Consider the following 57,097-nt stretch of genomic DNA (forward strand, 5'->3'; position numbering starts at 1 on the left):
GGCGTACATGTTCGGCGTGTAGTCCGGCGTGATCGCCCCGGGCGCCACGGCCTGGAGGATCGTGGGCTCGTTGAAGAACTGGAGCGTGCCGATCAGGGAGAAGACGGTGATCAGCACCATCGTCGAGGCGATCATCGGGACCTTGACCCGCAGGGCGGTCTGCAGGCCGTTGGCGCCGTCCAGCTGCGCCGCCTCGTAGATCTCCTGGTCGATGCCCTGCAGCGCGGAGTAGATGATCACCATGTAGTAGCCCACCCACTGCCAGGTCACGATGTTCACCAGCGAGGAGAAGATCGAGCCGTGGTCCAGCAGGTCCGGTGCAGGCAGGCCGAGGAGCTCGCTGAGCTGGGTGAAGGGCCCGAAGTCGGGGCTGTAGAGGAAGCCCCACATCATCGCGCCGATCACGGCAGGCACCGCGTAGGGCACGAAGACCAGGAGCCGGCTCACCGCCGCGAGCCTGGTGGTGAGGCTGTCGAGGACCAGTGCCACGACGAGCGCGATGCCGAGCTGGAGGGGGACCATCACCAGCGCGAAGGCCAGCACCCGCCGCACGCCCTCGAGGAACGCGGGGTCCGTGAACGCCTTGGTGTAGTTCTCCAAGCCGCTGAAGCGGGTGCCGAAGGCGAGGCTCTTGGTGTGCAGGCTCAGCCAGAACGCGTAGCCGAGCGGCACCACCAGGAAGGTGGTGAACACCAGGGCGAAAGGCGCGATGAAGAGCCACCCGGTGCGTTGGCGGCGTCGCGTGAGGACCGAGGGCCCCGGTGCCTCGGCGACCGAGGGCGGGGAGGCGGTGCGCGAGCTCATGTGTGCTCCTGTCGAGGACGGCGTGAAGCGTGCTGGCCGGGCGTGGCGCCCGCCCCGGTGCCGTTTCCGGTGTCGTTTCCGGTGTCGCTTTCGGGGTCGGGCGCGGGCGCCACCGGCCGGCCTACTTCTCGGTGACGGTGAACCCCTGCTCCTGCGCGTAGGAGACGACCTGGTCCTGGAGGTCGTCCAGGGCCGTCGCGGGGTCGGTCTCGCCCTGGTTGACGGCGGTCAGCTGCTCGGTGAGCTTGTCGTAGGAGAAGTTCTGGAAGGGGCTGAACGTGAAGCCCTCGTAGCCGGCCGCGGCGTCGAGGAAGACGTCGGCGTTGATCTTCTGCCCACCGAAGAACGGGTACTCGAGGTCGCGGTAGTAGTCGGACTCGAGCACGGGCCGCCAGAGCGGGAAGAGAGCGCCCTCCTCGATGCCGATCTTCCAGGCGTCCATGGTGCCGAAGATCTCCGTGGCCACCTGTGCCGAGAGCTCCTGGTCGGAGGCCTGGCTGGTGACGGCGAACGCGGAGCCGCCCCAGTTGACCTGCACCGGGTCGGAGGCGTCCCACTGGGGGAGCGGCGCGGCGCGCCACTCGGCCTTGGCGTCGGCGCCCGAGAGCCCGTTCAGGTAGCCGGGGCCCCAGGCCGCGGCGAGGTAGGCGGCGTAGGTGCCGTCGACCAGCTTGGTGTTGTAGTCCGGCGTGAACGCCTCGTCCGTGGCCACGACGCCTTCCTGGGCCAGCTCGTCCCAGTACTCCAGGACCTCCTTGGAACCGTCGTCGGCGAGGCCGATGGTGACGTCCTGCGGGGTCTGGAGGTCGTACTCGTACGGGGAGGCGCCCTTCTGGGCGAACAGCGCCTGGACGAAGGCGCGGCCGTTCGTGGGGAAGTCGGCGATCGTCCCCGGGAAGCCGGCCTTCTTCAGCTGGCGGGCTGCGTCGGCGAACTCGGCCCAGGTGGTCGGGACGGCGACGTCGTACTTCTCGAAGATGTCCTTGCGGTAGAGCATGCCCATCGGGCCACCGTCGACAGGGATGGCGTACACGGCCGATCCGCTGCTGACGTCGCGCCACGCGCCCTCGGTGTAGTCGCCCTCGACCTCGTCGGCGCCGAACTCGGTGAGGTCGACGAGGGCCTCGCGGATCGCGAAGCTCGTGATGACCTCGGACTCGAGCATGATGACGTCGGGGGCGCCCTTGCCCGCCTCGATCGCGGTGGAGAACTTGGTGTACTCGTCGTTGCCCTGGCCCGCGTTGGTCCAGCAGACCTGCACGTCGGAGTGGGTCTCGTTGTACAGGTCCACGACCTGCTCGAACGCCGGGTACCAGGCCCAGACCGTGACCTGGGGCGCGTCGGCCTCGACGATCTCGTTGGTGCAGCTGGCCTTGGCGCTGGTCGCGCCTCCGCTGCTGTCGCCACACCCGCTGAGCATCGTGGCGGCGACCGCAGCCACCGCCAGTGCTGTCGACATGCGCTTCATTGCGATTTCCCTCCGGTGCAGTGTCATCAGAGCAGCACGTCGGACGGGCGTTGCATGCGTCGACCAGCTGCGTTTACAACGTTGTAGGTAAACGTTGTAAAGCAGATTTTGGATGTGACCGGCGCCACTGTCAAGGGCGAGGTCGGTGTTCGACAGCCGTCGTCGGCGGCGTGGCCGGACCGCCTGCGGTCGGTCAGCCGGTGGCGGTCGACTCGCGTGCCACCACCGAGAACGGTGCAGCGATCTCGCGCGGAGGGCTGGCGAGCCCGTTCATGCGTTCGACGAGCACCTCCACCGCCCGGCGCGCGATCTCGGCGCGGCCGGGGTCGATGGTGGAGAGGGTGGGCTGGCTGTACCGGGTCTCGTCCACGTCGTCGAAGCCGATGATCGCCACGTCCTCCGGGACCCGCAGGCCGGCGTCGAGCAGGACGCGCATCGCGCCGAGCGCGAGGGAGTCGTTGAAGGCGACGACCCCGTCGAACGTGACGCCCCTGGCCACCACCTCTCGCATCGCCTCGGCCCCGTCGACACGGTGCCAGCGGCCGACGTGGGTCACCAGGTCCGGGTCGAAGGGCACGCCGGCTGCCTCCAGGGCCTCCCGATAGCCGTGCAGCCGCAGACCCGCCGAGCCGAGGACCTCGCCCTCGTGCGCACCCAGGGCGAGCAGGCGCCGCCGACCGCGCTCGAGCAGGTGCTCGGTCGCCGCCTTGGCACCCTCGGCGTTCTGGATGGTCACGTGGTCGGCCGGGCCGTGGAAGATCCGGTCGCCGAGCAGGACGAGGGGGACTGGGACGTCGATCTGGTCGGCGTCCTCGAGGTCGAGGTTGAGGACGCTGTAGATGACCCCGTCCGCCGCGCGCTGCCGCAGTCCGTGCAGCGTCTGCAGCTCCTGCTCGCGCTCGCCGGTCAGCTGCTCGATCAGCACCGTGAGGCCGTGCTCGGCCGCAGCCCGCATGACGTCGTCGGCGAGCTCGGCGAAGTAGGGGTTGCGCAGGTCGGGCATGACCAGGCTGATCGCACCGGAGCGCCCCGAGCGCAGGTTGCGCGCAGCCTTGTTCGGCACGTAGTCGAGCTCGGCGATGGCAGCACGCACCCGCTCGCGCGTGGACTCGCGGATGTGCGGGTAGTCGTTGACCACGTTCGACACGGTCTTGATGGAGACGCCCGCGAGGCGGGCGACGTCGTGCATGGTCGGCGACACGGGCTGACCTTCCTACGGAGGAGCGTCAGACTACAACCCCGGCGCGGCCGCAGGAGGCGGTCATCCCGCCGCGACCATCCCCACCGCGACGGCGCAGAGCACCAGCCCGGCCCCCTGGGCCCGGTGCACCCGCTCGCGCAGGACCAGGGCCGCGAGCGCCACGGTGAAGGCCGGGTAGAGCGAGGCGATGACTGCGACGACCGTGAGGTAGCCGCCCTGGGAGGCGAGCAGGAAGGCGGTGGTGGCACCGGCGGCCAGGACACCGGCCGCAGCCGCGGCCAGGGTGCCGCGCGACTCGCGGCGTCCCGGCAGCCAGTGGGCGTGCACGACGACCGCGGCGACGACCGTGATCAGGGCCGCCACGAGGTGGTTGAGGGCGACGGGCAGCAGCCCCGCCTCGTCCGGGACCTGGGCGAGGCCGACGAACAGGATGCCGAAGCCGGCCCCGGCCAGGAGGCCGTCGCGCAGGGGACCGGCGGTGGCGCCGCCCCCGCCCTCCGACGGCTCGCGGGCGACCAGCCAGATCCCGGGCAGCGCCGCGACGATGCCGAGCCCGACCAGCACGCCCGGGCGCTCACCGAGGCTGAGGCCGACCACGACCGGGAGCACGGCGGCGCCGACGCCGGAGACGGGGGCGACCACTCCCATCCGGCCGGTGGACAGGCCGCGGTAGAGGAACACCGCGCCGAGCCCGCCGCCCGTACCCGCCACCACGGCCCACAGCAGGTCGACCCCGTCGGGTGCGCCGCCGCGCACCAGCGACAGCACCCCGATGAGGACGGCGGCCGTCAGTTGCCCGACGAACGCGACCGCCCACGGGGTGGTGCGGGTGGCGGCCCGCCCGCCGATGAAGTCGGAGAGCCCGTAGGCGAAGGCGCTGGCGAGAGCGAGGAGGACGGCCACCCGCCCATCCAACCTGGCGGCGGCGCGGCGGCTGGGCCCCACCCGGCATGCGGACCGCTGACAGGCGTGACGTCGAGTCGGGCTAGTCGAGCGAGCCGGACCGTTCGTGCGAGCTCGTGCGCAGTGCGAGCCGCACGCCGACGCCGGCGGCGGAGACGACGACGCAGAACCAGCCGGCGACGTGCAGGAGGCCCAGGACCACGGCCGCGACGGAGAGATCGGCGCCGGCCTCCGTCGCGGAGTCGAACGAGCCGGCCATCAACCAGCGCAGGCCCAGCAGCGCGACGCCGGCCACCAACCAGGTGCGGACGTCGGCCAGGACGGGGTCCCGAGGTCGCTTCTCCTCCGGGCCGGCACCGGCGGAGGTGAGGCGCTGGAGGGCCTCGTTGCGTTCGTCGGGGGAGCTGGGCACGGCGTCAGGCTATCCCCACCGTCCGGTCCGACCCCGGGAACGACACGAGGCCCCGGGACCGTGCGGTCCGGGGGCCTCGTGTGGTGTGTCGGTACCTGCGGGCTCAGGCCTCGTCGGAGGGAGCGGGCTCGCCGGTGAGCTTGTGGGTCTCGTCCTGGACCGTGGCCGCCATGGCCTTGATCTTGTCGCCGTGCTCGCGGGCGTGGTGGGCGCAGAAGAGCAGCTCACCGCCGCTCTGGAGCTCGACGCGGAGGTAGGCCTGCGCGCCGCACCGGTCGCAGCGGTCGGCAGCGGTCAGCGAGGGGCTGGGGGCAACTGCAGTGGTCACAATCGGCCTCGTTTCTTGGTCGCTCGGTGTGGTGCACAACGTCCGGGGAGTCGCGGGTGTTCCCGTGTTCTCCGTCGCCGTGCCCGACCTCATGATCGGCACCCGGTGGTGCGTCTTGACGGGTCTCGCCTCAACCATCGTGCCAGGTCTGACAATTCCCGTCCGGACTTCGTCGTCCCGGACGACCGGCAGCCTCCGCAGGGAGCGTTCCGTCCGTCCACCCAGTCTGAACCCCCAGGAGCCACTTGGGGAGGTGACGAGGGTCTCGTCCTCGCAACTGTGTCCCGTTCGTGATCCTCGGGTGCTCGTCGATCACGCTAGACCGAGGACGAAGGGCGAGCCTCCACCCCGAACCGGCGTGTCGTACGTAGGTTCGTAACCTGTTCCCCGAGCGGATGGGATCGAACCCACCCGTCCGTACCAGGGTTTCGCACCGCCCCGACCGGGGCGGTGGCACGACGCAGGAGGCCGACGATCGCCGACAACACCTACAACGCAGCGCACCTGCTGGTCCTCGAGGGTCTCGAGGCCGTGCGCAAGCGCCCGGGCATGTACATCGGCTCGACCGACACCCGCGGCCTCATGCACTGCGTCTGGGAGATCATCGACAACGGCGTGGACGAGGCCCTGGCCGGGCACGCCACGCGCGTCGAGGTGACGCTGCACGTCGACGGGTCCGTCGAGGTCCACGACAACGGTCGCGGCATCCCCACCGACAAGGAGCCCCGCACCGGCCTGCCCGGTGTCGAGGTAGTCGCCACCAAGCTGCACGCCGGCGGCAAGTTCGGCGGCGGCTCCTACAACGCCACCGGTGGTCTGCACGGCGTCGGTCTGTCGGTCGTCAACGCGCTCTCGAGCCGGATGGACATCGACGTCGAGCGCAGCCCCGCCGTCCAGGGCATGAGCTTCCGCCGCGGCGTCCCCGGCGTCTTCGACGGTGCCGAGCCGGAGGCCGGCTTCGAGCCGCAGTCCGGCCTGACCCGCAAGGGCTCCCGCGTCGCCAAGGGCAGGTCCGGCACGCGCATCCGCTTCTGGGCCGACCGGCAGATCTTCACCAAGGACGCCGGCTTCGTCTGGGAGGACCTGGTCGGTCGCGCCCGCCAGACCTCCTTCATCGTGCCCGGTCTCGCCATCTCCCTGACCGACCTGCGGCCCACCGCCTCCGGCGAGAACGCCGTGGTCGAGGAGTTCCAGCACGACGGCGGCATCACCGAGTTCGCCGACTTCCTCGCCCACGACGAGCAGGTCACGCCGATCCTGCGCCTCCAGGGCGAGGACTCCTTCACCGAGACCGTCCCGGTCCTGGACGCGTCCGGCCAGATGATCTCCTCCGACGTCGACCGCGACCTGGTCGTCGACATCGCCGCCCGCTGGGGCACCGGCTACGACACCGCCCTGCGCTCCTTCGTGAACGTGATCGCCACGCCCAAGGGCGGCACCCACGTCACCGGCTTCGAGGGCGCGCTGGTGCGCACCTTCAACGACGCGATGCGCAACGCCAAGGTGCTCAAGGTCAACGACGACGACGTCTCCAAGGACGACGTGCTCGAGGGCCTCACCGCCGTCGTCACCGTCCGCCTCGCGGAGCCGCAGTTCGAGGGCCAGACCAAGGAGATCCTGGGGACGCCGGCAGCACGCTCGATCGTGCGCAAGGTCGTCGCCTCCGAGCTCAAGGCGTTCCTGACCTCCTCCAAGCGCGAGGAGAAGGCCGCCGCCAAGCTGGTGATGGAGAAGGTCGCCAGCGCGGCCAAGACCCGGATGGCCGCCCGTCAGCACCGTGAGAACCAGCGCCGCAAGAACGCGCTGGAGTCCTCGGCCCTGCCCTCCAAGCTGGCCGACTGCCGGTCGGGCGACAACGAGCGCACCGAGCTGTTCATCGTCGAGGGTGACTCGGCGCTGGGCACCGCGAAGCTGGCCCGCAACTCCGAGTTCCAGGCGCTGCTGCCGATCCGCGGCAAGATCCTGAACGTCCAGAAGGCGTCGGTCGGCGACATGCTGAAGAACGCCGAGTGCGCCTCGATCATCCAGGTCGTCGGCGCCGGCTCGGGCCGTACCTTCGAGCTCGACGCCGCCCGCTACGGCCGGATCATCTTCATGGCCGACGCGGACTCCGACGGCGCGCACATCCGCTGCCTGCTGGCGACGCTGTTCTTCAAGTACATGCCGGACCTGATCGCCGAGGGCCGCGTCTACTCCGCCGTGCCGCCGCTGCACCGGATCGAGGTGTCCAACCCGAAGAAGGGCATGGACAAGTACATCTACACCTACTCCGACGCCGAGCTGCAGCGAAAGCTCGCCGAGCTGCGCAAGAAGAACGTCAACTGGAAGGACCCGGTGCAGCGGTACAAGGGTCTGGGCGAGATGGACGCCGACCAGCTGGCCGAGACCACGATGGACCCTCGCCGCCGCACCCTGCGCCGCATCACCGTCGACGACGCGGAGATCGCCTCCGACGTCTTCGAGCTGCTCATGGGCTCGGAGGTGGCTCCCCGCAAGGAGTTCATCGTCCAGGGCGCCTACGACGTGGACGTCGAGGCCATCGACGCCTGAGCCCCGCCGAGTCGGCAGCAACTTTCACGAAGGGCCCAGGAAAGTTGTTGCGGCGCGGGGGGGGGGGGGGGGGGGCGCGCCACCCGCCCCCTGCCCCCCGCCGTGTCGCAACAAACTTCCCCGAAGGCCAATGAAAGTTGCTGCCGACTCGGCGGCTGGGTCGGCGGTCGTCGCCGGGCATGATGGTCCGGCCATGGCCAGACCCACACCGCGCAGCCTCCTCGCGCTGGTCGCAGCCGCGCTGCTGGTGACGACGGCTGCCTGCACGGGTTCCGAGGACGCCGGCCCGGCCGATCGATCGGGGAGCAGCCGCACGCAGGAGGCGGAGACGCCTCGTCCGACGCCCTCGGAGCGCCTGGGGCTGGCGACCGGGTGGGGCCCGAGCCGCGCCCAGCTCGATGCCGCTGCCCGGGACGCGCGGCGGCTCAGCGTCGACGAGCTGGCCGGCCAGGTGGTGGTCGCCCGCTGGCCCAGCGGCACGCAGGCCCCCGTGCGCTACCTCAACCGCCTGCACCTGGGCGGGGTGGTCGCCTTCGACGACAACATCGAGGACAGCGCCGCCGGCGACCGGGTGCTGAGCACCCAGCTGCGCGTCCTCCAGCGGCAGGCGCAGGTCGACTGGCCGCTGTTCCTCGGGGTCGACCAGGAGGGCGGCACCGTCACCCGGGTCACGCAGGACGTCACCCCGCTGCCGTCCTTCATGACCACCGGGGCCGCCCACGACGTCGCGCTCACCCGCACCGCCTGGCAGGGGATCGGCTCCGAGCTGGCCGGGCTCGGCTTCACCGTGGACCTCGCCCCGGTCGCCGACGTCACCTCCGGCACCAGCGACGCGATCATCCGCTCCCGGGCCGCCGCCGGGGACCCGGCACCGGCCTCCCGGCAGGCGCGCGCCGCCGCCCAGGGCCTCCTGGACGCCGGCGTCCTGCCCACCCTCAAGCACTTCCCGGGACACGGTGGACTGAGCACCGACAGCCACGTCGGGCTGCCGGTCCAGCGCGCGAGGCTGCGCGCCCTGCGCGAGACCGACCTCCTGCCGTTCACCGACGCGATCGACGCGGGCCTGCCCGCGATCATGGTGGGTCACATCGCGCTGCAGGCGGTCGACCCCGGCACCCCGGCCTCGGTGTCGCGCCCGGTGATCACCGGGCTCCTGCGGCAGCGGCTGGGCTTCGAGGGGCTCGTCGTCTCGGACGCCCTCGACATGGCCGGGGTCGCCGGCGTCCAGGGCCCGCCCGCCGTGGCGTTCCTGCGCGCCGGCGGCGACGTCGTCCTCATGCCGCCCGACGCCGAGGTCGCCCACGACACCCTCGTGCGGGCCGTGCGGCAGGGGACCCTCAGCCGCGGTCGGCTCGAGCAGGCGGCCGCCCGGATGATCGCCACCCTGCGCTGGTCACGGCGTCAGGCCGGCGAGGCGGGGGCGGCAGAGGGCACGGTCGGCGCTCGCCAGGCGGTGCGCGACCTCAGCCGGGCCGCCATCACGGTGGTGGCGGGGAAGTGCCGGGGCGCCCTGGTCACCGGCCGGGTCGTGCCGCTCGGCAGCAGCAGCGACGTCCGCCGGTTCGAGGCCGCCGCGCAGGAGGCGGGGCTGGCTCTGGGGAGGATTCGTCAGGTGCGCGAGCCCCGGCCCGAGCGGACGGGCAACAGGAAGCGGGACCGCCGCCGGCTCCAGCAGTGGCGCCGCACGCCGCCGCGCACGGTCGTGGGCGGCACGCCGGTGCACCTCGTGGGCAGCGACGGCGTGGTGCCCGGGCCGCAGCCCGACCGCGGGGTGGTCGTGGCCACCGACGTCCCGTACGTGCTCGGCCGCACCGCAGCCCCGGTGCGGATCGCCACCTTCGGCGACACCCCGGCGGCCATGACGGCGCTGGCGGACGTCCTCACCGGGAGCCTGCGCGCGGAGGGCAGGCTCCCGGTGGACGTGGCAGGCGTGCCGCGCAGCGCCTGCTGACGCCCGCCGGTCAGGCAGGCGGGCCGATCAGAACTTCTGGTCGAGCAGGCCCGTGTCGACGTCGTACATGAAGCCGCCGACCTGCACGGTCTCCGGGATGAGCGGGTGGCTGCGCACGCGGTGCACGTCCATCCCGAGCGACTTCACCTGGTCGGTCACCACGTTGAACGGGTGCCAGGTGACGTCGACGCCGGCGGACTCGCTGACCTTCTCGCGGATGAGCTCCTCGGAGTTGGTGCCCACGGCGCAGCGGGTGTGGGGCACGATCATGATCCGCTTGACGTTGAGCAGGTGCACGCCGAGCACGAGCGCCTCGAGGGCGTTGTCGGACATGCGGGCGCCGGGGTTGCGGAAGATCTTGGCGTCGCCGAGCTCGAGGCCCAGCATCTTCAGCGGCTCGATGCGGCTGTCCATGCAGGTCACTATGCCGATGCCGGCCTTGGCGATGCCGTCGAAGCCCCCGGAGGTGAAGGTGGAGGCGTAGTCGCGGTTGGCCTCGAGGATGTCGTCGAAGCCCTGTGGGGTGCTCGTTTCACTCACGGGCCCGACGTTAGTGGAATCAGCGACCATCAGTGGGTGAGGCCGAGGGGTGGGAATCCCCACCCGGGGTGGAGCCGACCAGCACGGAGCCCGCCGGCGCCCGGGTGCCGCGCAGGAGCACCAGCGCCCCCACGGCGGCCAGCAGCGCCAGCACCGCGGCACCGGCGAAGACGGTGCGCTCCTGGCTCAGCGCCGCCTCGCGCAGCAGGTCGGTCCACGCGTCGCAGCGGGCCGTGCCGTCCGCGCACACGGTCGCCGGGTCCGGCAGGTCCGCCTGGAGCGCGTAGTAGCGGCGCAGCCCGAGCGTGGTCAGGCCCGAGGCGCCCAGCAGCATGCCGACGCTCCGCGCGACGACGGCCAACGACGCCGCCAGCCCGTGGACGGCGGCGGGCGTGGCGTCCAGCACGGCCGCCGTCACCGGGGCGACGGCGAGGCCGAAGCCCAGCCCGCCGACCAGCAGCGCGGCCGTGGACGCCCAGGACTCCAGGGCACCGGCGTCCCAGCGGGCCATCGCCACGAACGACAGGGCGGCGAGCACCATGCCGGTCGCGGCGACCGGCCCGGGCGCCAGGCGGTGCACCAGCCAACCACCCACCACGGCGCCGACCGGCACCGTCACCAGGAACCGCACCAGCACCAGGGCGGCGCCCAGCTGGGAGTCGGGGTAGATCGTCGTGCGGGCGAAGATCGGGACGTCGACCAGCGCCGCGATGAGCGCGCCGCCGATGAGCAGGCTGACCACCAGCGACCCCCAGGCGGCCCGGTGGCGCAGGGCACCCCGCGGCACGAGGGGCGCGGGGGAGCGGCGCAGGTGGAAGACCAGCCCGGCCAGCGCGGCGGCGCCGAGCGCGAGGAACCACCAGCCCCGCGCCGACATGGCCTCGAGCTTCGGGTCGGTGGTCGAGAACGCCAGGACGACGGCGCCCAGCGCGGCTGCCAGCAGCAGCGCGCCCGAGACGTCCGCCTGCCGCAGCGAGGCAGCCCAGCCGCGCACGTCGAGCAGCGGGTCCGCGGCGGTGCGCAGCCGCACCACCAGCCCCACCGCCAGCGCGAGCACGACCAGGCCCAGCGGTGTCACCCAGTCCCCGCCACCGGGCACCAGCGGCACCCACAGCAGCCCCACCGTGAGGTCGGAGTACAGGGGGCCGGGTGGGTACCAGAGGACCACCACGCCGGCGGTCAGCAACACCAGCAGCACCGCGGAGAGCCGGTCGGGCCGGCGTCGGTCGCGCACCGGGCCGGCCGACCAGCGCAGCAGCACCGCCAGGCCCAGGCCGACGACCAGGTTGAGCGCGAAGATGACCCGCCAGTCCGCCACGGCGAGGACGGCGGCGCCCAGGAGCGGCCCCAGCAGCGCGCCCGTCTCCTGCGCGCCGGAGACCAGGCCGAGCGGGAGACCGCGTCGCTCGGGCGGGTACCGGTCGGCCACCAGCGCCAGGGTCGCCGGCACGAGGCCGCCGGCGCCGACGCCCTGGAGGAACCGTCCGGTGACCAGAGTCGGCATGTCGGGTGCCAGCCCCGTGACCAGCGAGCCCAGCGCGAACCCGATGAGGCAGGCGGAGAGCACCGGGAGCCGGCCGCGCATGTCGGCCAGGCGCCCGATCAGGGGCAGGATCGCCACGTAGCCCAGCAGGAACCCGGAGATGATGGGCGCGGCCCGCTGCAGCTGGTCGGGGGAGAGCCCGACCCCCTGCATCATGTCGACCAGCGCGAGCACCACCACGTAGGTGTCGGCGGCGGTGAAGCCCACCGCCACGGTCGCCAGCGCCAGGGTGCCCCGCGAGACCGGCTTGCGCGGCACGCCCACGGGGCCGGGCTGGGCCGCGCTCACTGCGGCGCGGTGATCTCGGGCGCCTCACCGTAGGAGTCGAGATCGAGGACGTAGGTGGTGGCCGCCGCGCCGTAGAACTCACCGGTCACCTCGGCCGAGCGCAGCTCGCCGTCCTCGGTGATCAGGTAGGTGACGTCCACGTCGCCCTCGGGCGCGCCCCCGCTGCCGACCACGGCGCCGACGGCCTCGCCGGCCACCGTGCCCGTGTAGGGGGTGAGCACCTCGCTGTTGTCGGTACCGCCGCGCTGGCTGCTGCCGGCGGCCAGGTCGGTCGTGGCCCGCAGGAGGGCCGGCACGCCGGCGTCCGCGTCGAGCAGGAGGGAGGGGTCGGGCGCGCCGTAGTCGGCGGGGTCGATGGCCGTCCAGCCGGTGGTCAGCGGCAGCTGGGCGTAGACGGTGTCGTCGACGGCCACCACCGGCACCTGGGGCTCCAGGCCCGCGTAGGTGATCGTGATGGACCCGTCGAAGGCCGGCGCGGCCGTGAGCGTCCCCTCCGCGCCGACCAGGGCGGAGACCCCCGAGGGCGGGGCGTCGGTGCTGATCGCGACCCGGACGCCGGCGGTGGCGGTGAGCGTGTCGGCGGCCGCGTCGACGGCCTCACGGGGCGAGAGCTCCTCGCTCTCGGCGCTGCTGCACCCCACGGCCGCGAGCAGGCAGGCCCCGGTGAGCGCCAGCGCGGACGCCCGGGACGCCGCCGCGCGGGCGGGGCGGGTGTGGTGGGGGGCCATGGGCGTCATCCCACCACACCCGCGCCCGACGGGGCGGCCTCAGCCCTCGGTGTCGCCGGCGTCGGCAGCGCCGTCCTGGTCGCCGTCCTGCTCCTCGGCCGTGCCGGGCAGCCTCAGCGCGTCGGCGACCCGGGAGGCGACCGCGACCACGGTCTGCGCCAGCGGCACGCCGGAGCCGTCGCGCCGGCCCGTGGGGGCGGGCAGCTCCACCGGGGCGCCGGAGTCGGCCGCGGCGCGCGCCGGGCCGGGGCCGACCCAGGCGAGCTGGAGCCGGTCCTCGCCCTTGAGGAAGCGGTGGCACCGGACGCCGCCGGTGGCGCGCCCCTTGGCGGGGTACTCCCCGAACGAGGAGACCTTGACGGTGCCCGAGCCCGTGCCGGGCAGGGAGTCCCCGGAGCCGGCGATCGTGACCACGACGGCACCCTCGCCGGCGTCCGGGTCGAAGGCGCCGAACGAGACGACCTGCTGGCCGGCCGCCAGCTTCACGCCCGCCACGCCGCCGCCGGCCCGCCCCTGGGGGCGCACCGCGTCGGCGGAGAAGTGCAGCAGCTGGGCGTCGGAGGTGACGAAGCACAGCTCCTCGGAGCCGGTGGTGAGCTGCACGACGCCGACCACGCGGTCCTTGCCGTCCAGGGTCACGACCTCCCACTCGTCGCCGCGCTTGGGCACCTCGGGCTTGACCCGCTTCACCACGCCGTGGCGGGTGCCGAGCGCGAGGCCGGGGCCCTCCTCGGTGATCGGGACGAGCGCGAGCGCCTTCTCGTTCTTCTCCAGCACGAGCAGCTGCTCCAGCGGCATCCCGCCCTGGAGGTTCGGGTCGTTCGCGGACGGCGGCAGCGTCGGCAGGTCCAGCACCGAGAGCCGCACCAGACGACCGGCGTCGGTGACCACGCCGACGTCCGCGCGGGCGGTCGTGCGCACCGCCGAGACGACGACGTCGTGGCCGGCGCGGCCGTCGCCGCGACCGGGCAGGTCGCCCGCGGTGCTGCGTGCCACGAGCCCGGCGGAGGACAGGTAGGCCACGCACGGGTCGTCGGCGATCTCCAGCGGGGTGGCGCTGGCCTTGGCGGGGGCGCCGGCGGACTCCAGCAGCACCGTGCGGCGCGGCGTGCCGTGCTCTTCGGCCACGTCGGCGAGCTCGTCGGAGACGACCGAGCGCAGCAGGCCGGCGTCGTTGAGGATCGCGTCGAGCTCCTCGATCTCGCGGCGCAGCTCCTCGGACTCCTTCTCCAGCTCCAGGCGGGAGAAGCGGGTCAGCCGGCGCAGCTGCATCTCGAGGATGTAGTCGGCCTGGAGCTGGGAGAGGTCGAAGACCGTCATCAGGCGCTGGCGGGCGGCGCCGGTGTCGTCGCTGGAGCGGATGACCGCGATGACCTCGTCGATGTCCAGCAGGGCCACGAGCAGGCCCTCGACCAGGTGCAGCCGGTCGGCCTTCTTGCCGCGGCGGAACGCCGAGCGGCGGCGGACGACCTCGTAGCGGTGCTCGAGGAAGACCTCCAGCATCTCCTTGAGCCCCAGCGTGCGGGGCTGACCGTCGACGAGGGCCACGGCGTTGATGCCGAACGAGTCCTCCAGCGGGGTGGAGCGGAAGAGCTGCTCGAGCACGGCCTCGGGCACGAAGCCGTTCTTGATCTCGATGACCAGCCGCAGGCCGTTGGCGCGGTCGGTGAGGTCCTTGAGGTCGGCGATGCCCTGGAGCTTCTTGTTCTGCACGAGCGTCTTGATCCGCTCGAACAGCTTCTCGGTGCCCACGCCGTAGGGCAGCTCGGTGATGACGATCGCCTTGCGGCGTCCGACCTGCTCGACGCGGGTGGTGGCACGCATCTTGAAGGAGCCGCGGCCGGACTCGTAGGCGTCGCGGATGCCGTCGAGACCGACGATCTTGCCGCCCGTCGGCAGGTCCGGGCCCGGCACGAACCGCATCAGGTCGTCCAGGCTCGCGCCCGGGTTGGTGATGAGGTGGCGCAGGGCCTGCACGACCTCGACGAGGTTGTGCGGCGCGCAGTTGGTGGCCATGCCGACCGCGATGCCGGCCGAGCCGTTGACCAGGAGGTTCGGGATGGCGGCGGGCAGCACCGCCGGCTCGAGCTCGCGGGAGTCGTAGTTGGGGCGGAAGTCGACGGTGTCCTCGTCGATGGAGGCGGTCATCGCCACGGCCGGCGAGGCCATCCGGCACTCGGTGTAACGCATCGCCGCGGGAGAGTCGTCGGGCGAGCCGAAGTTGCCGTGGCCGTCGACGTAGGGCAGCCGCATCACCCAGGGCTGCGCCATGCGCACCAGGGCGTCGTAGATCGCGCCGTCGCCGTGCGGGTGCAGGCGGCCCATGACGTCGCCGACGACGCGGGCGGACTTCACGTGCCCGCGGTCCGGCAGGAGCCGGTTGTCGTGCATCGTGTAGAGGATGCGGCGCTGCACCGGCTTGAGGCCGTCGCGCGCGTCCGGGAGGGCCCGGGAGTAGATGACCGAGTAGGCGTACTCCAGGAAGGAGCTGCGCATCTCGTCGCCGACGTCGATGTCGAGGATGTGCTCCTCGAAGTCGTCCTCGGGCGGCGGGGTGGTGGTGCTGCGTGCTGCCATGGGCGTCATTCTCACGCCTGCGCCCCTCGCACCCGGCACCTGCCCCGCCCACGGGCGCGTCCCGTCCCCTCCCGGGCGTGCCCGCGCGGGTAGATTGCTGCCCGTGAGCGACGGCCAGACCCCCACGACCGGAGCGACCCCCACCACCGGTGCCACCAGCACGGCCACGGGCCCCGAGGTGCACGTCGAGGTCGCCGACGTGCCGGTCGCGCCCAAGCACTGGGCCGCCGACGTGCTGCTGCGCGACGGGCGCACCGCCCACATCCGGCCCATCGGCCCGGACGACGCCGAGCTCCTGGTCGAGTTCTACAGCCGTGTCTCCGACCGCTCGAAGTACTACCGGTTCTTCTCCCCGATGCCGCGGCTGTCGGACAAGGACGTCTTCCGGTTCACCCACGTCGACCACCGCGACCGGGTGGCGTTCGTGCTCATGCTCCAGCAGCAGATGATCGCCGTCGGCCGCTACGACCTCATCCGGCCCGGCGAGGCCGAGGTGGCGTTCCTCGTGGAGGACCAGCACCAGGGGCGCGGCATCGCCCAGGTGCTGCTCGAGCACCTGGCCCAGGCGGGTCGCGAGCGCAAGGTCGACCGGTTCATCGCCGAGGTCCTGCCCGACAACACGCGGATGATCCAGACCTTCCGCGACGCCGGCTACAAGGTCGTCTCGGAGTACGAGGACGGCGTCATCCAGCTCGAGTTCCCGATCGACGCCACCGACACCGCCATCGGTGTCATGCAGGCCCGCGAGCACCGGGCCGAGGCCGCCAGCATCGAGCGGTTCTTCCACCCGCGCTCGGTGGCGATCATCGGTGCCTCGCGACGTCAGGACACCATCGGTCAGACGCTGGTGCGCAACCTGGTCATGGGCGACTTCACCGGGCGCGTGTACGCCGTGAACCCCACCGGCTCGGCCGTCTCGGGCCTCCCCGCCTTCTCCAACGTCGTCGACATCCCGGACGACGTCGACCTCGCCGTGGTCGCGGTGCCGGCCGACGCGGTGCAGGACGTGGTGCTCGACTGCGCCGCCAAGGGCGTGCACGGCCTCGTGGTGATCTCCTCCGGGTTCGCCGAGACCGGCGAGGAGGGCCGCGCCCGCCAGCGCCGCCTCGTCGGCCTGTCCCGCTCCTACGGCCTGCGCCTGATCGGCCCCAACTGCCTCGGCATCATCAACACGCAGTCCGAGGTGTCGATCAACGCCTCGCTCTCCCAGGTCATGCCGCCGCGCGGTCGCGCCGGCTTCTTCTGCCAGTCCGGCGCCCTGGGCTCGGCCATCCTGGAGAAGGTGCAGAACCGGGGCCTGGGTCTGTCGACGTTCGTCTCGGCGGGCAACCGCGCCGACGTCTCCGGCAACGACCTCCTGCAGTACTGGGAGGAGGACGAGGCGACCGAGGTCGTGATGATGTACCTGGAGTCCATCGGCAACCCGCGCAAGTTCTCCCGGATCGCCCGTCGGGTCTCCCAGCGCAAGCCCGTCGTGGCCGTCCGCTCCGGGCGCACCACCCAGGGCGTGCCCATGGGTCACGCGGTCCGCAAGATCGCCGCGCCCCCGGCCGCCGTGGACGCGATGTTCCGCCAGGCGGGCATCATCCAGGTCGACAACCTGGAGGAGATGTTCGACGTCGCCCAGCTGGTGGCCCACCAGCCGCTGCCCCGCGGGCGCCGCGTGGCCATCGTCGGCAACTCCGACGCGCTCGGCCTGCTCGCCGCCGACGCGGCCGCCGCGGTCGGCCTGGTGGTCAACAAGTCCGTCTCGCTCGGCGCCGAGGCCGACGCCTCCGACTTCGAGGACGCGCTGGACGCCGCCATCGACGACCCCGACGTCGACTCCGTGATCGCGGTCTACATCCCGCCGCTCAACGTCTCCGGCGACGAGGTCGCGAACGTGCTGGCGGCCATCGGCGAGCAGTCCGACAAGCCGCTGGTCTCCAGCTTCCTCGGCGTCGAGGGCGTGCCCGAGCTGCTCCGGGTGCCCGACGTGGCGGGCACCGCGGCCGGCCGCGGCTCGGTGCCGTCCTACCCGGCGGTCGAGGCCGCCGTGCGCGCCCTGGCGCGGGTGGTGGAGTACTCCGTGTGGCTGCGCACGCCCGAGGGCAGCCCCGCGGAGGACGACTCCGTCGACGTGATCGGCGCCCGGACGCTCGTGGCCGACCGGCTGCGCGGGGCCAGCGGCACCGTGGAGCTCTCCCAGGAGGACGTGGCGACGCTGCTGTCCGCCTACGGGATCGAGACCTCCCCGTCCGTGCCGGTCACCTCCGTCGGCGAGGCGATCAAGGCGGGCGTCGACCTCGGCTGGGACGTCGTGCTCAAGGCGACCGCCGAGCACCTGCGCGAGCGGCCCGACCTGGCCCACGTGTGGCGCAACATCGACGGCGCCCACATGATGCGGGACGCCTGGGCGACCCTCACGCAGGTCGTCGGCGACCCCTCGCGGGCCGGGTTCGTGGTGCAGCGCACCGCGGCCCCCGGCGTCCCGATCTCCATCCGCTCCATCGAGGACCCGCTCTTCGGCCCGGTGGTCTCCTTCGGCATCTCCGGCCCGCTCACCGAGCTGCTGGAGGACCGGTCCTACCGCATCCCGCCGCTGACCGGCCGCGACGCGTCCACGATGGTGCGCGAGGTGCGCTCGGCGCCGCTGCTGTTCGGCTACCGCGGCGCGGACGTGGTCGACATCCGGGAGGTGGAGCGGCTGATCCAGCGGGTCGCGCAGCTCCAGCACGACCTGCCGCAGGTCTCCACGCTCGAGCTCGGCCTCATCCTGGCCGGCCCCGACGGGGCGACCGTGCTGGCCGCCGAGGGACGCCTGGAGCCCGGCCCGGCGGCCCGCTCGGACTGGTTCGTGCGACGCCTGGGCCAGCAGGCCGGCGACACCCTGCCGAGCTGACGCTCCTATCCTGCGCTCGTGATCATCTCCGACCGCGCCCGGCTGCTGTTCGTCCACGTCCAGCAGACCGGCGGCGCCGTGGTGGCCGGGAGGCTGCGCGAGCTGCTGCCCGACGCCCGACGCCTGCCCGGCGTCGACCGGCACGCGCCGCTGGGCCAGCTGCTGCGCGCGGAGCCCGGCCTGACGGGTCACTGGACCTTCGGGGTCGTCCGCAACCCGTGGGCACGCACCTGGTCCTGGTGGCGGCACGTGGAGCGCGTGCGCACCGGCACCGCGAGCGCCGAGGGCGGGGAGCGACGCCAGCAGTTCCTGGCCGAGGTCGGGGAGACCTGCGAGGACTTCGAGGCGTTCGTGATGCGCGGGCTGGGGGAGTACCAGCGGCTGCAGACCCCGCAGGTGCGCTACCTGACCACCCGCGGACGCCGGGCCGACCTGATCGGTCGGCAGGAGAGCCTCGAGGCCGACCTGCGGGCCGTCGTCGCGCGGCTCGAGCTCCCCTGGACCCCGCTGACCGACGGGCCGGACCTCGCCGGCGACCCGGAGGCCTACCGCGAGGCCTACTCCGAGCCCATGCGCCGCCGGGTCGAGGCGGTCTTCGCCCGCGACGTGGCGGCCTTCGGCTACGAGTTCTGAGGTGCGCCGGGGCTACCCGTGGGGCGCACAGGTGCGCGTGCGAGACTGACGGCATGCGGAGCACCCGTACCGACGACCGTGACCGACAGGCGGACCTGCGCCGGGCCATCGACCGGACCGGCTACTACCCCGACGTCGTGGCCGACGGGGTCTCGGCGGCCCTGGCCGGCGAGCAGGTCGTGTCCTTCTTCGTCCACCACGAGCCGACGTTCGAGCACGACGAGGTGCGCCGCCACCTCTCGGTGCTGGTGCTGACCCCGACCCGCCTGGTCCTGGCGCACACCGACGAGCACGCCGGCGACGACCTGCTCCCGGAGCCCTACACCTCCACCTCCACCGAGGCGATCCGGCTGACGTCGGTCTCCTCCGTGGTGGTCACGCGGATGGTCACCAACCCGTCCAAGGGCCCGAGCACGCCCGCCGAGGCGAACATGACGATCGGCTGGGGCGGCGTCGGGCGGCTCGACCTCGAGCCCGCCGGCTGCAACGACCCCAGCTGCGAGGCGGACCACGGCTACACCGGCGTCCTGGCCTCGGACGACTTCTCGCTGCGGGTCTCCGCGGCGGCCGACGGGGTCGAGGCCGTGACCGGGCTGCTCGCGTTCGCCGAGAGCCTCTCGGCCCTCACGCAGACCTCCTGACCACCGGACCCGCCTTGGCCGACGACGCCCGGTTCCGGCTGCCCGCGTACGGCACCGCCGCCCTCTCCGACGTGGTGCCCGCGATCGCGCGCGCCGTGGGCCAGCCCATCCAGGAGAGCTCGCCGCTGGAGCTGGAGGACGCGGCCGCCTACGTGGTCTTCCTCGTCGACGGGCTCGGCCTGCGGCTGCTGGAGCAGCACGCCGACATGGCGCCGTTCCTCTCCGACCTGCTGCGCCCGGGGACGCGGCTGACCGCCGGCGTCCCCACCACCACCGCCACGAGCCTCACCAGCCTCAGCACCGGCCTGCTGCCCGGCACCCACGGCGTCGTCGGCTACCTCTCGCGGGTCCCCGGCACCAACGACCTGCTCAACGCGCTCCAGTGGGACCGCGACGTCGACCCGCGCGACTGGCAGCCCCACCGCACCGCCTTCGGCCGCCTGCGCGCCACCGGCTGCGACGTCACCGTGGTGAACAAGCGCGAGTTCGAGGGCTCCGGTCTCACCACGGCCGCCCAGCGGGGCGCCGACTTCGTCGGTGCCGACCGCGTGGGCGAGCGCATCGCCGCGGCCGTGGCCGCCGCCGGCCGTGGGCCCTCGCTCACCTACCTCTACGACGGCGACCTCGACTGGACGGGGCACCGCTACGGCGTCGCCAGCCACCACTGGCAGGCGCAGCTGGCGATGATCGACGCCCAGGCCGAGCAGCTGCGCGAGGAGCTGCCCCCGCACGTGCGGCTGCTGGTGCTGGCCGACCACGGCATGGTGGACGCCGACCCCGCGACCCAGGTCGACGTGGACGTGCGCACCGACCTGCGCGACGGCGTGACCCTGTTCGGCGGCGAGGCCCGGTTCCGGCAGCTCTACTGCGCGCGCGGCGCGCATGACGACGTCGTGGCCGCCTGGCGCGAGGCGATGGGCTCCACCGCCGTCGTCGTCACCCGCGACGAGGCCGTCGACGAGGGCTGGTTCGGGCCCCTGGACGCCGGCGTGGTGCCGCGCATCGGTGACGTGCTCGTGGCCTGCCGCGACCGGGCCTCGGTGGTGGCGAGCGTCGAGATGGCCTACGAGGCCAGGCTCGTCGGCATGCACGGCTCGCTCACCGACGAGGAGATGCTCGTCCCGCTCCTCGTGGACTGACGGACGCGGGCTCGAGCTCGGTCTGGGGCTCGAACTGGGGCTACACGCGCTCCATCGGGGCGTGCGGCAGCGGGGGCAGGGCGACGCGGACCCGGTCGCCGACGCGCACGTCCCCGCCCGCCAGCACGACGCCCATGACGCCTGCGCGGCGGACGACGGCACCGTCGTCGCCCCGGCCGACCACGCGCTCGAGCAGGCCGGGGGAGAAGGACTCGATCTGGGCGCAGGGGTTGCGCAGGCCGGTGAGGCCGATCCGGGTCTCGTCCCCGAGCGCCACGACCGTGCCGACGGGGAGGCTCAGAAGGTCGAGGCCGCGGGTGGTCACGTTCTCGCCGAGGTCACCGGGAGCGACCGCGAAGCCGGCCTCCACGAGCTCGTCCAGCAGCTCGGCGGCGACGAGGTGGACCTGACGCAGGTTCGGCTGCGTCGGGTCCTGCGCGACGCGGGATCGGTGCCGCACGGTCGCACCCGCGTGCGCGTCGCCCTCGACGCCGAGGCCGGCCACGAGGCGCAGCTGCGCGTGCGGCTGCTTGCTGAAGGTGTGCTCGGCGCTGCGGTGCAGCGCCACCACCCGACCGTCGTCCACGCGCGGCAGCCTACGACGCGTCAGCGTCGCAGGGTGGGACCGGACTCATCGACCGGCTTCGTCCCCAGGCCCAGGCGCCAGGTCTCGGTGTCGGCCCCCGCGTGGACGCGGGTGAACCCGCACGCCCGCAGCACGCCCCGGGAGCGGGCGTGCGCGGGGGAGACCAGTGCGAGGAGGGCCGGCAGCCCCCGACGACCGGCCTCGACGACCCCGGCCGCGAGCACGGCGGAGCCGAGGCCTCGGCCCCACCGGGCGGAGGGCCCCACGGCGTAGCCCACCTCGGTCGCGTCCGGCCCCGCGGCGAGGTCGAGGTAGCCGACGACGCCCAGGCCCGGTGTGGTCGCCGCCAGGCGCTCCCACCCGGGGAACCGGGCGGAGCGGCTCACCAGCCGCCGCTGGTGCTCGCGGTGCTCGGCAGCCGTGCGGCACGACCAGCCGGCCAGCGCGACGAAGGCCGGGTCGAGGGCCCAGGAGGCCACCACGCCCGCGTCCTGGAGCGTGAACGCGCGCAGGGTGACCGGCGGCGTCACCCGAAGGGCAGCGGCTCGGGGGCGAGGGAGACCGCCTTGGCGCGCGCGGCGGTGAGCCTGCGGCGGTGGTGCTGGCGGCAGAGGACCTCGTAGGCGACGTCGACGTCGGCGTCCCCGCCGCGGCCGTGCACGTGCTCGCCCTGCTCGACGTCGCCGACGACCACCTGGTCGCCCTCGACGACCATCACGCCGTTCTCGGTGCGGGCGTTGTGGGTGGCGCGCTTGCCGCACCAGCACAGGGCCTCGACCTGGAGCACGTTCATCCGGTCGGCCAGCTCCACCAGCCGGGCGGCACCCGGGAACAGCTGGGTGCGGAAGTCGGTGAGGATGCCGAACGCGAACACGTCGATCTGCAGCTCGTCGACGATCTTGGCGAGGCCGTCGATCTGCTCGGGCGTGTAGAACTGCGCCTCGTCGCACACGAGGTAGTCGATGCGCGCGCCGTGGGTGAGCTCGCTGACCACGTAGGACCAGAAGTCGAACTCCGGGCCGACCTCGGCGGCGTCGTGGGTCAGCCCCAGGCGGCTGGTGATGCGTCCGGCGCCAGCCCGGTCACGGGTCACGAAGATGCGCCCCGCGCGCCCGCGGGCGGCGTGGTTGTGGTTGGTCTGGAGGGCCAACGTGGACTTGCCGGAGTCCATCGTGCCGGTGAAGAACTGGAGCTCGGCCACGGGGCGTGATCCTCTCACGTCCGGCTCGGCGGTGACCCGCGGGGCCTCGGCCCGGCGTGCCCCCGGGAGAGACGCCGAGGCGGCCCGGCAGGATGGCGTCCATGCTGACCAGCCCGCTCGTCGACATCGCCACGCTCCGCACCCACCTGGAGGCCGGACTGCCGGTCACGCTGCTCGACGTCCGCTACCGCCTGGGCGGCCCGGCGGGCCCCGACGAGCACGAGGCCGGGCACCTGCCGGGCGCCGCCTACGTCGACCTGGACTCGGCTCTGGCAGGCGCCCCCGGGGACGGCGGCCGGCACCCGCTGCCGCAGACCTCGGTGCTCCAGGACGCGATGCGGGCCGCGGGCGTGCGCTCGGGGGTGCCGGTCGTGGTGCTCGACGACTGGTCCGGCCACGCCGCCGCCCGGTGCTGGTGGCTGCTGCGCCACCACGGTGTCGACGACGTCGCGGTGCTGGACGGCGGGCTCGCCGCCTGGGTCGCCGCCGGGCTGCCGCTGGAGACCGGTCCCGTCGACCCGGAGCCGGGCGACGTGACGCTGACGCCGGGCCGGATGCCCGTCGTCGAGGCCTCGGCGGTGCCCGGGGTCGACGTGCTCCTGGACGCCCGGGCGCCGGAGCGCTTCCGGGGCGAGGTCGAGCCCGTGGACCCGGTCGCGGGGCACGTCCCCGGTGCCCGCAACGCCCCCAGCACCGCGAACCTCGGCGCGGACGGGCTGTTCCTGGCCCCCGACGTGCTGGCGGAGCGCTACGCCGGCCTCGGCGCCGTGCCGGGCGCGGACGTGGCGGTGTACTGCGGCTCGGGCGTCACCGCGGCCCTCGACGTCCTGGCGCTGGAGGTGGCGGGCGTGCGTGCCGCGCTGTACCCCGGCAGCTGGAGCCACTGGGTCACCGACCCCTCGCGGCCGGTGGCCACGGGGGAGTAGCGGGCGCGGCGGCCGCGGGTGTTGCTCAGTCCTGGCTGTTGCCGAACATGATCTCGTCCCACGACGGGACGGAGGCCCGTCCGCGCTTGCGGCTGGGGCGGCGCGCGGGCTTGGTCGGCTCCTCGGCGGGCTCGTCGGCGGCGGGCGCCTCAGCGACCGGCTCCGGAGCGGACGACTGCTGGACGGCGGGCTCGGCGGGCTCGGCCACCGGGTCCGCCAGCGGCTCCACGACCGTGTCCTCCGGTGCCTCCGGCTCGGCCGTGGGCCGAGCCGGGGCGTCGGCGGCGTCGGTCGGCACGTCGAGGTAGGCCTCCATGGAGGCCACGAACTCCAGCGGCTCGTCGTCGGAGGGCTGCGCCGCGGCCAGGCGGCGCTCGCGGGCGAGGCGCAGGTCGTCGCGGGCGGGCTCCGGCTCGGGCAGCGGCTCGCCGATCAGCCACTTGGCCTCGTCGTTGTCCATCACCACGTAGTTGCCGGGCGGGTCGAAGGTGAACCGGGCCATGCCGGTGCGGTCCGGGGTGGCGAACTCGCCGACCAGCACCCAGCGGCCGTCCTCGCGGCGCCAGGAGTCCCACGAGACCACGTCGGAGTGCAGGCCCAGGCCCGAGAGGCGCTCCGTCACCGCGCGGCCGAGGATGCGGGGGCCCTCGGCCTCGCGACCGCGCACCGACGACCGCTGTGCGCGCTGGGCCATGTGCTCACGCTCGGCCAGCACCGGGCCCGCGTAGGGCTGGATGCGCTCGACGCTGGTGCGCGCCGCCTCGGCGACCGCCTCGGGGGTCTCGCCGGCGCGGATCCGGGCCTGGATCTCGCGGGGGCGGAGGGCGCTGTCCATGGTGATCTCCAACTGGCCTTGGGATGCGGTGTCGCCCGACAGGGCGGCGCGGAGCCGGGAGTCGTTGTCGACGGTGAAGCGGACGCCGGCCTCGCTGACCAGGAGGAGCTGCTTCCCGTCCCCGCTGATCCCAGCGAGGGTCAGGTGCACCACCTCCGAGCCACCTCCTCCTGCGCTCCCGCGGCACCGCTGGTCAGCGGCCCTGTCTCCGGTGGGCGCAAGGTTACGCCCCACAACCAGGCAGAACGCGAATGTCGCCTACCCTGCGATCCGTGTCCCCCCTGACCGCCCCGCTCGCCGCGCCCGACGCCCCCGTGACCGGCACGTTCCTGGACGTCGGGACCACCCTGTTGGTGCTCGACCTGCTCGGCATCGTCGTCTTCGCGGCGTCCGGCGGCCTGGTCGGCGTCCGCAAGGAGCTGGACCTGTTCGGCGTCCTCGTCCTGGCCGGGGTGACCGGCCTGGGCGGCGGGCTCCTGCGTGACGTGCTGATCGGGGTGGTGCCGCCGGCGGCCCTGGTCGACTGGCGCTACCTGCTGGCCCCGGCGGTGGCCGGCGTGGCCGTCTTCGCCTTCCACCCGACCTTCGGGCGGATGGAGAAGGTGATCACCGTGCTCGACGCGGCCGGCCTCGCCCTGTTCTGCGTCGCGGGGGCGCTCAAGGCCATGGACTACGGCGTCGGGCCGCTGCCCGCGGCGCTCATGGGCATGACCACCGCCGTCGGTGGCGGGATGATGCGCGACGTCCTCGCCGGTCGCGTGCCGGTGGTCTTCCGCGGCGAGCTGTACGCCACGCCCGCGCTGGGCGGGGCGGCGGTCGCCGTCGTCGGGACGTCGGGGTGGCTGCCGTTCGACCCGCCCGTGGTGGTCGTCAGCATCCTGGCCGCACTGGTGGCGCTCGTCTGGCGGTTGCTGGCCGTCTGGCGCAACTGGCAGGCCCCGTTGCCGAAGGGGCCTGCCAGCGTCTGAGGCGCTCGGTCGTGCCGGTCGGTCGTGCCGGTCAGTCGTGCCGGTAGCGGATCAGCTCACCGGTGCCGTCGGCGTCCGCGCAGCGGTCGCCCGCCACGTCCGAGGGGAAGTCCAGGGCCTCGAGGTCGGAGCAGACCCAGACGTCCTGGGTGCCGAGCGCCTCGGTCCAGGTGCCGTCCTCCGCCTGGACCCACAGCGCCTGGTACCCGCCGCAGTCGTTGACGGCCACCGAGGCGAACCCGTCGGAGCGGACGCGCTGGACGGTGATCCCGACCAGGGCGGTGCCGTCGCAGGTCGACTCCTGCTGGAGGGTCTCCACCTGAGAGGCCACCGCCTCCTGGAAGGACGCGGGCGTCTCGGCCAGCCGTCGCGCCACCTGGGCGGGGTCGGTGATGGTGACGCCCGGGTCGGGGTAGGTGACCAGGACCGGGTCGGCCGACTCGCCGGCCGACCCGCCGGCCGACTCGCTGGGGCCGTCCGCGGGGTCCACGGCCCGCGGGGTGGGCCCCTGCGCCAGGCCGATCGTGAGGGCCGCCACCGCCGCGGCCGCGGCGACGCCGCCCACGGCGCCGGCGACCCTACGGCGGCGCACGCGGCGCCCGCCCTCGCGGGTGACCGCGTCGAGGTCGATGCCGAGCGGGGCGTCGCCCGCACGCTCGTGCAGCACGGTGTGCAGGTCGCTGTTGCGCGGGGTGCTCATCGGGTGGCTCCCGTCCGGTCGGTGGTCTGGTCGTCGAGGTGGGGCAGCAGGTCCGCCCGGCCCGCGGACTCGCCGAGGTCGGCGCGCAGGGTCTTGAACGCGGCGTTGACCTGGCTCTTCACGGTGCCGACGGCGCAGCCCAGGGCCTCGGCGGTCTGGGCCTCGGTGAGGTCCTCGTAGTAGCGCAGGACGACGGCGGCGCGCTGCCGCGGTGGCAGCCGGTGGAGCGCGGCCCAGAGCCAGTCACGCCGGGCGACGTCGTCCGCGTGGTCGTCCTGACCCTGGGACTGGGACTGGGCGCCGGCGGGTCGCAGGTCCTCGGGTGTCTCACTGACCCGCTCGTGCGACCACGACTTGCGACGGAACCAGCTGATCGCGGTCGTCGTGATGGCGCGGCGGGTGTAAGCCTCCGCGGCCTCCGTGCGCCTCAGCCGGGGCCAGGCCACGTACGTCTTGGTCAGCGCTTCCTGCACCAGGTCCTGCGCCAGCGTCTGCTCGCCGACCATCAGGTAGGCGGCGCGCAGCAGCGACTGCTGGCGTGCGGCGGCGAAGTCGGTGAACTCCGCGCGTCTGTCGGTCCCCACCCGTCCTCCTCTCGGCGGGCCGGTCGTTCCGGCCCCGCCCTTACGACGAGGCGAGAGGGGCGGAAGGTTCGGTGGCCCCACGACGCCGCGGGATCGCCTGCGCGGCCACGGCCGCCACGACGCCGGCCGCCACGGAGACGAGGTAGCCCTGCGAGGCGCCCACGTGGTCGACGACCAGGCCCGCCAGCGCCGCACCCGGCGCGACGCCGGCCACGAGGCCGGTCTGCATGACGGCCATGCCTTCCGTCAGCCGCTCGCGCGGCACGGACGCCTCGGTCAGCGACATCGCGGCCACCATGGTGGGGGAGATGGACGCACCGCCCAGGAGCAGCAGCACGCCCAGGACGACCAGGTTCGGTGCGAACGCGAGCGGCACCATGGCGACGGCCATCGCGGCCGCGCCCCACCGGACCCGCACGTCGGGCCCGGAGCGCCAGGTGATCGTGCCGACCACGAGGCCGGCCAGCAGGCTCCCCAGGGCGTACAGCGCCAGCAGGAAGCCGGCGGCGGACTCGCGGCCCTGCTCGTCGCTGAAGGCCACCGTCACGACCTCCGCGGCGCCGAAGAGGACGCCCAGCGCGGCGCACACGACGGCCAGCGGCAGCACGGTGGCCCAGGGCAGGCGGGGGCGGGGGCCGGGGCCACCGTGGGTGTCGGGCAGGCCCGACTCACGCGGGTGCGCCGGAGGCTCGGTGCGGCGCTGGGCGGCGAACGCGAGGCCGCCCACGGCACCCGCCACGACGGCGGCGGTCAGGCCGGCGGTGGGGTGCACGGACGTGGCGAGCAGCGTGACCAGCACGGGCCCGGTCATGAACACGACCTCGTCGAGCACCGCCTCCAGCGCGAAGGCGGTCTGGACGTCGCCGGGGCGGTCGAGCACGTGCGACCACCGAGCGCGCACGGCCGAGCCGACCTGCGGCTGCGACCCACCGGCGAGGGCGGCGAGGACGTAGACCCAGCCCAGGGCCCACCCGGCCTGCACCGCGACGACGAGCAACGAGGCGGAGACCGCGAAGAGCACTGCGGTGACGGCGACGACGCGGCCCTGGCCCACCCGGTCCAGGAGCCGCCCCTGCACGATCGCGAGGCCGGCGTTGGCCACCATGAACGCCCCGGAGACGGACCCGGCCAACGCGTAGGAGCCCGAGGAGGCCTGCACCAGCAGCACGATGCCCAGCCCGGCCATGGAGATGGGCAGGCGTCCGACGAGGCCGGCGAGCGTGAAGGCCTTGGCGCCGGGGTGGGAGAGCACGGCGCCGTAGGTGCCGATCACGGGGTCATCACGCCCCGAGGCTAGGACCCGTTCTCAGCGGCTCCTCAATCCGCGCGAGTCCGTCCGCGCGAGCAGCATCCGGGACGGCGGAGGGCGGGCCCGCGCCCGGGTCCCGGACCGGGGCGGGGGCAGCCCGGTCGGGTGACCGCGGAGTTCCTACGATGAGGGCATGCAGAGCACTGAGCCGGTCGACACCGCGCCGGCCCCCGTCGACGTCCGCCCCTACGACGCCCTCCTCCTGGTCTCCTTCGGCGGCCCGGAGAAGCCCGAGGACGTCGTCCCGTTCCTGGAGAACGTCACCCGCGGTCGCGGCATCCCCCGCGAGCGGCTCGAGCAGGTCGGCGAGCACTACTTCCTCTTCGGCGGCAAGTCCCCGATCAACGACCAGTGCCGTGCGCTGCTGGCCGAGCTGCGCTCCGACCTGGTCGGCGCCGGCATCGACCTGCCGGTCTACTGGGGCAACCGCAACTGGGACCCCTACCTGAACGACACCTTCGAGCAGATGGCGCAGGACGGCGTCACCCGCGTCGCGGCCTTCGCCACGTCCGCCTACTCCTCGTGGTCCTCCTGCCGGCAGTACCGCGAGAACCTCTGGGACGCCCTGGAGGGCATCGGCGGGCTCGAGGGCTCGCCGCTGGTGGTCGACAAGCTGCGCCACTACTTCAACCACCCGGGCTTCGTGGAGCCGGTCGTCGACGGCGTCCTCGCCCAGCTCGCGGACCTGCCCGAGGACGAGCGGGCCGGTGCTCACCTCGCCTTCGTCACCCACTCGATCCCGACGGCGATGAACGAGCAGTCGGGCAACCCGGAGGTCGACTACGACGGTGGCGGCGCCTACGTCGCCCAGCACCGCTCGGTGATGGCCGAGGTCGTGGCCCGCGTCGCCGCCGAGACGGGCGTCGAGCACGACCACGCGTTGGTCTACTGCTCGCGCTCCGGCGCCCCGCACATCCCGTGGCTCGAGCCGGACGTCAACGACCACCTCGAGGCGCTCAAGGAGCAGGGGACGACGGCGGTCGTGATGATCCCCGTCGGGTTCGTCTCCGACCACATGGAGGTCATCTACGACCTCGACACCGAGGCCATGGCCACCGCGAACGAGCTGGGCCTGCACGCCCGCCGCTCCGCCACCGCCGGCACCGACGGACGCTTCGTCGCCATGGTGCGCGACCTGCTGACCGAGCGAGCGGCCGTCGAGCGCGGTGAGGACGTGGCCCGCGCCTCGGTGGGCTCCTTCGGCCCGAGCTGGGACGTGTGTCCGAAGGGCTGCTGCGCGAACCCCCGCAACCCGCGCCCCGCCCTGTGCGGCAGCGACCCGGCCCCCGCGGCGCCGGCCGGGGAGCCGCAGGCGTGAGCGCGCCCGACCCGCTCGTCCTGCCCGACGCCGTCGACCCCGGGTTGCCCGGGGCGCTGCTGACCGTCGCCCACGAGGTGGCCGAGGCCGCCGCGAGCCTGGTGCGGGAGAAGCGGGCCGGGCACGTGGAGGTCGCGGCGACCAAGTCCAGCGACGTCGACGTGGTCACCGAGGCCGACCGCGCGACCGAGGAGCTGCTGCGCAGGCTGCTGCGGGAGCGGCGGCCCGACGACGCGATCATGGGGGAGGAGGGCGACGACGAGCCGGGCACGTCCGGCGTGCGGTGGGTCCTCGACCCCATCGACGGCACCGTCAACTTCCTCTACGACCTGGGCCGGTACTCCGTCAGCGTCGCCGCCGAGGTCCTCACGGACGACGGCTGGCTCACCGTGGCCGGGGTGGTGCTCGACGTCGCCGACGACGTCGAGCACGCCGCCGTGCTAACGGCCGAGGGGCCGCGCGGCACCAGCGCGGGGCGCCCCGTCGCGGTGCGCGCACCCCAGCCGCTGGGGCAGATGCTGGTGGCCACCGGCTTCAGCTACGACCGCGACCTGCGACGCCTCCAGGCGCAGGGCTGGGTCCACCTGCTGCCACGCGTGCGCGACATCCGCCGCATGGGGTCGTGCGCGCTCGACCTCTGCTCGGTGGCCTCCGGCCGCGTCGACGCCTACGCCGAGGAGGGCGTGAACCACTGGGACTACGCGGCCGCGCTGCTGGTCGCCCGGGCCGGCGGCGCCCGCGCCGAGGTACTCGCCGGGGTCGGCGGGCGCACGTTCGTGCTCTGCGCGCCCCCGGCGTCCTTCGAAGCCCTGCACGAGGCCGTCACCGAGGCCGGACTGCTGGCTCCCGCCTGAGGGGCACGCCTCCGACCGACCTTCCCGCCCCGTCCGCACCCCTGGGACACGCCCGGGCCCAACAGGTGGGTTACGTCACACGCGAACGTGTGCGCAGGCGGGGAAACGGTGGAATAGCCGGACCGGTGGCCGGGTTCGGGAGAGGCCACGCCGGATCGGTGTTGGTCGAGGGGCTCACATGGTGCACACTCTGCGCCGACAGGGCAGGAGGGCGCGTCATGCCGCCCCTCCGGACCGGGTCCCCAGGTCTAGGAAGGGAGTGAGCACGATGGCGACAGATTACGACGCGCCGCGCAAGAACGAGGAGGACTCCTCCGAGGAGAGCATCGAGGAGCTCAAGGCCCGCCGCCACGACAAGAACTCCGGCAAGGTCGACGAGGACGAGGCGGAAGCCGCCGAGTCGTTCGAGCTGCCGGGCGCCGACCTCTCCCACGAGGAGCTGGCCGTCGAGGTGAAGCCGAAGCAGGAGGACGAGTTCACCTGCATGAGCTGCTTCCTGGTGCACCACCGCTCGGCGCTCGCCGACGCGAAGAAGATGATCTGCAACGACTGCGCCTGACGCGGACGTGACAGGAGCCCGGCACCCCGAGGGGTGCCGGGCTCCTGTGCTGTCCGGGGCCGGCCCGGGCGGACCCGACGGTCAGGCGGAGTCGGCCTGGAGCGACGGGGGCAGCTCGCCGGTGGACTTGCGGTAGTACTCCGCGACCCGACGCTGGGCGAGCATCCGGGCGACGGCGATGACGGCGCCGGTCGAGACCGCCCAGGCGACGGCCTCCCACATCTCGACGTCCGGGTCGGCCGGGTTGGCCGGGGGCTGCTTGCGCGTCGCTGCCTGCCACCCGGAGGTGAGGACCTTGCGCGCCACCTGCGCGGCGACGATCGCCGACACGCTCGCGCCGACCGAGTAGAGCTTCGAACCTTGGGCCATGTGGTGACCCTATCGACCCGGACGCGTCGTGGTGCCGCCCCGGTGGGTGAACCGCACCGGGCGCCACGGCCGCGGTGGTGCGCTCAGGCGGAGGCGACGCCGTCGGCCACGGCGGCCGTCACCGCACTCGCGAGCTGCTCGGGGCGACGGGTGCTGACCAGCCAGTACGGCGTGGGGTCGCGCGGGTCTGCCAGGCGCACCATGACCGCCTTCTTGCGGTAGGGCCGCAGCAGCAGGTAGGCCCGCGCGTCGGCGTCCCGGCCGGCGACGCGGCGGGTGTCCTCGGCGTCGAGGGCGTCGACCGAGCCGACGTAGGCCAGCGGGAGCCGGGCGCGACCGGCGGTGAGGACGCCGTCGGCGACCTCGACGCGCGGGGAGCCGTAGCCGAGGAACCACACGGCGACGAGGGCCAGGAAGCCCAGGGCCACCAGCGAGGCCACCCACAGGGGTGCCGCCACCGCGACGGCCAGCCAGATGGTCGCGATCATCATGACCGCCTGTGCCCACCAGCGCAGGGGCACGGACAGCCGCTCGCGGTAGGCCGGGGCAGTGCTCACCGACACATCATCCCACCCGGGTCGTGGCAGGCCGAATGCGCGGGCGCCCGTGGAACGCGCGTGGGCTGGGCCACGCACGTGTGGGCGGGGCTAGGGTGCCGCCCGTGGAACCGACGCTCGAGGTGCAGGTGGTCCGGCTCGACCCGGAGGTGCCGCTGCCCTCCTACGCCCGGCCGGGGGACGCCGGTGCCGACCTCGTGACGACCGTGGACCTGCGGCTGGCCCCCGGTGAGCGGGCCCTGGCCCCCACCGGCCTCGCCCTGGCCCTGCCGGAGGGCTACGTCGCGCTGGTGCACCCTCGCTCCGGGCTGGCGGTCCGGCACGGCCTCTCCATCGTCAACACCCCGGGCACCGTGGACGCCGGCTACCGCGGCGAGGTCAAGGTGCTGCTGATCAACACCGACCGTGCCGAGACCATCGAGCTGAGCCGCGGGGACCGCGTGGCCCAGCTGGTGATCCAGCGGGTCGAGCACGCCCGGTTCACCGAGACCGACAGCCTGCCGGAGTCCGTCCGGGGTGCGGGGGGCTACGGTTCCACCGGTGGGTTCGCCGGCGCCTGAGCGCCGCACCCGCCACGGACGACACGCACGCAGATGATCGACGCGAGGAGCACCAGGTGAGATTCCGCCGCAAGGCAGCCGAGCCCACCGGCACGACCGAGGAGACCCCGGACGCCGGTGACGCGACGGCGGCGGAGAACGACGCCCGGCCCGAGCAGCAGCGTGGCCCGTTCGACGTCTCCGAGATGCCGGAGGCGCCGGCCAACGTGACCCGGGTCGACCTCGGCTCGCTCCAGGTGCTGCCCGTCTCGGGCACCGAGCTGCGCCTCCAGGTGGACGAGTCCTCCGGCGACGTGCAGGCCGTCATCCTCGCCGGCCCCGACGGAGCGCTGGAGCTGCGCGCCTTCGCGGCGCCCCGCAACGGCGACCTGTGGTCGGAGGTCCGCCCGCAGATCGCGGCCGACATGGTCCGGCGCGGCGGCACCGCCGTCGAGGGCGAGGGCCGTTTCGGCACCGAGCTGCGCTGCGAGCTCAAGCGCACGCTGGCCGACGGCCGGGAGGGGGTGCAGCCCTCGCGCATCATCGGCGTCAACGGCTCCCGCTGGCTGCTGCGCGCCACCCTCATCGGTGGCGCGGCCCGCTCGCCCGAGGCGGCCGCCCGCTGGGAGGCCATCCTCTCCACCGTCGTGGTCGACCGCGGCGAGGGCGCGATGCCGGTGGGGGAGGCGCTGCCGCTGCGGCTGCCCGAGAACGCGCGACCGGTGCGCCGCGGCACCACCCAGCCGGGTCCCGGTCAGCCGGGCCAGCAGCCGGCTCAGCCCGCCGGCCAGCAGCCTGCTCAGCAGCCGACCCAGCAGCCCGGGTCCGCCGAGTCCTGAGCGCGTAGGATCCCCACGTGCCCGAGATCCGAGGCCTGCGCCGAGGCCGTGCCAAGAAGAACGCCGCTCCTGCGGAGTCGCCGGCGTTGAAGCTGGACCCCGGGGCGGTCCCGCCCGCCCCGGACACCATGCCGATGCCCGTGCTCCGCGTCGGCACGTCCACCATCGCGGCCGCCCCCGACCGAGACCTCGTCCGGGTCCGTGGCACCGTGCGCGACGTGCGCCGCGTGCAGATCGGTGACGGCCCCGCGCTGGAGGCCGACCTGTGCGACGAGACCGGGTCCGTCGTCCTGGTGTGGCTCGGGCGCGACCGGATCACCGGCCTCGAGACCGGGGTCTGCCTGGCCGCCGAGGGCCGCATCGCGCGCCACGACGGCCGCCGGGTGCTCTACCACCCCCGCTACGAGCTCGTGCCGCAGGCCTGTGGCTGAGCCGGGCACCGGGGAGCAGTCCTCCCCGCACGAGACCTCCCCGCACCAGTCCTTTTCGACCGGGTCGGAGACCCACGCGGCCGAGCACGCGACCCCCGACACCGTCGAGGCCGTCGTCCGCGGTCAGCTGGCCAAGGCCCTCGGCGGACGCCGGGGCATGGTCGAGGCCGCCGTCCCGACCCTGCTGTTCACCGCCACGTGGCTGCTCCTGCACGAGCTGCGCCTGGCCCTCACCGTCTCGATCGCGGCGGCGGTGCTGCTGCTCCTCGTGCGGCTGGTGCAGCGCTCGACGATCCAGTACGTCGCCAACGCGCTGGTCGGCATCGGGATCGGCTGGCTCTTCGTGCACCTGGCCGCCAGCCGCGGCGGGGACGAGGAGGCGCAGGCGCTGGCCTACTTCCTGCCCGGCCTCATCTACAACGGCGTCTACGCGGTCGGGCTCGGCCTCTCCGCGGTCCTGCGGTGGCCGCTGGTCGGCTTCATGGTCGGCTCGGTCACCGGTGAGCCCACCGCGTGGCGCGACGACCCGCAGGTGGTCTCGCTGTGCTCGCGGCTGACCTGGCTGCTGGCCGTGCCCTGCGTGGTGCGCGTGGTGATCCAGGTGCCGATCTGGCTGGCCGCCACGGCCGGCGCGATCGAGGCCTCGACCGCGATCGGCATCCTCGGGGTGCTCAAGGTGGTCCTCGGCTGGCCGCTCCAGCTGGCGGCGCTGGCGTCCATGGTGTGGGTGCTGGGGCGCAACAGCACCCCGGTGCAGCCCCGCCAGGCCTGAGCCGGCGCCAGGCTGGAGCCTGGGGCCGCTCAGCCCGGGTGCATCGACGGGGCGAGCAGTCGCTCCACCTCGTCCTCGAGGTCGGCGGGAACCACGAGCAGCAGCTCGTCGCCCGCCTGCACCGGCTGGTCGGGGTCGGGTGCGAAGACGCGTCCCTGGCGCAGGATCGTGGTGAGCGCGCAGTTCTCCGGCAGCGGGAACTCGCGCGGCGTGCGGCCGACGAAGGGGGAGTCCTCGGGCAGCGTCATCTCGACCAGGTTGGCGTTGCCCTGGCGGAACGTGAACAGGCGGACGAGGTCGCCGACCGCCACCGCCTCCTCCACGAGCGCCGACATGATGCGCGGGGTCGAGACGTTGACGTCGACGCCCCAGGACTCGCTGAACAGCCACTCGTTGTTGGGGTGGTTCACGCGGCTGACCGTGCGGGGCACGCCGAACTCGGTCTTGGCCAGCAGCGAGGCCACGAGGTTGGCCTTGTCGTCACCGGTGGCGCAGATCATCACGTCGCAGCGGTCGAGGCGGGCCTCCTCCATGGACGACAGCTCGCAGACGTCGGCCAGCAGCCACTCGGCGTCCGGCACCCGCTCGGGCTTGATCGAGGAGGCGTTCTTGTCGATCAGCAGGACCTCGTGGCCGTTGCCGATGAGCTCACGGGCGATGGACCGGCCGACGGCGCCGGCCCCGGCGATGGCGACTCTCACGGTTGCCTCACTGCTCCGTCTCGGGCCCGGCGGAGAGCTGGGCGAAGGTGTGGGCGGCGAGCTCCTCCTGGATGACCAGGTGCAGCACGTCGCCCTCCTGGAGGATCGTCTCGCGGCCGGGCAGCATGCCCTCGCCGAGACGGTCGATCCACGCGATGCGCGACCGCGTCTGGGCCTGGAGGTTGATGGTCCGCTCGCCGACCCACGAGGTGGGCACCCGCACGTGGTCGACCCGGATCTTGCCGGAGGGGTCGCGGAAGTCGGGCTCGGCGCCCGCGGGCAGGATGCGGCGCAGCACCTGGTCCGACGTCCACTTCACCGTGGCGACGGTGGTGATGCCGAGCCGCTGGTAGACCTCGGCCCGCCCCGGGTCGTAGATCCGGGCGCACACGGTGCCGATGCCGAACGTCTCCCGCGCGACGCGCGCGGCGATGATGTTGGAGTTGTCGCCCGAGGAGACGGCCGCGAAGGCGTCGGCGCGGCGGATGCCCGCCTTCTCCAGCACCTGCTGGTCGAAGCCGACCCCGGCGACCTTGTCCCCGTTGAACCCGGGGCCGAGTCGTCGGAACGCCTCGGGGTCGCTGTCGATGATCGACACGGTGTGGTTGCGGTCCTCGAGGGACCGGGCCAGCGTGGAGCCGACGCGGCCGCATCCCATGATCACGACGTGCACGGGTGCCACGGTATCCGCACGGACGCCTCCCGTCCGCGTTCGCGTAGCCTCCGTGGACGTGGCTCAGCACCGACGCACCCGCACGAACCGCCCTCGCAAGCCCCGCGGGGAGTCCCGCGTCGGCACGCGGCTCGAGGGCGTCGTCGGCCCGCCCGGTCACGGCGGCTTCTGCGTGCTGCGGCCCGAGTCCGGGCCGGTGGTCTTCGTCCGGCACGCGTTGCCGGGGGAGCGGGTGGTCGTGGAGATCACCGAGGGCACCGACGGCGACAGCTTCTGGCGCGGGGACGCCGTCGAGGTCCTGGACGCCTCACCTGACCGCGTCGAGGCTCCCTGCGCCGTCGCCGGGCCGGGTGGCTGTGGCGGCTGCGACCTCCAGCACGTGGCCCTGCCCGCCCAGCGGGAGTGGAAGACCCAGGTGGTGCGCGAGCAGCTGCGGCGGCTCGCCCGCATCAGCGAGGGCGTCGGGGCGGACGTCGTCGTGGAGGCCGTGCCGGTGCCCGGCCGCGCCGACGACGGGCTGCGCTGGCGCACCCGCCAGCGCTACGTCGACCTCGGCGGCGGGAGGACCGGGATGCGCAAGCACCGCAGCCACGACGTCGTCGAGGTGGACGACTGCCTGATCGACGCGCACGCACCCTCCGACCACGTCGTCGAGGGGCGGGCCTTCTCCGTGGCCGACGACGGCTTCTGGCAGGTCCACCCGGCCGCACCGGACGTGCTGGTGTCCACGGTGCTGGAGATGCTGGCGCCGAGGCCGGGGGAGTCCGTGCTCGACCTGTACGCCGGCGTGGGGCTGTTCGGCCGCTTCCTCGCGGAGGCCGTGGGCTCGGGCGGCAGCGTGGCGCTGGTCGAGGGCAACCCCGAGGCATCCGCCCGCAGCGTCGAGAACCTGGCGACCGCCTCCGCCGACGTGGCCGTGCGCGCCGGGGACGTCGCCGCCGTGCTGGCGACCGGGTTCGGCCCCGACACTGACGACCTGCACGCCGACCTGGTCGTCCTCGACCCGCCGCGTGAGGGCGCGAAGAAGGCCGCCGTCGAGCAGGTCGTGGCCCGCAGCCCCCGTGCCGTCGCGTACGTGGCCTGCGACCCGGCCGCCCTGGCTCGGGACGTCGCCCTGTTCGCCGAGCGGGGCTACGAGCTGACCGCCCTGCGCGCCTTCGACCTCTTCCCGATGACGCACCACGTCGAGTGCGTCGCGCTGCTCGCACGAGGCTGATCTGCTCTGGACTGCCCTCGAGCATTCCTCGCTCGCGGACTGAGCTGACTCACTTCCACGAGGCGAGCGAGCGCCGCGAAGGCTCATCTCGTCCTGCTCGCGTTGCGGCAATGCGAGCCGCGGGAAGCAGCAGGGAGTCAGCCTGGGAGATCGACGACGTCATGTGCACAGCGCAGGACCTCGATTTGTCCTGCTGGAAGTGACACGGGACGGTGTGGCAAATGGACGCGGGAGACTGGATCGCTGTCGGCATCATGCTCATTGGGATCCCGGGCATGTGGATACAGACGTTCCGGGTGTGGCGGCGGCAGGCTGACGTCAGCGCCGGGGTCACCTGGTTCACGGGAGACCCCAGTTCGGTGGGTGTGCATGCGTTCCTGTTGCCCGCGACTCTCGGGATGACGTTGCTGACTGTGGGATTTGTGTCGGACATGGGCGGCGAAGTTTCGGCGGCGACGGGCCAGGTGTCGACCTGGACGAAATGGATGGCGGGCCTGGGAGTCCTCATGGTCTTTCTGGCAATTTGGATGTGGTTGTTCGCATGGCCACGGTTTCTTGTTCCTCCGCACCTGCGCGGGCGTCCGGGATGGGTAAAGGCTTCATGGCGAGCGTGGCGGGAGGACCGGTCGGCGTCGCGTCAGCGGCGGCGTGAGCGGAACCGGCCTGGGGGAGATCACGCGCGTCGCTAGATGTGATGCCCAGGCACCTTGCTGGAGATTGCTACCCCCCGCTGACCCGGTTCAAGGAAGAGCTCTCGAGCCCGCGTGGTCGCAGCTCATGGGTATTGCCTCATCTGCGAAAGGCTTGTCGCGTGGGGCGACGCGCACCGGTGCATGCCGCCGGCAACGGCCCCGCTCGTCCTGCGCGTCAACGCCGGCGATGAACGAGGCGCGCACCAAGGACGAACGGCCTCCGGACCCGAGAGTCGTCGTCAGACGACTGTCGGGCTCAGGGGCCGCTGTCACGTGCGCCGGGAGAACGCGCACCCTGACTCAGGTGCCTGGGCGGGGCTCGCTCCCAGGTGGCGTCACTTGATGAAGAGCATCTCCCGGTACTTCGGCAGCGGCCAGGCGGAGTCGTCGACCTCGCACTCGAGGGCGTCGACGTGGACGCGGGCCTGGTCCATCAGGCCGCGCACGGTGGTCGCGATGTGCGTCATATGGGCCTCCACGTCCTCGAAGTCTTCCTTCGCCAGCTCCGCGCTGAGCGCGGTGACCGTCGCCAGCAGCCCGTTGCTGTGCTGGGCGATGGCCGTCGCCACGGAGGTGTCGAGCGTGGCACCGAAGCTGCCGGCTGCGGTGTACGTGCCGGTGAGCTCGGACAGGTAGCCGAGGGCCGCCGGGTAGATGACCGTCTTGCCCAGGTCGACGACCAGCTTGGCCTCGACGAGGACGCTGTTGATGTACTGCTCGGCGTACACGTCGTAGCGGCTGTGCAGCTCCACCGCCGACAGGACGCCGGTGGACTCGAACAGCTCGACCACCGCCGGCTCGGTGAAGACGGGCAGGGCGTCGGCGCTGGTGGGCAGATTGCGCAGGCCACGGTCCTTGACGGCGGCCTCGTGCCACTCGCTGGAGTAGCCGTCGCCACCGAACACGGCCGCGCCGTGCAGCTCCATGACCTCCTTCAGGATCGTCGCGACGGCCTCGGGGAGCTCGGCGCCACCGCCGAGCTCGGCCTCGAGCTTCTCGGCCATCCACTCCAGGGAGTCGGCCAGGACGGTGTTGAGAGCCACGAGCGGGCCCGACACCGACTGGGAGGAGCCCACGGCCCGGAACTCGAAGCGGTTGCCGGTGAAGGCCAGCGGAGACGTGCGGTTGCGGTCGCCCGGGTCCCGCTCGAACGGGAGGATCTGTGCCAGGCCGAGGTCCATCAGTCCGCCGTCGCTCGACGACGCGACCTTGCCCGAGGCGATGTCGTCGTAGACGGCCTCGAGCTGGTCGCCGAGGTAGACCGACAGGATGGCGGGAGGAGCCTCGTTCGCGCCGAGCCGGTGGTCGTTGGAGGCCGTGGCGATCACGGCCCGCAGCAGCGGACCGAAGAGGTGCACACCGCGGATGACGGCGCCGCAGAACACCAGGAACTGGAGGTTCTCCTCGGGGGTGGAGCCGGGGTCGAGGAGGTTGCCCTGCGTCGCGTTGCCGACCGACCAGTTCACGTGCTTGCCCGAGCCGTTGATGCCGGCGAAGGGCTTCTCGTGCAGCAGGCAGACGAAGCCGTGCTTGAGCGCGGTCGCCTTCAGGACGGTCATCAGCAGCTGCTGGTGGTCGGAGGCGACGTTCGCGGCCTCGTAGTAGGGCGCGATCTCGAACTGGCCCGGGGCGACCTCGTTGTGGTGGGTCTTGGCCGGGATGCCGAGGCGGTAGAGCGTGTCCTCGACGTCCTGCATGTAGACCTGGACGCGCTCGGGGATGGCGCCGAAGTAGTGGTCGTCGAACTCCTGGCCCTTGGCCGGGGGAGCGCCGAAGAGGGTGCGGCCCGCGAGCAGGAGGTCGGGGCGGGCGGTCGCGAACTGACGGTCGACGAGGAAGTACTCCTGCTCGGCACCACAGCTGGAGTTGAGCGGGGCGATCTCGGTCTCGCCCATGAGGGACAGGACCTTGCGGCCGGCCTTGTCCATGGCGGCGTTGGACCGCAGCAGCGGGATCTTCTTGTCGAGGGACTCACCGGTCCACGACATGAAGACGCTGGGGATCATCAGCGTCGCGCCGTTCGCGGTCTGCATGATGTAGGCGGGGCTGGTCGGGTCCCACGCGGTGTAGCCGCGGGCCGCGTTGGTCATGCGCAGGCTGCCGTTGGGGAAGGACGAGCCGTCCGGCTCGCCCTTGATCAGGAGGCTGCCGGTGAACTCGGTGATGGCGTTGCCGTCGGAGTTGGTGACGATGAAGCCGTCGTGCTTCTCGGCGGTGATGTTCGTCAGCGGGTAGAAGACGTGGGAGAAGAACTTCGCCCCCTTGCCCATGGCCCAGTCCTTCATCGCCGCAGCGACGACGTCGGCCGTGGCCGGGTCGAGCGGCTCGCCCGTCTGGACCGTCTTCTTCATGGCCTTGAAGGCGTTCTTGGAGAGCGCCTCCTCCATCGTGGCCAGGTTGAAGACGTCGCAGGCCCAGATCTCGCTCAGCGGCCGTGTCGCAGCAGCCTCGAAGGGCGTGCGGTTGAGGACCTCGCTGATCGCGTCGATGCGCGCGTCGCTGGTGGTCATGGGCTCTCACCTTCCATCGTGGCCGCAGGGTGCGGCGCAAGGACGTTCTGTTCCGTCGGCGGTTCCACGGGTGCCGTGGGACGACAGGGGATCTCCACCGAGAACGGACCCACTCACCGGCACCCCACGCACCGGGCTGTCACCGGAGCCGATCCGGCGGCTCGAACCTAGCGACCGTCGTGTGTCAGGCGGTTTGCAACGGCGTGACAATTGCAGTCCCGCGGCGCGGGACACGCCGGACCCCGCCCTCGCAACCTCGCTTGACGTCATGTATCTTGATGTCAAGACAGTTTGAGTGACCATCGGCCCTGTTGCTCGCGCCGGCGAGCCGGGCGGAGTTAGGCAAACCTTCCTTTCTCCGGCGCCGAGGACGGCGGCAAGATGGCTCGCGCAAACACCGAGTGATCCACCACCGCGTCGCGACGACGCGACAGAGGAGATGAGGGCCTGTGGCAAGTCAGGACAGCTTCGGTGCCAAGAGCACCCTGGACGTGGACGGCAAGTCCTACGAGATGTTCCGCCTCGACGCGGTCAAGGGTGACGGGCTCGACGTCGACAGCCTCCCGTTCAGCCTGAAGGTCCTGCTGGAGAACCTCCTCCGCACCGAGGACGGCGCCGACATCACCGCGGACGACATCAAGGCCCTCGCGGGCTGGGACCCGTCGGCGCAGCCCGACAAGGAGATCCAGTTCACGCCCGCCCGCGTGATCATGCAGGACTTCACCGGCGTCCCCTGCGTCGTCGACCTCGCCACCATGCGCGAGGCGATGGCCGAGCTAGGTGGCGACGCCACCAAGATCAACCCGCTCGCCCCGGCCGAGATGGTCATCGACCACTCCGTCATGGCCGACGTCTTCGGCACCCCCGAGGCGTTCGAGCGCAACGTGGAGATCGAGTACCAGCGCAACAAGGAGCGTTACCAGTTCCTGCGCTGGGGCCAGGGTGCGTTCGACGACTTCAAGGTCGTCCCCCCGGGCACCGGCATCGTCCACCAGGTCAACATCGAGCACCTGGCCCGCACGATCTTCACGCGTGAGGTCGACGGCGAGCTGCTGGCCTACCCCGACACCTGTGTCGGCACCGACTCCCACACCACGATGGTCAACGGCATCGGCGTAGTCGGCTGGGGCGTCGGCGGCATCGAGGCCGAGGCCGCCATGCTCGGCCAGCCGGTCTCCATGCTCATCCCGCGCGTGGTCGGCTTCAAGCTCTCCGGCGAGCTGCCCGAGGGCTCCACCGCCACCGACCTGGTGCTCACGATCACCGAGATGGTGCGCAAGCACGGTGTGGTCGGCAAGTTCGTCGAGTTCTACGGCCCGGGTGTCGCGGCGCTGCCGCTGGCCAACCGCGCCACCATCGGCAACATGAGTCCCGAGTTCGGCTCCACCATCGCGGTGTTCCCGATCGACGGCGAGACCACGAACTACCTGCGCCTGACCGGCCGGTCCGAGGAGCAGATCGCGCTCGTCGAGGCCTACGCCAAGGAGCAGGGCCTCTGGCTCGACCCCGACGCCGAGCCGCGCTACTCCGAGAAGCTCGAGCTCGACCTCGCCACCGTCGTCCCCTCGATCGCCGGCCCGAAGCGTCCCCAGGACCGCGTGCTGGTCTCCGAGGCCAAGCCGTCCTGGCGCGACTCGGTTCGCGACTACGTCGGCGACGCCGTGGACGAGGCCGGCGAGGAGTCCTTCCCGGCCTCCGACGCCCCGGCCATGACCGCCGGCCGTCCGTCCAACCCCGTCCAGGTGACGCTGGAGGACGGCACGTCCTTCACGCTCGACCACGGCGCGGTGACGATCGCCTCGATCACCTCCTGCACCAACACCTCGAACCCGAGCGTGATGATCGGTGCCGCCCTGCTGGCCAAGAAGGCCGTGGAGAAGGGTCTCGCCCGCAAGCCGTGGGTCAAGACCACCCTCGCGCCCGGCTCGCAGGTCGTCTCCGACTACTACGAGAAGGCGGGCCTGACCCCCTACCTCGACAAGCTCGGCTTCAACCTCGTCGGCTACGGCTGCGTCACGTGCATCGGCAACTCCGGCCCGCTGATCCCCGAGGTCTCCGCGGCCGTCAACGAGAACGACCTCGCCGTCGTCTCGGTCCTGTCGGGCAACCGCAACTTCGAGGGCCGCATCAGCCCCGACATCAAGATGAACTACCTGGCGTCCCCGCCGCTGGTCGTCGCCTACGCGCTGGCCGGCTCCATGGACGTCGACCTGTTCGAGGACGCCCTGGGCACCGACACCGACGGCAACCCGGTCTACCTCAAGGACATCTGGCCCTCGCCGGCCGAGGTCGAGGAGACCATCCGCGGCGCGATCAACTCGGAGATGTTCGCCGAGTCCTACGCCGACGTCTTCAAGGGTGACGAGCGCTGGCGCTCGCTGCCCACCCCGGAGGGCAACACCTTCACCTGGGACGAGGACTCCACCTACGTCCGCAAGGCGCCCTACTTCGACGGCATGCCCGACGAGCCGGCCCCGGTCACCGACATCGACGGTGCCCGCGTCCTGCTCAAGCTGGCGGACTCGGTCACCACCGACCACATCTCGCCCGCCGGCCAGATCAAGAAGGACTCGCCCGCCGGCAAGTACCTCTCGGAGAACGGCGTCGAGCAGCGTGACTTCAACTCCTACGGCTCGCGCCGAGGCAACCACGAGGTCATGATCCGCGGCACGTTCGCGAACATCCGCCTGCGCAACCAGATCGCGCCCGGCACCGAGGGTGGCTTCACCCGCGACTTCACCCAGGCCGACGCCCCGGTCACCACCGTGTACGACGCCTCGGTGTCCTACGCGGAGGCCGGCACCCCGCTCGTCGTCCTGGCGGGCAAGGAGTACGGCTCCGGCTCCAGCCGCGACTGGGCCGCCAAGGGCACCGCGCTCCTGGGCGTGAAGGCCGTCATCGCCGAGTCCTACGAGCGGATCCACCGCTCGAACCTCATCGGCATGGGCGTCATCCCGCTGCAGTTCCCGGCCGGCGAGTCCGCCGCGTCCCTGGGCCTGACCGGTGAGGAGACCTTCTCGATCTCCGGCATCACCGCGCTCAACGACGGCACCACGCCGAAGACCGTCAAGGTCAAGGCAGCCAGTGGTGAGCAGAGCGTCGAGTTCGACGCGGTCGTCCGCATCGACACCCCCGGCGAGGCGAACTACTACCGCAACGGCGGCATCATGCAGTTCGTGCTGCGCAGCCTGCTCAAGAAGGGCTGAGCCAGCCGCTCCACCCAGAGCAACCAGAGGAGCCCCGCCCCGGCAGCCGCCGGGGCGGGGCTCCTTGCATGTGGATCTGAGAAACTTCGCGACCGGCCCAACCTGACGAGCCCGCCGAGGCGTGCACGTGGGTGAGGACCAGCCGAGGAGACCCCCCCATGACCACTGACACCGAGCTGACCGACAGGCTCGCCGCGCTCCGCGACGGCCCCGCGGTCGGCGCGACGCCCGAGCACGTGCGGCCGGACGACACCTGGGCACGAGGACGCCGGCACGCCCGGCGTGCTCGCGTGGTGCAGACCGTCGTGGTGGCGGCCGTGCTGGCCGTCGTGCTGGGCACCGGCACCGTCGGCTGGCTGAAGGCGCAGCAACCCGACGCCATCGCCCCGGCCGGGGCGACCGACGGACTGGCTCTGCCCGACACCTTCGACGACGTCGCGACCTGGGCGCCCGAGCGCGCGCTGGACTCCGGTCCGTTCGTCGCCCTTCAGGCCGGCCGGCACGGGCGGCTGCTCGGAGGAACGACGGGGGTCCTCGCGGCGGTGGGGCCGGACGGGTCCGTGGGCACGCTCGACCTGCCGGGGCTCCTCCCGCTCGACGGGTCCGCCGACCCTGCGGAGACGGTCGCCATCTCCGCCAGCGGGCGGTACGTCGCCTGGTTCTACGAGGACGCGGACCGGACAAGCGATGCTCTCGACACCACGCGCGTGGTGGCTGACGGCGTCGGCCGGCTCGACTCGCTGACCGGCGAGGTCGAGCAGTTCGCCTTCGAGACCCAAGCCGTGGTGGGCAACGGACTGGGGTTCGCCGGGGAGGACCTGCTCGTGCCGATCTGGGAGCCCCTCGGGGGCTCGCGCACGGCAGCCACCGCCGTCGAGGTCCTGGCCTGGCGATCGGGTGCCGACGAGCCGGAGACCTCCGCCGTGCCCGTCGCCTTCGACGCGGGGCTGCCGTTCGCCGTGCCGGGCGTCGACGGCACCCTCGTGGACTCGACGAGTCGCTGGGTCAGGTTCGTGACCGCGGACGGCGTGGTCGCGCGGGTCCCCACGCCCGCGGGGCCGGGGTCCTGGTTGGCAGCCTCGAGCCCCGACGGCCCGGTGACGGTCCTGCGCCAGGTCAGGGGCACCGACGCCTACCGCGTGCTGCGCGCAGGCACGACGGGCGAGGCGCCGTCCTCCGTCGACGCGGATCACGACCTGTTCGCCGTCGTCGGCTGGCGGGACCCGCAGACGGTCGTCGGCCTCGAGTACTCGTCGGACCGGCCACCGGCCTACGTCGCGATCGACCTGGTCGACGGGAGCAGCGTCCAGCTCAGCACCTTCGTCCCCAGCCGGGTGGGGTACGCGCTGCCCCTGGTGGCCGCGGACGCCTGGACGGCACCGGTCGCGGCCACGGGCGAGCCGGCCGACCCGCTGGACCCGCGGCTGCTCTACGGCGTCCCGCTGCTGGCGATCGGCCTGGGTCTTGGCGGGCTCGCCCTCTGGAGGCGTCGTGCGCGGATCTGAGACCCCCGACAGCTTCACCGAGTTCGTCGTCGCACGCCGCGAGGCACTCCTGCGCACCGCCACCATGCTCACCGGCGACCCCCACGACGCCGAGGACCTCGTCCAGGTGGCGCTGGCGCGCTGCGTGCCCCGGTGGAGCCGGATCGAGGACGACCCCGAGCCGTACGTACGGACGGTGCTGGTGCGGGAGAACGTCACCCGCTGGCGTCGGCGTCGCTGGCGCGAGACGACCGTGACCACGCTGCTGGAGCCAGACGCCGCGCCCGATCACGCCGGCGCGCTGGGGGAGGTCGACGCCCTGCGGCGGGCGCTGGCCGGCCTTGCGCCGAAGCAGCGGGCGGTCGTCGTCCTGCGCTACGTGGAGGACCTGCCCGAGGACGAGGTCGCGCACCTCCTCGGGGTGCGTCGGGGCACGGTCAAGTCGCAGGCGCACGACGGGCTGAAGCGGCTCCGTGCGCTCCTGGACCAGACCGGAGAGAAAGTCTCGGTCTGACCCCCTCCGCGCAGGGGCGTCGTGACGTGGGGGAGAGTGACAGCCTCTCGGACCCCCGGACGGACCGCACCATGACGACCCCCACCGAGCACTCCGCGCAGCACACGCTCCCCGGCCTCGACCGTGCCCTCGACGACCTCGCCCACAAGGCACCGGTCGGCGCCCACGACCCGACCCTGTTCTCCCGGAGCATGCGTGCCCACCGCACCCGCCGGGCGTGGACGTCGGCGGCGCTGGCCGTCCTGGTGATCGGGCTGGCCTCGGTCACCGGTCTGGCCGCGCTCACGCGAGCACCGAGCAGCATCCAGCCGGCGGGGTCCTCGACGCCCGCGGGCCTGCCGTCGGTGGTGCAGCGGGTGAGCCCGTACCTGGCCGGGACGAACGGGGAGCCGTGGGAGGCGGCCGCGGTCCTCGTCGAGGCGCCGCGAGCCACCGGGGCCGGGGCCCTGATCGGCCGCACCGGCACCGGCATCCTGGCCGTCTCCACGGCGGGGGAGTACCGGTTCCTCGACCTGCCCGACGACTGGACGGGAGCCGACTCCGGCGGACTGCTGGACCTCTCCCCGGACGGGCGCCGTGTGGCCCTCTGGGTGACGGGGGAGACGTCGGGAGCGCCGTACGACGCGGACCAGTCGACCGTCGGGGTAGCCGTGCTGGACCTCACCACCGGCGCCGTCACGCGGCAGGCCGTCGACACGGAGCACGGTCTCGATCCCGGAGAGGTCCGCTGGGCCGACGACGACCGGGTGGTCTGGTCGTACACGCAGATCGCCGGAGGGCCGGAGATCGCGGACGACCTCGTCCAGGTGAGCGGCGACAGTTCCGGCACGCTGGTGTGGGACGTCGACGCAGGGACGGTCGACAGGATCTCCGACCAGGTGCCGGTCGCGGTCGGCACCGAGCGGGTCGTGGTGCAGGGCCGTGGCCGATGGGGCACGTGCATCGATCTGACGTCAGGCTCCCAGCAGCGCGTCCGGACGGCCGACGGCGGGTTCTGGCTCGGCAACTCCGAGGCGGTCGTGCTCGGCGAGGACTGCGCCCAGGGTTGGAACTACACCAGCATGCTGCCGGGGCGGTTCCAGGTGACGCGGGCCGACGGCAGCGTCACCACCCACCCGGGAGCGCCCCGGCTCGTGTGGCCACTCACGCTCACCGCGTCCACCGCCACGTGGTGGGGTCCCCGTCGGGGCGACCAGGCCGCCACGATCGGGAGGCTCTGGTCCGTGGACCTGGCCACCGACGAGGCCACCGAGATCCTGCGGGTTCCGGGCGGGCGGGGCCTGGTCGGCGTCGCGACCGACCTCGTCGACCTGCCGACGATCGAGGCCCAGGACCCGGGCAGCCCCGTTCCCCTGCCCTGGTTCACCGCCGCCGGTGCAGGGGTCCTGCTCCTCGGGCTCGGTCTCCTGCTCCGCGGCCGTGCCCGTGCTCGCGCGGCCGCGGCAGGAGGCACCGGTGCCTGAGCCGACCACCCACGAGCACTTCGACGACTGGGTCGCCGCCCGCCGTCCCGCCCTGCTCCGCACCGCCTACCTGCTGGCCGGCAACGAGCACGACGCCGAAGACCTCGTGCAGGCCACGCTGATCAAGGTGGTGCCGCGCTGGCACCGGATCGCCGACGACCCCGAGCCGTACGTGCGCACGGTGCTGTCGCGGGAGTCGGTCTCTCGCTGGCGCCGCCGTCGCTGGCGCGAGCTGCACACCGACCGGCTGCCCGAGGACCTGCGGACGTGGCGGCACGACCGCGACGTCACCGACCGCGAGGTGCTGCGCCAGGCGCTGCAGCGGCTCTCCCCGCGGCAGCGTGCGGTGATCGTGCTGCGCTACTTCGACGGGCTCACCGAGGCCGAGACGGCGCACGCGCTGGGGCTGGGGCTGGGCACGGTGAAGAAGCACGGACGCGAGGCGATGGCGCGGCTGCGCGGGCTGCTGGGCGACACGCTCGGCGACGCATCGCGCACCCCGGCAGGTCCATCCGCGGGCACCGGCTCCCCGACCCCCGCCGGGCAGCCCTAGGCTGCGGGTCGTGCGCCTGGCCGAGATCCGTCGATACCCCGTGAAGTCCCTGCGGGGGCACCGCGTCCACGAGGCCCGGGTCGAGCCCTGGGGCCTGGCCGGCGACCGCCGCTGGATGGTCGTCGACGCCGGCGAGGGCACCGCGGTCACGGCCCGCGAGGTCAACCGGATGCTGCTCGTCGGTGCCGAGCCGACGCCCACCGGCATCCGGCTCTCGGGTGCCGACCAGGAGCCGCTCGAGGTCGCCGAGCCGGACCCGGCCCGCCAGCTGCGGGTGCAGGTCTGGTCCTCCCACCTCTCGGCCGCGGCGGCCGGCTCCGAGGCCGACGCGTGGCTCTCGCAGGCCCTGGGGCGGCCGGTCCGCCTCGTCCACCTCGACGACCCGACGCGGCGCACCACCGACCCCCGCTTCAGCCGCGAGGACGACCGCGTCTCCTTCGCCGACGGCTACCCGCTGCTCCTCGCCTCCGCCTCCTCGCTGGCCGCGGTGAACGCCGCCCACCGGGAGCGCGCCGGCGAGGACGCCCCCCGGCTGACCATGACCCGGTTCCGCCCCAACGTGGTGGTCGAGGGCGCCGAGGCCTGGGCCGAGGACGACTGGCGGGTGCTGCGCATCGGTGGCGCCGTGCTGCGCGCTGTGAAGGGCTGCGCCCGCTGCGTGATGACGACCGTCGACCCCAAGACCGGTGAGCGGGGCAAGGAGCCGACCGCGACCCTCGCCCGCATCCGCCGGTTCGACGGCGCCACCTGGTTCGGCGTGAACCTCGTGCCCGACACCCCGGACGTGACCATCCGGGTGGGGGACGAGGTGGAGGTCCTCGACGCGGTCGAGCCCGGTGCTGGGCCGGTGCGCCCCACGCGCTGAGACCTGCCTCACCAGCTCCGCGTCCGGCGTAGATTGGTGGGCATGCTCGTCGCCTTCTCCATCGCCCCCACCGTCGGTGCCGAGGACGGCTCGGTCTCCGAGGCCGTCGCCGCCGCCGTGAAGGTCGTCCGTGACTCCGGCCTCCCCAACGAGACCACCTCGATGTTCACCACCATCGAGGGCGAGTGGGACGAGGTGATGGCTGTCGTCAAGCAGGCCGTCGACGTGGTCTCCGCGGTCTCCCCGCGCACCTCGCTGGTGCTCAAGGCCGACATCCGCCCCGGGTGGGACGGGCAGCTCACCGCCAAGGTCGAGCGCGTCGAGCAGATCCTGGCGCAGGAGTGAGCCAGACCGTCGAGACCGCGGAGCCGGGTGCCGAGGAGCAGCCGGAACCGGTCCGCCGCGGCAGCGCGCGTCGCCGCGTGGCGGTGCTGGCCGGCGTGGTGGTCGCCGGCGCAGCCGTCGTGGCCGCGGCCGCCGTGCCGGGCAGCGACGCGGGCATCGAGGCCACCGGGCTCTCGGCCGTCCGGGTCTACGAGAACCTCGACCGCACCCACATCCAGGGCGACGTCACCTACCCGCACTCGCCGCCGGTGGGCGGCCTCCACGACCCGAAGTGGCTCGAGTGCGGCGTCTACAGCGCCCAGGTGCGCGAGGAGAACGTCGTGCACGACCTCGAGCACGGCACCGTGCTCATCACCTACGAGCCCGGCCTGGACGACGAAGGCATCGCCACGCTGGCCGCGCTGCTCCCCGACAACGGCATCCTGTCGCCCTGGCCGGAGCAGGGCGCCCCGGTCAAGGTGACCGTGTGGGGGCGCCAGCTCGACCTCACCGGCCCCGAGGACCCGCGGCTGCCGCTGTTCATCGAGGCGTTCGGCCACGGCGAGACCGCACCCGAGCCGTTCGCCTCGTGCGCGGGCGGTCTCGACGACCCCGACGGCACCGGCGACAGGTACGGCGACGGGTCGGTCCAGGCCTGAGGGGCCCGCACTAGGGTGGCGGCGTGACCCTGACGCCGCTGGCCCTGCCCACCACCGCCGACCCCACCGCCTGGCTGGCCTTCCTCGACGCCCGCGGACGCCGCAGCCTGGACGAGGCGGAGCGGCTGACCAGCGCCCTCCGTGCGCTCAGCGACGGTGACACCGCCGCGCTGGAGGCCTGGAACGACCTCGGCATCGTGCTGGCCAACGCCTCGGCCGTCGGCTCGCTGGTCTCCCAGGTGCACCCGGACGCCGGCGTGCGCGAGGACGCCGAGAAGATCGAGACCGAGGTGCACGCCTTCCGCACCCGGCTGATGCTGGACACCGAGGTCTACGCCCGGCTGGCCTCGCTCGAGGGGGCCGACCTCGACGCCGCGCTGCCGACCGGGGCGGGCCGCGTCCTGGCCGACGCGCTGCGGGCCTTCCGCCGCTCCGGCGTCGACCGCGACGACGCGACCCGGGAGACCCTGCGGGCCCTCTCCGAGCGCGAGAACGACCTGAGCCAGGCCTTCAGCCGCAACATCCGCGACGGGGCGACGTCGACGCGCGTCCCCGCCACCGCGCTGGCCGGTCTCCCGGCCGACTACGTGGAGGCCCACCCGGCCGCCGAGGACGGCACCGTCGAGATCAGCACCGGCTACCCCGACACCCACCCCTTCATGGCGTTCTCGACCGATCGCGACGCCCGCCGCGCGGTGATGACCACCTTCCTCAACCTCGCCTGGCCGGCCAACGACCAGGTGCTGGCCGACCTGCTCGCGGTCCGCGAGGAGATGGCCCGCACGCTCGGCTACTCCGGCTGGCCGGACTTCGACGCCGAGGTGAAGATGATCGGCTCCGGCGACGCGATCGCGTCGTTCGTGGAGAAGGTGGCCACCGACGCGGTGGACTCCGCCGAGCGGGACGCGGCGCTGCTGACCGAGCGCGCCCGGATCGACCACCCCGACCTCGAGCGGCTCGACGTGGCCGACGCCCGGCACTACAGCGAGACGGTGCGCCGCGAGCGCTTCCAGGTCGACGCACAGCAGACCCGCACCTACTTCGACTTCACGCGGGTGCGCCAGGGCCTGCTCGACGTCACCGGCCGCCTCTTCGGGATCACCTACACCCCCGTGCCCGACGCCGTCTCCTGGCACGACGAGGTGACCGTCTACGACGTCAGCCTCGACGAGACGGGGGAGACGCTGGGCCGCATCCACCTCGACCTGCACCCGCGCGCCGGCAAGTACAACCACGCCGCCCAGTTCGACCTGGTGCCCGGCGTCCTCGACCGCCAGCTGCCCGAGGGCGTCCTGGTCTGCAACTTCGGCCGCGGCCTCATGGAGCACTCCGAGGTGGTGACCCTGTTCCACGAGTTCGGCCACCTGCTGCACCACACCCTGGCCGGCCGGCACCCCTGGGTGCGGTTCTCCGGGGTCGCCACCGAGTGGGACTTCGTCGAGGCGCCCTCGCAGATGCTGGAGGAGTGGGCCTGGGACCACGGCGTGCTGGCGACCTTCGCCACCGACGCGGACGGTGAGGCCATCCCGGCCGAGCTGGTGGAGCGGATGCGCGAGGCCGAGGAGTTCGGCAAGGGCATCTACGCCCGCACCCAGATGTACTACGCCGCCATCTCCTACTACCTGCACGAGCAGCGCCCCGACGACCTCACGGCCCGGGTCGCCGAGCTCTCGGAGCAGTACGCCGTCTCGCGGCGCCTGCCCGACACGCACTTCCACTGCGGCTTCGGCCACCTCGGCGGCTACACCTCGGGCTACTACACCTACATGTGGAGCCTGGTGATCGCGAAGGACCTGTTCTCGGCGTTCGACCCCGCCGACCTGTTCGCCCCCGACGTCGCACGCCGCTACCGGGACACCGTGCTGGCCGCGGGCGGCAGCGACGACGCGGCCGTGCTCGTGGAGCGCTTCCTGGGCCGGCCCTACGACAACGCTGCGTTCACCGCGTGGCTGGAGTCCTGAGCAGGTCGGTCGTGGTCGCCGGCCGGACGTGCTTCTCCGCCTGGAGCTGACGTCCGGCCGGGGCGAGGCCGAGCTTCTTGTACAGCCGGGTGATCGGGTCGTGCGGGTCGCACACCGTGACCAGCTGCTCGGCGCCGTGGGCGTCGTGCGCGTGGTCGGCGGCCGCCAGGACCAGTCCGGCCGCCAGGCCGCGCCCGCGCGCCTCGGGGTGGACGGCGGCCCGCCGGATCCGGGCGGTGGCCCCACCGGTGCCGATCACCCCGACCGAGGCGAGCATCCGGCTGCCCTCCCAGGCGCCGAACCACGCTGCGTCCCCGGCCTCGGAGAGTCGACGCTGCACCCCGGCGCGCCTGCTGGCGAAGGTCTCGTGTGCCTCGCTGCCGTCCCCGCCGTCGCAGGCCAGGTCGAGCGCCACCTTCTGGGTCCAGTCCTCGTCGGAGACGACGCGCGTGACGCGTGGTACGTGGGGGCCCGGTGCCACGGGGGTGAGTCGCTGCGCGGTCAGGACCAGGTCCGCGGTCACCGCGAAGCGGGCCTGCGCGAGGGCGGAGAGCACCGACGAGCCGCTCTCGGGGTCGTCGAAGCCGAGCGCCAGGTGGTCACGACCGGGCAGGGAGCGGGCAAAGAGGTCCAGCACCCCCGGCAGGTCGCGGCGCAGCGGCACGCGACGCAGGAGCAGGAAGTTCCCCCAGTGGTAGGTGGGCATCTCGGGGGTGCGCACGACGACGTGGGTCGGGTGCATCTCGACCTCGCTGCCGGCCAGCCGGAGCATGGCCAGATCCGTGCGCCAGGCGGGGGACAGGATCTCCATGCCCGCAGAAATTACCCGCTCGGGCATCCTCGCGTGGCTTCGGGCGCACATCCGTGGTGGTGGCGCCGCCGCGGGGAGCCGGGTGGCAGGGTGGGCACATGGACTCCGAGCTGCTGCACGTGCACACCGGACGCACCGAGCGGGTGCTCGACCTGACCCGCGAGGTCGCCCGGTTCGCCTCCGGCCGGTGCGACGGCCTCGTCCACGTCTTCGTGCCCCACGCGACGGCGGGCATCGCCATCCTCGAGACCGGGGCGGGCAGCGACGACGACCTCCTCGCCGCGCTCGCCGACCTGCTGCCGGCCGACGACCGGTGGGAGCACGCGCACGGCAGCCGGGGTCACGGACGCTCGCACGTGATGCCGGCGCTGGTGCCGCCCTACGCGACGGTGCCCGTCGTGGACGGACGGCTCCTCCTCGGCACCTGGCAGAGCATCTGCCTGGTCGACCTCAACGTCGACAACCCCGACCGCGACGTCCGGCTCTCCTTCCTGGCCTCGGCGTGAGCGCTGACGCCGCGGTCGAGGTCCGCCCGGCCCTGCTTGCGGACCTCCCAGCCGCCGACGCGGTCGAGGCCGCGGCCTTCGGCGACGAGGGGACCGTGATCACCGACCTGCTCGCAGCGCTGCGCGCGGCCGGCCGCATGGTGCACGAGCTGGTGGGGGCGGACGAGGCGGGGCGGGTGCGCGGGCACGTCGGGCTCTCCCGCGGGTGGGTGGACGCGCGGCCCTCGCTGGTGGAGGTGCTGGTCCTCAGCCCGCTGGGGGTCGCGCCCGACGCCCAGGGCCGGGGCCTGGGCGCGGCGCTCGTCCGGGCGGCCCTCGCGCGCGCCGAGGCCGACGGGGTGCCGGCGCTCTTCCTGGAGGGCGACCCCGGGTACTACGGCCGGCTCGGGTTCGAGCGTGCCGACACCCACGGCTTCGAGCGCCCCAGCGTGCGGGTGCCGGACGCGGCGTTCCAGGTGGTCACGCTGCCGGGCCACGAGTCCTGGCAGCGCGGCCGGCTGGTCTACGCCGACCCCTTCTGGGCCCTGGACGCCGTGGGCCTGCGCGACCCGTTCCTCGCCGAGGTGGAGGAGTGGCTCAGCTGAGCGCGCGCCAACGTGTCGCGCACGACGACGTGAGGGGGCAGCATCCTCGGCATGAGGGAGTCCTTCGTGCGAGTCCAGGCCACCTACCGCGGGCGCCTCGGGGTGGAGGTCGGGATCTTCGTCGCGGTCGACCACCTGCGCCGGGCCGGACGCCTCTCCTCGGAGGAGACCGAGCGGTACCTGGAGATCGACGACTGGTTCGACGCGCACCTGCCGCACCCGGGGTTCTACGCGGACGGCAACACGATCGGGGCCGTGACCTGGTTCCGGGAGCCCGTGCCCGCGGAGATGGCCGACCAGGTGTCGGCGCTCCGGGCGATCCTGGACGCGCACGGTGTCGCCCACGAGGAGGTGCGCTCGGTCGACCCCGGCACCGAGGTCTACCGGGACGCCTACCAGGTCGGGGTCCTGCCGCACGAGCGCCGCGAGCCGGCACCGGTCCCGCCGGGCACGGTGCTCGCGCCCACCTCACCGGGCTCGAAGCGAGCGGTGGCCGCCTCGACGGTGCGGACCGTGGTCCTGGACGACCTCGACGGGGCCGAGGCCTCCGTCGTCGTGGCCGGCCTCCGGCGTCAGGGCTACCGCGTCGTGGGGCGCAACGACGCGGGGCCCGCGGACGACGCGGACCGGGTGGACGTGCTCGTCGTCGGTGACGGCACGACCCCCGACGTGCGGTGGACGCCGGCGCAGGGCACCGCGGCCTTGGTCGACGCGCTCGCGGCACGGGGCGTCGACGCGCGGCTCGGCCGAGCAGACTGATCGAGACTGGAGTCGAACGTACGTTCGACTCCTGACGTAGGCTGGGCGGATGGTCCGACACGTCGCCCCGCCCGGCTGGCCCCCGCAGGTACGCCCCCCGGACGCCCCTGACTGGGAGCGCACGGCGGTCGGCTGGCTGCTGGACCAGTGCCCGCCCGAGTTCCGCGGGTACCCGGCCGTGCGCGGCCACCCGGTCGTGCTCGCCCGGTTCGCGGCCCTCCACGTCGAGGCCTCGATGGAGGCCTGTCGCCGTGGGGCGAGCAGGGCGCGCGCCGACCTGCGCGACGTGGCCCAGCTCGACGTGGTGGACGCGGCGGTGCAGTCCTGGCTGGCCGAGGAGGCGCGCCTCCAGGGCGTGCGGCGGGCCGTGGGGCTGGTGGAGGACGCCATCCGCGGACGCCGGTACGTGGCCCGGCTGTGAGTGGCGCCGGACGGGCCGCGCTAGCGTCACCGCATGCCGACCTTCGCCTCCGTGCTGCTCATCGACCCCCGGGGCTGGCTGCTCCTGCAGGAGCGGGACGAGCACCCGCGCATCGACCCGGAGTGCTGGGGCCTGCCCGGCGGCCACATGGAGCCGGGGGAGACCCCGCTCGAGGCGGCCGTGCGCGAGCTGGAGGAGGAGACCGGCCTGGTCGTCGCGCCGGAACTGCTCGAGGAGGTCGACCAGCACGACGCCGGGCACGGCCTGGTGCACACGCTCGTGGCCGGCCTGGCGCTGGCCGACGAGGACGTCGAGTGCCACGAGGGGCGCCAGATCGTGCTCGTCGACCCCGCGACCGTGCCGGGCCTGCGACTGACCCGCTCGGCCGCCGTCCTGCTGCCCGGGTTCGTCGGCTCGGCGCGCCACGTGGCGCTCACGGAGGACGCCCGGCGACGCGCCGAGGACGCGGGCGCCGTGGGTGGTGGACGCGTGCACACGGCCCCCTAGACTCGGGTGACGACCCCGGGAGGGGTCAGGTACGGCCGCGGCGAGCCCCCGCGGGAACCGAGAGGGACGGAGGCGTCCATGGGAGTCCTGGCGACGGTGAAGGAGCCGCGCGACCTGCGCGACCTGACCGAGGCCCAGCTCGACGACCTGGCGACCGAGATCCGCGACCTGCTGGTCCGCTCCACGTCCAAGGTCGGCGGCCACCTCGGTCCCAACCTGGGCGTCGTCGAGCTGACGATGGGCATCCACCGGGTCTTCGACTCCCCGCGCGACCGCGTCGTCTTCGACACGGGCCACCAGTCCTACGTCCACAAGATCCTCACCGGCCGCGCCGACGACTTCGACGTGCTCCGGCAGGAGGGCGGGCTCTCCGGCTACCCGAGCCAGGCCGAGTCCGAGCACGACATCGTGGAGAACTCCCACGCCTCGACCGCGCTCTCCTACGCCGACGGCCTGGCGAAGGCCTACGCGATCCGCGGGGAGGACCGGCACGTCGTCGCCGTCATCGGTGACGGCGCGCTGACCGGCGGCATGGCCTGGGAGGCGCTGAACAACATCGCGGTCGCCCCCGACAGCCGCCTGGTCATCGTCGTCAACGACAACGGCCGCTCCTACACCCCCACCGTCGGCGGCCTGGCCACCGCGCTGGCCTCGCTGCGCACCGACCCCCGCTACGAGCAGCTGCTCGACGTGGTCAAGCGCCGGCTCAACGGCGTGCCCGGTGTCGGACCCGCCGCCTACGACGCCCTGCACGCGATGAAGAAGGGCGTGAAGGACGCCTTCGCCCCGCAGGGCCTCTTCGAGGACCTGGGGCTGAAGTACGTCGGCCCGGTCGACGGCCACGACCGCGGGGCCGTCGAGCAGGCGCTGACGCAGGCGAAGAAGTTCCGCGGCCCCGTCATCGTCCACGCGATCACCCGCAAGGGCTTCGGCTACGACGCCGCCGAGCGGCACGAGGCCGACCAGTTCCACTCCCCGCAGCCGTTCGACATCGCCTCCGGCGAGGAGCGCAAGCGCGGTCGGATCTGGACCGACCACTTCTCCGAGGCGATGGTCGCGCTGGGGGAGCGTCGTGAGGACGTCGTGGGCATCACCGCGGCGATGATGCACCCCGTGGGCCTCGACGCCTTCCAGGCGCAGTTCCCCGAGCGCACCTTCGACGTCGGCATCGCCGAGCAGCACGCCGCCACGTCCGCGGCCGGCATGGCCATGGCCGGCCTGCACCCGGTCGTGGCCGTCTACGCCACCTTCCTCAACCGTGCCTTCGACCAGGTCCTGATGGACGTGGCGCTGCACCGCCTGGGCGTCACGTTCGTGCTCGACCGCTCGGGCGTCACCGGGGACGACGGGGCCAGCCACAACGGCATGTGGGACATGTCGGTCCTGCAGTGCGTGCCCGGGCTGCGGCTCGCCGCGCCCCGCGACGCCACGCGTCTGCACGCGCTTCTCGACGAGGCCGTCGCCGTGGACGACGCGCCGACCGTGGTCCGATTCCCGAAGGGTGCGCCGCCGGCGGACCTCGAGGCCGTCGACCGGGTCGGTGGCGTGGACGTCCTCGTCCGCGACGGTGCGCGCGACGTGCTCGTCGTCGGCGTCGGCTCCATGGCCACGACCGCCATGGGCGTGGCCGAGCGGCTGCGCGCCCAGGGCGTCGGCGTCACCGTCGTCGACCCGCGGTGGGTCAAGCCCGTCGACCCGGCGCTGCTGGACCTGGCCCGCGACCACGCAGTCGTGGTGAGCGTCGAGGACAACGGCGTCCAGGGCGGCGTGGGTGCCTCGATCCTCCAGGCGTTGAACGCCGCCGGGATCGACACCCCGGTGCGGCTGCACGGCATCCCCCAGGAGTTCCTCGACCACGCCAAGCGCGACGCGATCCTCGGCCGGATCGGGCTCACCGCGCAGGAGATCGCCCGCGACACCATCGAGGCCGTCTCGGCCCTCGACGTGTGCACGCCCGTCCCGCTGGCCGAGGAGGCGGCGGACGACACGCTGGCCTGAGCCCGTCTCCCTGTCCCTCCTCGCCTGACGCGAGGCGGCTCACACCCGGTCGTGGGAGTCGGCAGGTGACGGAGGGGCGTTGGGTGGAGTCATGACCCACAACAGCTACGACTTCGCAGGCAAGACCGTCCTCGTCACCGGGGGCGGCACCGGCATCGGTCTGGCGACGGTGCGGGCGTTCCTCGACAACGGGGCCAACGTCGTCCTCACGGGCCGACGCAAGGAGAAGCTCGAGGAGGCCGTCGACGGCGTCGACCCCGCCCGCGTGCTCACCGTCAGCACGGACATCGGCGACCGCGCGCAGATCGGCGACCTCGTCCGGCACATCAGCTCCACCTTCGGCGGCCTCGACGTCGTCGTCGCGAACGCGTCCGGGTTCGCCCCCGGCCCCATCACCGACGTCTCGTCCGAGGACTGGGAGACGGTGCGCCGCACCAACGTCGACGGCTTCTTCCACCTCGTGCAGGCCACGCTCCCGCTGCTCGAGGCCTCGCAGGGCAATCTCGTCCTGGTCTCGTCGGTCTCCGCGCAGGCCGGCGACTGGGGCCAGAGCGCCTACAACGCCACCAAGCACGCCCAGCTCGGGCTGCTGCGCTCCGTCGCGCTGGACTACGGCCCGAAGGGCGTGCGCCTCAACGCGGTGGCGCCGGCGTTCACCATCACCGACCTCACCGCCGACATGGCAGCGGACAGTGACGTGGTCGACTCCTTCGTCGACCGGGTGACGCTGGGCCGGCCCGGCCAGCCGGAGGACAT

Annotated in this window: 55 protein-coding genes (2 of these 55 only partly in view); 32 read left to right on the plus strand and 23 right to left on the minus strand. The window is 73.2% G+C overall.

All coding sequences use genetic code 11. The features are described 5' to 3' along the window. From M8330_RS00590 to M8330_RS00615, 6 genes are all read right to left on the minus strand, one after another. Window positions 1-804, minus strand: the 5' portion of a protein-coding gene (locus M8330_RS00590; protein ID WP_250825756.1) for a carbohydrate ABC transporter permease. It extends 129 nt beyond the left edge of the window; the window shows 804 of its 933 coding nt (coding positions 1-804); the start codon lies at window positions 802-804; its stop codon lies beyond the left edge, outside the window. Between the two features lie 121 nt (window positions 805-925). After that, window positions 926-2,263 carry an ABC transporter substrate-binding protein gene (locus M8330_RS00595; protein ID WP_250825757.1) on the minus strand — a complete coding sequence of 446 codons (1,338 nt, stop codon included), beginning with the start codon at window positions 2,261-2,263 and terminating at the stop codon, window positions 926-928. A gap of 202 nt (window positions 2,264-2,465) precedes the next feature. Continuing rightward, window positions 2,466-3,473 (minus strand): LacI family DNA-binding transcriptional regulator, encoded by a 1,008-nt coding sequence (locus tag M8330_RS00600; protein WP_250825758.1) that lies wholly within the window; start codon window positions 3,471-3,473, stop codon window positions 2,466-2,468. Between the two features lie 60 nt (window positions 3,474-3,533). Then, entirely contained in the window at window positions 3,534-4,376 is an 843-nt protein-coding gene (locus M8330_RS00605) for an EamA family transporter (protein ID WP_250825759.1), read from the minus strand. A gap of 82 nt (window positions 4,377-4,458) precedes the next feature. Continuing rightward, the gene (locus M8330_RS00610; RefSeq protein WP_250825760.1) at window positions 4,459-4,788 is read right to left on the minus strand and encodes a hypothetical protein; all 330 of its coding nucleotides are present in this window, start codon (window positions 4,786-4,788) and stop codon (window positions 4,459-4,461) included. Window positions 4,789-4,891: 103 nt separating this feature from the next. Then, window positions 4,892-5,116: a DUF7455 domain-containing protein gene (locus tag M8330_RS00615; protein ID WP_250051837.1), complete on the minus strand. Its 225-nt coding sequence runs from the start codon at window positions 5,114-5,116 to the stop codon at window positions 4,892-4,894. A gap of 450 nt (window positions 5,117-5,566) precedes the next feature. Between M8330_RS00615 and M8330_RS00620 the strand changes: the two genes are divergently transcribed. Both M8330_RS00620 and M8330_RS00625 read left to right on the plus strand, forming a co-directional pair. After that, entirely contained in the window at window positions 5,567-7,666 is a 2,100-nt protein-coding gene (locus M8330_RS00620) for a DNA gyrase/topoisomerase IV subunit B (RefSeq protein WP_250825761.1), read from the plus strand. 193 nt (window positions 7,667-7,859) lie between these two features. After that, window positions 7,860-9,617 carry a glycoside hydrolase family 3 protein gene (locus tag M8330_RS00625; protein ID WP_250825762.1) on the plus strand — a complete coding sequence of 586 codons (1,758 nt, stop codon included), beginning with the start codon at window positions 7,860-7,862 and terminating at the stop codon, window positions 9,615-9,617. A 27-nt stretch (window positions 9,618-9,644) separates the two neighbouring features. On the opposite strand, the gene M8330_RS00630 is transcribed toward M8330_RS00625, so the two are convergent. Genes M8330_RS00630 through M8330_RS00645 form a run of 4 tightly spaced genes read right to left on the minus strand, consistent with a single transcriptional unit; the run spans window position 9,645 to window position 15,293 of the window. Then, window positions 9,645-10,157, minus strand: a complete 513-nt coding sequence (locus M8330_RS00630) for a beta-class carbonic anhydrase (protein WP_250051843.1) — start codon at window positions 10,155-10,157, stop codon at window positions 9,645-9,647. Window positions 10,158-10,176: 19 nt separating this feature from the next. Further along, on the minus strand, window positions 10,177-11,988 hold the full coding sequence (locus M8330_RS00635; RefSeq protein WP_250825763.1) for an MFS transporter: 1,812 nt from the start codon (window positions 11,986-11,988) through the stop codon (window positions 10,177-10,179). Further along, window positions 11,985-12,716: an LppX_LprAFG lipoprotein gene (locus M8330_RS00640; RefSeq protein WP_250825764.1), complete on the minus strand. Its 732-nt coding sequence runs from the start codon at window positions 12,714-12,716 to the stop codon at window positions 11,985-11,987. The genes M8330_RS00635 and M8330_RS00640 overlap by 4 nt, the downstream gene beginning before the upstream one ends. A gap of 39 nt (window positions 12,717-12,755) precedes the next feature. Next, window positions 12,756-15,293: a DNA gyrase/topoisomerase IV subunit A gene (locus M8330_RS00645; protein WP_250825765.1), complete on the minus strand. Its 2,538-nt coding sequence runs from the start codon at window positions 15,291-15,293 to the stop codon at window positions 12,756-12,758. Window positions 15,294-15,396: 103 nt separating this feature from the next. On the opposite strand from M8330_RS00645, the gene M8330_RS00650 reads away from it, so the two are divergent. The 4 genes from M8330_RS00650 to M8330_RS00665 are packed head-to-tail and all read left to right on the plus strand — an operon-like array spanning window position 15,397 to window position 20,587. Beyond that, on the plus strand, window positions 15,397-18,174 hold the full coding sequence (locus M8330_RS00650) for a bifunctional acetate--CoA ligase family protein/GNAT family N-acetyltransferase (RefSeq protein ID WP_250051850.1): 2,778 nt from the start codon (window positions 15,397-15,399) through the stop codon (window positions 18,172-18,174). Window positions 18,175-18,192: 18 nt separating this feature from the next. Further along, on the plus strand, window positions 18,193-18,807 hold the full coding sequence (locus M8330_RS00655; RefSeq protein WP_250825766.1) for a sulfotransferase family protein: 615 nt from the start codon (window positions 18,193-18,195) through the stop codon (window positions 18,805-18,807). Between the two features lie 53 nt (window positions 18,808-18,860). After that, window positions 18,861-19,448 carry a DUF5998 family protein gene (locus M8330_RS00660; RefSeq protein WP_250051853.1) on the plus strand — a complete coding sequence of 196 codons (588 nt, stop codon included), beginning with the start codon at window positions 18,861-18,863 and terminating at the stop codon, window positions 19,446-19,448. A 14-nt stretch (window positions 19,449-19,462) separates the two neighbouring features. After that, on the plus strand, window positions 19,463-20,587 hold the full coding sequence (locus M8330_RS00665; RefSeq protein WP_250825767.1) for an alkaline phosphatase family protein: 1,125 nt from the start codon (window positions 19,463-19,465) through the stop codon (window positions 20,585-20,587). Window positions 20,588-20,627: 40 nt separating this feature from the next. Here M8330_RS00665 and M8330_RS00670 read toward each other — a convergent pair whose 3' ends face one another. Genes M8330_RS00670 through M8330_RS00680 form a run of 3 tightly spaced genes read right to left on the minus strand, consistent with a single transcriptional unit; the run spans window position 20,628 to window position 22,374 of the window. Next, window positions 20,628-21,173 (minus strand): MOSC domain-containing protein, encoded by a 546-nt coding sequence (locus tag M8330_RS00670; RefSeq protein ID WP_250825768.1) that lies wholly within the window; start codon window positions 21,171-21,173, stop codon window positions 20,628-20,630. A gap of 20 nt (window positions 21,174-21,193) precedes the next feature. After that, window positions 21,194-21,703, minus strand: coding sequence for a GNAT family N-acetyltransferase (locus M8330_RS00675; RefSeq protein WP_250825769.1), 510 nt, complete (start codon window positions 21,701-21,703; stop codon window positions 21,194-21,196). Further along, window positions 21,700-22,374, minus strand: coding sequence for a thymidine kinase (locus M8330_RS00680; RefSeq protein ID WP_250051860.1), 675 nt, complete (start codon window positions 22,372-22,374; stop codon window positions 21,700-21,702). The genes M8330_RS00675 and M8330_RS00680 overlap by 4 nt, the downstream gene beginning before the upstream one ends. Before the next feature lie 101 nt (window positions 22,375-22,475). Here M8330_RS00680 and M8330_RS00685 point away from each other — a divergent pair, with 101 nt between their 5' ends. After that, window positions 22,476-23,300, plus strand: coding sequence for a sulfurtransferase (locus tag M8330_RS00685; RefSeq protein WP_308196214.1), 825 nt, complete (start codon window positions 22,476-22,478; stop codon window positions 23,298-23,300). Window positions 23,301-23,325: 25 nt separating this feature from the next. Here M8330_RS00685 and sepH read toward each other — a convergent pair whose 3' ends face one another. Then, complete coding sequence (gene sepH / locus M8330_RS00690) at window positions 23,326-24,288, minus strand: septation protein SepH (protein WP_250825771.1); 963 nt, start codon at window positions 24,286-24,288, stop codon at window positions 23,326-23,328. 119 nt (window positions 24,289-24,407) lie between these two features. On the opposite strand from sepH, the gene M8330_RS00695 reads away from it, so the two are divergent. Further along, complete coding sequence (locus M8330_RS00695) at window positions 24,408-25,103, plus strand: trimeric intracellular cation channel family protein (RefSeq protein WP_308196215.1); 696 nt, start codon at window positions 24,408-24,410, stop codon at window positions 25,101-25,103. Between the two features lie 31 nt (window positions 25,104-25,134). Here M8330_RS00695 and M8330_RS00700 read toward each other — a convergent pair whose 3' ends face one another. The 3 genes from M8330_RS00700 to M8330_RS00710 are packed head-to-tail and all read right to left on the minus strand — an operon-like array spanning window position 25,135 to window position 27,660. Then, entirely contained in the window at window positions 25,135-25,803 is a 669-nt protein-coding gene (locus M8330_RS00700; protein WP_250825772.1) for a hypothetical protein, read from the minus strand. Then, entirely contained in the window at window positions 25,800-26,387 is a 588-nt protein-coding gene (locus M8330_RS00705; protein ID WP_250825773.1) for a SigE family RNA polymerase sigma factor, read from the minus strand. Before M8330_RS00705 ends, M8330_RS00700 begins: the two co-directional genes overlap by 4 nt. A 40-nt stretch (window positions 26,388-26,427) precedes the next feature. Continuing rightward, on the minus strand, window positions 26,428-27,660 hold the full coding sequence (locus M8330_RS00710; RefSeq protein WP_250825774.1) for an MFS transporter: 1,233 nt from the start codon (window positions 27,658-27,660) through the stop codon (window positions 26,428-26,430). A gap of 169 nt (window positions 27,661-27,829) precedes the next feature. On the opposite strand from M8330_RS00710, the gene M8330_RS00715 reads away from it, so the two are divergent. The 3 genes from M8330_RS00715 to M8330_RS00725 all read left to right on the plus strand — a co-directional run bounded on the left by M8330_RS00715 (window position 27,830) and on the right by M8330_RS00725 (window position 30,427). Next, window positions 27,830-29,014, plus strand: coding sequence for a ferrochelatase (locus tag M8330_RS00715; protein ID WP_250825775.1), 1,185 nt, complete (start codon window positions 27,830-27,832; stop codon window positions 29,012-29,014). Next, a complete protein-coding gene (locus tag M8330_RS00720; RefSeq protein ID WP_250825776.1) occupies window positions 29,011-29,868 on the plus strand; it encodes an inositol monophosphatase family protein in 858 nt (285 codons plus the stop codon). Before M8330_RS00715 ends, M8330_RS00720 begins: the two co-directional genes overlap by 4 nt. Before the next feature lie 268 nt (window positions 29,869-30,136). Beyond that, the gene (locus M8330_RS00725; RefSeq protein ID WP_250052356.1) at window positions 30,137-30,427 is read left to right on the plus strand and encodes a DUF4193 domain-containing protein; all 291 of its coding nucleotides are present in this window, start codon (window positions 30,137-30,139) and stop codon (window positions 30,425-30,427) included. 81 nt (window positions 30,428-30,508) lie between these two features. On the opposite strand, the gene M8330_RS00730 is transcribed toward M8330_RS00725, so the two are convergent. Both M8330_RS00730 and M8330_RS00735 read right to left on the minus strand, forming a co-directional pair. Beyond that, a complete protein-coding gene (locus tag M8330_RS00730) occupies window positions 30,509-30,796 on the minus strand; it encodes a DUF4235 domain-containing protein (protein WP_250051870.1) in 288 nt (95 codons plus the stop codon). 83 nt (window positions 30,797-30,879) lie between these two features. Continuing rightward, window positions 30,880-31,353 carry a DUF3093 domain-containing protein gene (locus M8330_RS00735; RefSeq protein WP_250825777.1) on the minus strand — a complete coding sequence of 158 codons (474 nt, stop codon included), beginning with the start codon at window positions 31,351-31,353 and terminating at the stop codon, window positions 30,880-30,882. 104 nt (window positions 31,354-31,457) lie between these two features. Between M8330_RS00735 and dut the strand changes: the two genes are divergently transcribed. The 4 genes from dut to M8330_RS00755 are packed head-to-tail and all read left to right on the plus strand — an operon-like array spanning window position 31,458 to window position 33,934. Continuing rightward, on the plus strand, window positions 31,458-31,913 hold the full coding sequence (dut, locus tag M8330_RS00740) for a dUTP diphosphatase (RefSeq protein WP_250825778.1): 456 nt from the start codon (window positions 31,458-31,460) through the stop codon (window positions 31,911-31,913). A 56-nt stretch (window positions 31,914-31,969) separates the two neighbouring features. Further along, window positions 31,970-32,731, plus strand: a complete 762-nt coding sequence (locus tag M8330_RS00745) for a DUF3710 domain-containing protein (RefSeq protein ID WP_250825779.1) — start codon at window positions 31,970-31,972, stop codon at window positions 32,729-32,731. 17 nt (window positions 32,732-32,748) lie between these two features. Then, window positions 32,749-33,162, plus strand: coding sequence for an OB-fold nucleic acid binding domain-containing protein (locus tag M8330_RS00750; RefSeq protein WP_250051877.1), 414 nt, complete (start codon window positions 32,749-32,751; stop codon window positions 33,160-33,162). Then, window positions 33,155-33,934, plus strand: a complete 780-nt coding sequence (locus M8330_RS00755; protein WP_250825780.1) for a DUF3159 domain-containing protein — start codon at window positions 33,155-33,157, stop codon at window positions 33,932-33,934. Before M8330_RS00750 ends, M8330_RS00755 begins: the two co-directional genes overlap by 8 nt. Before the next feature lie 29 nt (window positions 33,935-33,963). Here the strand turns inward: M8330_RS00755 and M8330_RS00760 are convergent, their stop codons facing one another. Together M8330_RS00760 and M8330_RS00765 are read right to left on the minus strand one after the other, a co-directional pair. Further along, window positions 33,964-34,635: a potassium channel family protein gene (locus M8330_RS00760; RefSeq protein WP_250051879.1), complete on the minus strand. Its 672-nt coding sequence runs from the start codon at window positions 34,633-34,635 to the stop codon at window positions 33,964-33,966. A 7-nt stretch (window positions 34,636-34,642) separates the two neighbouring features. After that, window positions 34,643-35,308 (minus strand): potassium channel family protein, encoded by a 666-nt coding sequence (locus M8330_RS00765; protein WP_250825781.1) that lies wholly within the window; start codon window positions 35,306-35,308, stop codon window positions 34,643-34,645. A 58-nt stretch (window positions 35,309-35,366) separates the two neighbouring features. Between M8330_RS00765 and M8330_RS00770 the strand changes: the two genes are divergently transcribed. After that, window positions 35,367-36,524: a class I SAM-dependent RNA methyltransferase gene (locus M8330_RS00770; RefSeq protein ID WP_250825782.1), complete on the plus strand. Its 1,158-nt coding sequence runs from the start codon at window positions 35,367-35,369 to the stop codon at window positions 36,522-36,524. 1,027 nt (window positions 36,525-37,551) lie between these two features. On the opposite strand, the gene M8330_RS00775 is transcribed toward M8330_RS00770, so the two are convergent. Further along, the gene (locus M8330_RS00775) at window positions 37,552-39,726 is read right to left on the minus strand and encodes a glutamine synthetase III family protein (protein ID WP_250825783.1); all 2,175 of its coding nucleotides are present in this window, start codon (window positions 39,724-39,726) and stop codon (window positions 37,552-37,554) included. Window positions 39,727-40,238: 512 nt separating this feature from the next. Here M8330_RS00775 and acnA point away from each other — a divergent pair. The 9 genes from acnA (at window position 40,239) to M8330_RS00820 (ending at window position 50,755) form a co-directional block, all read left to right on the plus strand. After that, window positions 40,239-42,932 carry an aconitate hydratase AcnA gene (acnA, locus tag M8330_RS00780; RefSeq protein ID WP_250826034.1) on the plus strand — a complete coding sequence of 898 codons (2,694 nt, stop codon included), beginning with the start codon at window positions 40,239-40,241 and terminating at the stop codon, window positions 42,930-42,932. A gap of 158 nt (window positions 42,933-43,090) precedes the next feature. Beyond that, window positions 43,091-44,437 (plus strand): hypothetical protein, encoded by a 1,347-nt coding sequence (locus M8330_RS00785; RefSeq protein ID WP_250825784.1) that lies wholly within the window; start codon window positions 43,091-43,093, stop codon window positions 44,435-44,437. Then, window positions 44,424-44,930 carry a SigE family RNA polymerase sigma factor gene (locus tag M8330_RS00790; RefSeq protein ID WP_250825785.1) on the plus strand — a complete coding sequence of 169 codons (507 nt, stop codon included), beginning with the start codon at window positions 44,424-44,426 and terminating at the stop codon, window positions 44,928-44,930. The genes M8330_RS00785 and M8330_RS00790 overlap by 14 nt, the downstream gene beginning before the upstream one ends. 71 nt (window positions 44,931-45,001) lie before the next feature. Beyond that, window positions 45,002-46,393: a hypothetical protein gene (locus M8330_RS00795; protein WP_250825786.1), complete on the plus strand. Its 1,392-nt coding sequence runs from the start codon at window positions 45,002-45,004 to the stop codon at window positions 46,391-46,393. Beyond that, the gene (locus M8330_RS00800; protein WP_250825787.1) at window positions 46,386-46,946 is read left to right on the plus strand and encodes a SigE family RNA polymerase sigma factor; all 561 of its coding nucleotides are present in this window, start codon (window positions 46,386-46,388) and stop codon (window positions 46,944-46,946) included. The genes M8330_RS00795 and M8330_RS00800 overlap by 8 nt, the downstream gene beginning before the upstream one ends. A gap of 10 nt (window positions 46,947-46,956) precedes the next feature. Next, complete coding sequence (locus M8330_RS00805; RefSeq protein WP_250825788.1) at window positions 46,957-47,811, plus strand: MOSC domain-containing protein; 855 nt, start codon at window positions 46,957-46,959, stop codon at window positions 47,809-47,811. A 42-nt stretch (window positions 47,812-47,853) separates the two neighbouring features. Further along, window positions 47,854-48,156 carry an MTH1187 family thiamine-binding protein gene (locus M8330_RS00810; protein ID WP_250051893.1) on the plus strand — a complete coding sequence of 101 codons (303 nt, stop codon included), beginning with the start codon at window positions 47,854-47,856 and terminating at the stop codon, window positions 48,154-48,156. After that, a complete protein-coding gene (locus M8330_RS00815) occupies window positions 48,153-48,794 on the plus strand; it encodes a thioredoxin-like domain-containing protein (protein ID WP_250825789.1) in 642 nt (213 codons plus the stop codon). Before M8330_RS00810 ends, M8330_RS00815 begins: the two co-directional genes overlap by 4 nt. Window positions 48,795-48,817: 23 nt before the next feature. Beyond that, on the plus strand, window positions 48,818-50,755 hold the full coding sequence (locus tag M8330_RS00820) for a M3 family metallopeptidase (RefSeq protein ID WP_250825790.1): 1,938 nt from the start codon (window positions 48,818-48,820) through the stop codon (window positions 50,753-50,755). Here the strand turns inward: M8330_RS00820 and M8330_RS00825 are convergent. After that, on the minus strand, window positions 50,733-51,566 hold the full coding sequence (locus tag M8330_RS00825; protein ID WP_250825791.1) for a GNAT family N-acetyltransferase: 834 nt from the start codon (window positions 51,564-51,566) through the stop codon (window positions 50,733-50,735). The genes M8330_RS00820 and M8330_RS00825 overlap by 23 nt on opposite strands. A gap of 98 nt (window positions 51,567-51,664) precedes the next feature. On the opposite strand from M8330_RS00825, the gene M8330_RS00830 reads away from it, so the two are divergent. From M8330_RS00830 to budC, 7 genes are all read left to right on the plus strand, one after another. Next, entirely contained in the window at window positions 51,665-52,072 is a 408-nt protein-coding gene (locus M8330_RS00830; RefSeq protein ID WP_250825792.1) for a secondary thiamine-phosphate synthase enzyme YjbQ, read from the plus strand. Further along, complete coding sequence (locus M8330_RS00835) at window positions 52,069-52,656, plus strand: GNAT family N-acetyltransferase (RefSeq protein ID WP_250825793.1); 588 nt, start codon at window positions 52,069-52,071, stop codon at window positions 52,654-52,656. Before M8330_RS00830 ends, M8330_RS00835 begins: the two co-directional genes overlap by 4 nt. Window positions 52,657-52,707: 51 nt before the next feature. Further along, window positions 52,708-53,415, plus strand: a complete 708-nt coding sequence (locus tag M8330_RS00840) for a hypothetical protein (RefSeq protein ID WP_250825794.1) — start codon at window positions 52,708-52,710, stop codon at window positions 53,413-53,415. Between the two features lie 49 nt (window positions 53,416-53,464). Further along, window positions 53,465-53,836 (plus strand): hypothetical protein, encoded by a 372-nt coding sequence (locus M8330_RS00845; RefSeq protein WP_250825795.1) that lies wholly within the window; start codon window positions 53,465-53,467, stop codon window positions 53,834-53,836. A 33-nt stretch (window positions 53,837-53,869) separates the two neighbouring features. Beyond that, a complete protein-coding gene (locus tag M8330_RS00850) occupies window positions 53,870-54,343 on the plus strand; it encodes an NUDIX domain-containing protein (protein WP_250825796.1) in 474 nt (157 codons plus the stop codon). A 78-nt stretch (window positions 54,344-54,421) separates the two neighbouring features. Further along, window positions 54,422-56,341, plus strand: coding sequence for a 1-deoxy-D-xylulose-5-phosphate synthase (gene dxs, locus M8330_RS00855; RefSeq protein WP_250825797.1), 1,920 nt, complete (start codon window positions 54,422-54,424; stop codon window positions 56,339-56,341). A gap of 91 nt (window positions 56,342-56,432) precedes the next feature. Next, window positions 56,433-57,097: the 5' portion of a meso-2,3-butanediol dehydrogenase gene (gene budC, locus M8330_RS00860; RefSeq protein WP_250825798.1), read on the plus strand. The gene runs 109 nt beyond the window's last position; only the first 665 of its 774 coding nucleotides appear in the window; it begins with the start codon at window positions 56,433-56,435; its stop codon lies off the right edge, out of view.

It is taken from the genome of Nocardioides bruguierae, assembly GCF_023656415.1.
Taxonomy (GTDB): domain Bacteria; phylum Actinomycetota; class Actinomycetes; order Propionibacteriales; family Nocardioidaceae; genus Nocardioides; species Nocardioides bruguierae.

Excerpts from the sequence above, each read along its gene's own strand:
- dxs (WP_250825797.1), top strand. The coding sequence starts at position 54,422 with ATGGGAGTCCTGGCGACGGTGAAGGAGCCGCGCGACCTGCGCGACCTG.
- M8330_RS00685 (WP_308196214.1), top strand. The coding sequence starts at position 22,476 with ATGCTGACCAGCCCGCTCGTCGACATCGCCACGCTCCGCACCCACCTG.
- M8330_RS00730 (WP_250051870.1), bottom strand. The coding sequence starts at position 30,796 with ATGGCCCAAGGTTCGAAGCTCTACTCGGTCGGCGCGAGCGTGTCGGCG.
- M8330_RS00785 (WP_250825784.1), top strand. The coding sequence starts at position 43,091 with ATGACCACTGACACCGAGCTGACCGACAGGCTCGCCGCGCTCCGCGAC.
- M8330_RS00845 (WP_250825795.1), top strand. The coding sequence starts at position 53,465 with ATGGTCCGACACGTCGCCCCGCCCGGCTGGCCCCCGCAGGTACGCCCC.
- M8330_RS00625 (WP_250825762.1), top strand. The coding sequence starts at position 7,860 with ATGGCCAGACCCACACCGCGCAGCCTCCTCGCGCTGGTCGCAGCCGCG.
- M8330_RS00810 (WP_250051893.1), top strand. The coding sequence starts at position 47,854 with ATGCTCGTCGCCTTCTCCATCGCCCCCACCGTCGGTGCCGAGGACGGC.
- M8330_RS00645 (WP_250825765.1), bottom strand. The coding sequence starts at position 15,293 with ATGGCAGCACGCAGCACCACCACCCCGCCGCCCGAGGACGACTTCGAG.
- M8330_RS00595 (WP_250825757.1), bottom strand. The coding sequence starts at position 2,263 with ATGTCGACAGCACTGGCGGTGGCTGCGGTCGCCGCCACGATGCTCAGC.
- M8330_RS00840 (WP_250825794.1), top strand. The coding sequence starts at position 52,708 with ATGAGGGAGTCCTTCGTGCGAGTCCAGGCCACCTACCGCGGGCGCCTC.
- M8330_RS00715 (WP_250825775.1), top strand. The coding sequence starts at position 27,830 with ATGCAGAGCACTGAGCCGGTCGACACCGCGCCGGCCCCCGTCGACGTC.
- M8330_RS00725 (WP_250052356.1), top strand. The coding sequence starts at position 30,137 with ATGGCGACAGATTACGACGCGCCGCGCAAGAACGAGGAGGACTCCTCC.
- M8330_RS00700 (WP_250825772.1), bottom strand. The coding sequence starts at position 25,803 with ATGAGCACCCCGCGCAACAGCGACCTGCACACCGTGCTGCACGAGCGT.
- M8330_RS00850 (WP_250825796.1), top strand. The coding sequence starts at position 53,870 with ATGCCGACCTTCGCCTCCGTGCTGCTCATCGACCCCCGGGGCTGGCTG.
- M8330_RS00795 (WP_250825786.1), top strand. The coding sequence starts at position 45,002 with ATGACGACCCCCACCGAGCACTCCGCGCAGCACACGCTCCCCGGCCTC.
- M8330_RS00830 (WP_250825792.1), top strand. The coding sequence starts at position 51,665 with ATGGACTCCGAGCTGCTGCACGTGCACACCGGACGCACCGAGCGGGTG.
- M8330_RS00775 (WP_250825783.1), bottom strand. The coding sequence starts at position 39,726 with ATGACCACCAGCGACGCGCGCATCGACGCGATCAGCGAGGTCCTCAAC.
- acnA (WP_250826034.1), top strand. The coding sequence starts at position 40,239 with ATGTTCCGCCTCGACGCGGTCAAGGGTGACGGGCTCGACGTCGACAGC.
- M8330_RS00640 (WP_250825764.1), bottom strand. The coding sequence starts at position 12,716 with ATGGCCCCCCACCACACCCGCCCCGCCCGCGCGGCGGCGTCCCGGGCG.
- M8330_RS00825 (WP_250825791.1), bottom strand. The coding sequence starts at position 51,566 with ATGGAGATCCTGTCCCCCGCCTGGCGCACGGATCTGGCCATGCTCCGG.
- M8330_RS00660 (WP_250051853.1), top strand. The coding sequence starts at position 18,861 with ATGCGGAGCACCCGTACCGACGACCGTGACCGACAGGCGGACCTGCGC.